Here is a 57,671-nt window from a genome sequence, read left to right as displayed (position 1 = left end):
GTGATGGGCCGAAAAACCCTGGAGAAAGTAGTGTCCTTCCCCAAGTGGCTCTATGAGGGTACACCGGTCATTGCGCTCTCTCACCAGCCGCTGCAAATCCCTGCACATCTGGAGGGCAAGGTCGAGGTCATGGCGGGAGACGCAACCACACTCGTGGCGGCGTTAGCTGAGCGCGGCATGAAGCATCTCTATATCGACGGTGGCCAAACGATCCAGGCGTTTCTTGAAGCGGGCCTGATCAATGAGCTGATCATTACCCGTATCCCGGTTTTACTCGGGCAAGGGATCCCGCTATTCAGTCAGGTTGGCAGTGAGCATGAGCTCCACCACGTCGGAACGTACGTGTCGGACAATGGTTTTGTGCAGAGTCGATATCAAGTGGCAGCAGGCTCTCGCACCGCGCAATAGGGGGCAAGCCCCCTCCCACACTGGATCGCGGGTGGCAGGTGGAGAGCAGCCCGGCTGTGGATCTCGTGGATACCGCCAATCCCCTGTGGGAGATGTCGAGCTTTAGCGAGGCTTCGATGGCGGTGGCACGGTTGAAAGGTGTGTTGGCTGACCCACCGCCATCGGGGGCAAGCCCCCTCCCACATTTGATCGCGGGTGGCAGGTGGAGAGCCGCCCGGCTGTGGATCTCGTGGATACCGCCGATCCCACACTGGATCGGGTCAGCCGCTCACTAAAAACAGGGCGCAAAAAAACGCCCCGAACCAGTCGGGGCGTTTTTTATTCAGGGTTTGCTGATCAAGCCTGGTCGGCCAACCGCCACGTCGTCCCGCCTTTGCCGTCTTCCAACACCACGCCCATCGCGGTCAGTTGGTCACGGATACGGTCGGATTCCGCCCAGTCCTTGTTGGCACGAGCCGCCAGACGCGCCTGGATCAGCGCATCGACCTCAGCCGCATCCACACGCCCTTCGGCGCCGGCTTGCAGGAAGTCGTCGGCTTCCATCTGCAACACGCCCAGGACGCTGGCCAGTTCTTTCAAGCGCGCCGCCAGGCCCGCCGCTGCGTCGAGATCACTCTCGCGCAGGCGGTTGATCTCGCGCACCATTTCGAACAGCACAGCGCAGGCTTCGGGGGTGCCGAAGTCGTCGTTCATCACTTCGGTAAACCGCGCCACGAAAGCTTCGCCGCCAGCCGGTGCAACGGCGGGCAAGCCTTTCAACGCGTGGTAGAAGCGCTCCAGGGCGCCTTTGGCGTCCTTGAGGTTGTCTTCCGAGTAGTTGATGGCGCTGCGGTAGTGGCTGGATACCAGCAGGTAACGCACCACCTCCGGGTGGTACTTTTCCAGTACGTCGCGGATGGTGAAGAAGTTGTTCAAGGACTTGGACATCTTCTCGCCATTGATGCGGATCATGCCGCAGTGCATCCAGGCGTTGGCGTAGGTCTTGCCGGTGGCGGCTTCGCTTTGGGCGATTTCGTTCTCGTGGTGCGGGAACTCCAGGTCGCTGCCGCCACCATGGATGTCGAAGGTCTCGCCCAGGCAGCAGGTGGACATCACCGAGCATTCGATGTGCCAGCCCGGACGCCCGGCGCCCCATGGCGATTCCCAGCTTGGTTCGCCGGGCTTGGTGCCTTTCCACAGCACGAAGTCCAGCGGATCCTGCTTGGCCTCGTCGACTTCGATGCGCGCGCCGATGCGCAGGTCTTCGATTTTCTTGCGCGACAGCTTGCCGTAGCCCATGAACTTGGCGACGCGGTAGTACACGTCGCCATTGCCTGGGGCGTAGGCGTAGCCCTTGTCGATCAGGGTCTGGATCATCGCGTGCATGCCAGGGATGTGGTCCGTGGCACGCGGCTCCATGTCCGGCTTGAGGATGTTGAGGCGCGCCTCATCCTCGTGCATGGCGGCGATCATGCGCTCGGTCAGCGCGTCGAACGACTCGCCGTTTTCGTTGGCGCGGTTGATGATCTTGTCGTCGATGTCGGTGATGTTGCGCACATAGGTCAAGTCATAGCCGCTGAAACGCAACCAGCGGGTCACCAGGTCGAAGGCAACCATGCTGCGACCGTGGCCGATGTGGCAATAGTCGTACACGGTCATGCCGCACACGTACATGCGCACCTTGTTGCCATCCAGCGGCTTGAAGACTTCTTTGGTCTTGCTGAGTGTGTTGTAGATCGTTAGCACGACAGTTCCTTAAAACAGAATCACTGGCCCCACGAATCACGCAAGGTCACGGTACGGTTGAATACCGGCTGACCTGGTTTCGAGTCCTTGATATCCGCGCAGAAGTAGCCTTCGCGCTCGAACTGGAAACGGTCTTCCGGCTGTGCGTCGCCCAAGGATGGCTCGGCACGACAACCGGTGAGCACTTGCAGGGAGTCAGGGTTGATGTTGTCGAGGAAGCTGGCGCTGTCTTCGGCCTTTTCAGGATTCGGCGAACGGAACAGGCGATCGTACAGACGCACTTCACACTCGATGCTGGCAGCGGCCGGCACCCAGTGGATCACGCCCTTGACCTTGCGGCCTTCAGGGTTCTTGCCCAGGGTTTCCGGGTCGTAGGAGCAACGCAGCTCGACGATGTTGCCATCGGCGTCCTTGATGGCTTCGTCGGCGCGGATCACGTAGCTGCCGCGCAGGCGCACTTCGCCGTTCGGCTCCAGGCGCTTGTAGCCTTTTGGCGGCTCTTCCATGAAGTCATCGCGGTCGATGTAGATTTCACGCGCGAACGGCAGCTTGCGCACGCCCAGTGCTTCGTTCTGCGGATGACGCGGCAGCTCGAGGTTGTCGACCTTGTCTTCCGGGTAGTTGGTGATCACGACTTTCAACGGGCGCAGCACGCACATGGCACGCGGCGCGTTCGCGTCGAGGTCCTGGCGGATGCTGAACTCGAGCATGCCGTAGTCGACCACGCCGTCGGAGCGGTTGGTGCCGACCATCTCACAGAAATTGCGGATCGACGCCGGGGTGTAGCCGCGACGGCGGAAGCCCGACAGCGTCGACATGCGCGGGTCGTCCCAGCCATGCACGTGCTTTTCATCTACCAGTTGCTTGAGCTTGCGCTTGCTGGTGATGGTGTAGTTCAGGTTCAGGCGGCTGAATTCGTACTGGCGCGGGTGCGCCGGTACCGGCAGGTGCTCCAGGAACCATTCGTACAGCGGGCGATGGCTCTCGAACTCCAGGGTGCAGATGGAGTGGGTGATGCCTTCGATGGCGTCCGACTGACCGTGGGTGAAATCGTAGTTGGGGTAGATGCACCACTTGTCACCGGTCTGGTGGTGGTGGGCATGGCGGATGCGGTACATGATCGGGTCGCGCAGGTTCATGTTCGGCGAAGCCATGTCGATCTTGGCGCGCAGCACGCGGGCACCGTCCGCGAACTCACCGGCACGCATGCGGGCGAACCAGTCGAGGTTCTCTTCTACCGAACGGTCGCGGAACGGGCTGTTCCTGCCTGGCTCGGTCAGGGTGCCACGGTATTCCTTGGCCTGCTCCGGGGTCAGGTCGTCGACGTAGGCCTTGCCGGCCTTGATCAGCTCGACGGCCCAGTCGAACAACTGGTCGAAGTACTGGGAGGCGTAGCGCACTTCACCGGACCACTCGAAGCCCAGCCACTTGATGTCGCTCTCGATGGCGTCGATGTATTCCTGGTCTTCCTTGGCCGGGTTGGTGTCGTCGAAACGCAGGTGCGTGACGCCACCGAACTCCTGGGCCAGGCCGAAGTTCACACAGATCGACTTGGCGTGACCGATGTGCAGGTAGCCGTTGGGCTCTGGCGGGAAGCGGGTGACGATCTGCGTGTGCTTGCCCGAATCCAGGTCCGCCTGGATGATCGGGCGCAGGAAATTGACCGGGACGGCAGGTCCGGCCTTGGAATTCGAGGTAGGGTCGACAGTGGGCTTGCTCATAGGATCCTTGAACAGACAGGTTCGTGGCCGGGTGGGGCCAGATAAAACAAAGGCGATATCATAGCCGATGCTGTCAACCACCTGACAGAGCACGGCCAAAAACTGCTGGTTTAATTGCCCGGGCGGTAAAAAACCACCTCGAAATTCCTGCAGGGCACGTTAAACTGCGCGTCTTGGCCGTCGTTTAGCCAAACCGGTCGTGGCGCCGAGGCGCCCGAACCCACGAATTCCCTGAAAAGAGTAGTACACATGACTCAAGTCAAACTGACCACCAACCACGGTGACATCGTCATCGAGCTGAACGCCGAGAAAGCGCCGATCACCGTCGCCAACTTCATCGAATACGTGAAAGCCGGCCACTACGAAAATACCGTTTTCCACCGTGTCATCGGCAACTTCATGGTCCAGGGCGGCGGTTTCGAGCCAGGCATGAAAGAAAAGAAAGACAAGCGTCCAAGCATCCAGAACGAAGCGGACAACGGCCTTTCCAACGACAAGTACACCGTTGCCATGGCCCGTACCATGGAGCCGCATTCGGCCTCCGCGCAGTTCTTCATCAACGTGGCCGACAACACCTTCCTGAACCACAGCGGCAAGAACGTTCAAGGCTGGGGCTACGCGGTGTTCGGTAAAGTCACCGAAGGCACTGACGTTGTCGACAAGATCAAAGCAGTTTCCACCACCAGCAAGGCCGGCCACCAGGACGTGCCAGCAGAAGACGTGATCATCGAGAAAGCCGAGATCATTGAGTGATATTGCTGATTTCAGATTTGCATCTGGAAGAGGAACGCCCGGACATTACCCGGGCGTTTCTGGATCTGCTCCACGGCCGCGCCCGTGGCGCCCAGGCGTTGTACATTCTGGGGGACTTCTTTGAAGCCTGGATTGGCGACGATGGGATGACCCCCTTCCAGCGTTCGATCTGCGCAGCTCTGCGCGAGCTGAGCGACAGCGGTACCCCGATTTTTATCATGCATGGCAACCGCGATTTCCTGATCGGCAAGGCGTTCTGCAAAACCACAGGCGCTACCTTGCTCAAGGACCCGAGTGTCGTGCAACTCCATGGCGAGCCCGTGCTGCTGATGCACGGCGACAGTCTCTGCACCCGCGACCTCGGCTATATGAAGCTGCGGCGCATCCTGCGTAACCCGCTGGTGCTGTTTATCCTGCGTCACCTGCCACTGCGCGCCCGCCACGCGCTGGCGCGCAAGCTGCGCAGCGAAAGCCGTGCGCAGACGCGGATGAAGGCCAACGATATTGTCGACGTCACCCCGGAAGAAGTGCCGCGGGTGATGCAGCAATTTGGCGTGCGCACCCTGGTCCACGGCCATACGCACCGTCCGGCGATCCACAAGTTGCAGATTGGCGACCAGGCGGCCAAGCGCATTGTGCTGGGGGATTGGGACAAGCAGGGCTGGGCGTTGCAGGTGGATGAGCAAGGGTTTCAGTTGGCGGCGTTTGATTTTGTGAACCCGCAACTGGCGTTGCCTGGCGCCTGATCCCCAAACACCACTGATCCAATGTGAACAAAGATCCAAATGTGGGAGGGGGCTTGCCCCCTCCCACATTTAGATCCCTGTACGTTTTCGGAATCAGTGACCGGAAGCAGCCGGCCCCGCCTTCGCGGTAAACGGCGGCTTGGCCAGCCACACCAGCAGCATCAACCCCATGAACATCCATCCCAGCAGCGTGAAGTAATCCACGGTGGACATCATGTATGCCTGGCTGGTGAGGATCTGGTCCAATTGCGCATAAGCCTTCTGCCCTGCCCCACCGAGTGCGTTCAACGCATCACGGGTCGCCGAGTCGTAGGTCGTCATGTTTTCGCTCATGTACGCGTGGTGCTGGTCCGCCCGGCGAATCCAGATCCACGTGGTCAGCGACGCCGCGAAGCTCCCCCCCAGGGTACGCAGGAAGGTCGCCAGGCCCGCACCATCGGCAATCTGCTGCGGTGGCAGGTCGGACATCAAGATGCTCAAGGTCGGCATGAAGAACAGTGCCACGCCGATGCCCATGAACAGCTGCACCAGGGCGATGTGGGTGAAGTCCACCTCATTGGTGAAGCCTGCCCGCATGAAGCAACTCAAGCCAATCGCCAGGAACGCCAGGCCGGCCAGCAGGCGCAGGTCGAACTTGTGCGCGTACTTGCCGACAAACGGCGACATCAGCACCGGCAGGATGCCGATCGGCGCCACCGCCAGGCCCGCCCACGTCGCGGTGTAGCCCATCTGGGTTTGCAACCACTGCGGCAGGATCAGGTTGATGCCGAAGAACCCCGCATAGCCCAGGATCAACACAATGGTACCGATGCGGAAGTTCCGGTAGGCAAACAGCCGCAGGTTGACCACCGGGTGCTGGTCAGTCAGTTCCCAAATGATGAACACCGCCAGGGCAATCGCCGAGATCACCGCGCCGACGATGATGAAGTTGGATTCGAACCAGTCCAGGTCGTTGCCCTTGTCGAGGATGATCTGCAAGGCGCCGACACCGACGATCAAACTCAGCAATCCGACGTAATCCATCGGCTGGTAACTGGTGACCACCGGGCGTGCCTTCAATTGCGAACGCACCACCATCACCGCAAAGATGCCGATGGGCACGTTGATAAAGAAGATCCACGGCCAGCTGTAGCTATCGGTGATCCAGCCACCCAGGATGGGGCCGGCAATCGGCGCCACCACGGTGACCATCGCCAATAACGCCAAGGCCATGCCGCGCCTCGCGGGGGGGTAGACGGCGATCAACAGGGTCTGGGTCATCGGGTACAACGGCCCCGCCACCAGGCCTTGCAGCACCCGAAAGCCAATCAGCTCGGGCATCGAGGTGGAGATACCGCACAGAAACGAGGCCAGCACGAACAGGAGGGTGGCCCACAGGAACAGCTTCACCTCACCAAAGCGCCGGCTCAACCAGCCGGTCAGCGGCAAGGCGATGGCATTGCTCACCGCAAATGAGGTGATCACCCAGGTGCCCTGCTCCGAACTCACGCCGAGGTTGCCGGAAATCGTCGGCAACGCCACGTTGGCGATCGTGGTGTCGAGCACCTGCATAAAGGTCGCCAGCGACAGGCCAATGGTGGCCATCAGCAGGCTCGGCGGTGAGAAGGAGGCGTTATTGCTCATCAGCGTTGCGCAGCCTTGGGAGCAGCGACGCTGTTGTCATGGATCAATTGGGTGATCATGGCGTCGGCCTCGGCCAATTGGCGTTCATACACATCCGTGGTGAACGAGGCCTTTTGCGGGGCCTGTTGCGCCAGTACCGGGCCGCTCTGGTCATGCAGGTCGACATTGACCACGGTGCTCAAGCCCACGCGCAGCGGGTGCTTGGCCAGTTCGTCGGCATTGACATGGATGCGCACCGGCACCCGTTGCACGATCTTGATCCAGTTACCGGTGGCGTTCTGTGCCGGCAGCAGGGCAAACGCGCTGCCGGTGCCCGCGCCGAGGCTGTCGACCGTACCGCTGAACTTCACGTCGCTGCCGTAGATATCCGCCTCGATGTCCACCGGCTGGCCGATACGCATGTTGCGCAACTGGGTTTCCTTGAAGTTGGCGTCGATCCACAGCTGGTTGAGCGGGATTACCGCCATCAACGCCGTGCCCGGCTGGACACGCTGGCCCAGTTGCACGGTGCGCTTGGCCACGTAGCCGGTGACAGGGGCGATCAAGGTGCTGCGCGCATTGGCCAGGTAGGCTTGGCGCAGTTGTGCGGCGGCGGCTTGCACGTCCGGGTGGGACGAGATCACGGTGTCATCCACCAGGGCGTTGCTGGTTTTGAGTTGTTGCTCAAGGTTGGTCAGGGCGTTCTTGGCCGCGGTCAGGCTGTCACGGGCGTGGGACAGCTCCTCCTGGGAGATCGCCCCGCCCTGGGCCAGGGTCTTGCGTCGGTTGTAGTTGTCCTGGGCGGTTTGCACATCGGCTTTCTGGGCGTTCACCTGGGCTTTCATGCCATCGACATTGCTGTACAAGCCACGCACCTGACGCACGGTGCGCGCCAGGTTGGCCTGGGCACTTTGCAGGCCGACCGCTGCGTCGTTCGGGTCGAAATTGACCAGCACCTGGCCTTCATGGACCAGGTCGCCATCGTCGGCACCGATGCTGACCACGGTACCGGTGACCAGCGGGGTGATTTCCACCACGTTGCCATTCACGTAGGCGTCGTCGGTGCTCTCGTTGAAGCGACCGTAGAGCTCATACCAGCCCCACACACCGACGCTCCCGAGGATCACGATCAGCGCCAGGCCGATCAGCATCACTTTGCGTTTGCGGGGGTTGCTGTCGTCTTTGGGTTGTTGCGTTGCATTGCTGTTTTCGGCAGTGGCCATGACAAATACCTCAAATTATTCCGTGCGTGTAGCTGGGGTGGTCGACGCCACGTTTGCGGCGTTGTAGCCGCCACCCAGGGCTTGCATCAGTTGAATCGACAGATCGATTTGTGCGGCATTCAAGGTCGCCAGCTGACGCTGGGCCTGCAGCAATTGCTGCTCGATGCTCAGTACATCCAGGTAATTGCCGATGCCGGAGCTGTACCGTTGCAACCCGGTGTCGTAGGACTGCTGGGCAATGTCCGCGGCATGTTGCTGGGCCTGGATCTGCCGGCCGGTGTCGCGCAGTTGTGAAAGGGTATTGCCGATATCGCCAAGGGCTTGCACCAGGGTTTTGTTGTACTGGGCCACCGCCAGGTCGTAGTCGGCATCGCGGGCATCGAGGTCGGCGCGCAGGCGGCCACCGTCGAAGATCGGCAGCGAAATCGTCGGCGCAATGCTGAAGAAACGGCTGGCCGAACCAAACATCGCATCCCCCAGCAACGACTCAGCCCCGGCGCTCGCGCTCAGGTTGAGGTTGGGGTAGAAGCGCGTCTTGCTGGCGGCGACGTTCTTGCTCGCGGCCTCGACCCGCCAGCGTGCGGCGATCAGGTCCGGGCGCCGGCCGAGCAGTTCGGCAGGCAGCACCGAAGGCACCGCGACGGCACTGGGTTTCAGCACGTTGGGGCGTACCAGTTCGTTGCCACGGTCCGGGCCTTTGCCGAGCAACACGGCCAGGGCGATCTTGGCGCTCTGCAGTTGCTTTTCGGCATCGATCAGTTGTGATTGGGAGCTGGCTTCCAGGCTTTCGGTCTGCTGGTACTGGTACTGGCTGTCGATACCCGAGTTCAGCCGGCGCTTGCCCAGGTCGAGCATTTGCCGGGTGCGCTTGAGGTCGTCATTGGCCAGGTCACGCACGATATGGGCCTGGCCCAGGTCGCTGTAGGCTTTGGCCACGTTGGCCGCCAGGGTCAGGCGCGCGGCCTGCTGGTCGACCTGGGCGGCACGCGCTTCACCCAACGCGGCTTCCCAGGCGGCGCGTTGGCCACCCCATAAGTCGAAGTTGTAATTGAAGCTGGCACCGATGTTGCGCACGGTGGCGTAGGCATCGCCCTGACCCAGCGGGTCCTGATCCTTGGCCAGGCGTGAACGGCTGACGCCGGCGCTGGCGTCCAGGGTCGGCATACGTGCAGCGTTGGCCGCATACGCCGCTGCTTCGGCCTGGTGGGCACGCGCGCTGGCGACTTGCATATCCGGGCTGTTTTGCAGGGCTTCCTGGATCAGGCTGTCGAGTTGCGGGTCACCGAGGCTTTTCCACCAGTCGGCGCTGGGCCAGGCGGCGGCCGACAGGCTCACGCCACTGAGGGACTTGCCGGTTTGCAGGGTGTTGGCATCGAGGCGTTGACCCTGGGTGTCGAGGCCACTGAAGTTGGCGCAACCGGCCATGCTCATGGCCATCAGCACCAGGCAAAGGGCACGTGTGTTCATTCTTTACCTACCCGCTGAAGGGTGATGGGATCACCAGCAGCTATCAGAATTTTCTTGAGGATCTTTTCCAGGGTTTCCAGCTCGCCGGGCTCCAAGGCGCCAGCCAACTGGTTCAACGCGTCGGCGCCGATGTGCGGGAGCATGTCCGCCAAGCGCTGACCGTCGGCGGTGAGCACCAACTGCACCTGACGGCGGTCCAGTTCGGAACGCTTGCGGTCCAGCAGGCCCTTTTGCTCCAGGCGATCAAGCATGCGGGTCATCGAACCGCTGTCCAGGGACAGGTTGCGACACAGCTCCGCCGGGGTGTCGACACCGAACTGGGCCATGATGATCAACACCTTGAACTGCGCGGCGGTAATGCCGTGGGGTTCCATGTGGGCGTCGATGATGCGGTCCTTGAGGATGGCGGCACGACCCAGCAACAGGCCGAGGTGGCAGTTGTGGAAGTTGTCAGGGGTGAAGTGTTTCATCGAAAGCCACCTTATTACTGCCTAGGCAGTTAATGTATGACGAGATGTTACTGCTTAGGCAGCGAATGTCAAATTAAATAATTAGCTTGCTTGGTAATTGGCTGGCGGTCGGGGGGGGGGATGCGGTCAAACCTGTGGGTTGGGTGGTCCCACCCAATCTCCGATTTGGCGCTGTCGCACAGCAAAGTGGAATCCCTGTGGAGAGCGGGCTTGTCTTAATGCCAGTCAGTTAAAGGCGAACACTGTAACTGTGGCAAGCGGGCTTGTTGTGGCGAGCGGGCTTGCCCCGCGTTGGGGCGCGAAGCGGCCCCATTACAGGCGATGTGTTTTTTACTGAGACACCGCGGAGCCTGGTTTTGGGGCTGCTGCGCAGCCCAACGCGGGGCAAGCCCGCTCGCCACAACAAGCCCGCTTGCCCCCGCTGAGTCGCCGCCCCTACCTTTTTGACCGAGCAGGACTCAGAAATCGCGCTTGTAGAAGATATCCAGGGAACTGGCGACGCCGCTGGCCACTTCCAGGTATACCTTCTTGCTCAACAGGTAGCGCAAGGCGATGGTGTTGGCCGGTTCGAACACCCCCACGCCATAGCGCAGGCTGAGTTTCTCGGTGATCTTGCCGCTTGCGACCACGGCAGTGTTGTTGCCGCTGCCCTGGGTGTCGAGGTCGAAATCCTGGATGCCGAGTTTATTGGCAATATCCGAGGTCACCCCGGCACTGCCCATCAGGCCCAGGCCCAACGCTGCTTGCGCAAGCATATTGTTGTCTTCGCCGGTGGTGGTACGCGAACGTCCCAGCACCAGGTAGGACAGGGCGTCCTCCTGGGCCATTGCCGGCTCGGAGAAGATCTGCGTGGTCGGCTGTTCGGCACTGCCACTCAAGCGAATACCGGCGGTTACGGTCCTGGACGGCTCGGTGGTGACCCGCACGGCTTCGATATCGAGGAACGGTTGATCCAGGGGCCCGGCGAACAACAGGCGCGCGCGGCGCACCGTGAGCCGTTGCCCATAGGCGCGATAGCGACCATCGTTGAGCCACAGTTCGCCCCGGGTGTCGAGGTTGTCGCCGATATGCACATGCCCCTGAACCTTGGCGGTCAGGCCGAAGCCCGAGAAGTTGAGCTGCTCTTCCCCCACCACGACATCGATGTCCATGGCCATCGCCATCGGCGGCTTGCCCTCCTCGGTCTGGCGGCCAACGATCACCGTGTCATCGGAGACCTTGACCGTCGAAGGCGGCAGTTCGCGCACGGTGATATCGCCACGAGGGATATGCACCTTGCCGGCAATCGCCAGCTTGTCGTTCTTCAAGCTGATCTTCAGGTCAGGCGCCACTTCCAACGCGGCGTAGGGCTCTACGGTGACCGGCAGTTGCGAGCCCTGCAGGCTGAGGTCCACCGCCAGCGCCTGACCCCAGTCGATCTGCCCCTTCAGGCTGCCCTGCCCGGCCTTGCCGCTGCGCCAGGCGCCGTTGAGTTGCACGCTTTCGCCGGCAATCAACGCCTGCACATTCAAGCCCTCGAGGCTCACGGGCAGCTCAGGCCCGGACACTTCACCACCCACCAGATTCACGTTGCCGTTGACCTGCGGCGCCAACAGTCCACCGGAGATCCGCCCGCTGCCGTTGAGCTTGCCGGTGAGTTTTTCCACCATCGGCACAAACGGGCGCGCCACGGCGAGGTCGAGGCCCGTAAGGCTGAAATTGCCGGTGATCGGTTTGTTTTTCGGCAACGGGTTGATCTGCGCCTGCAACAGCAACTCGCCGAGCTTGCCGCCCTGGAAGTTGAGCTGGGTGTCGATACGCTTGGGGTTGAGGGTGGTTTCCAGCTTCAAGGTGTCGTAGGGAAAATCCAGCCACTGGTCCTTATCCTTGACACGCAAGGTGCCGCCGCTGGCATCCACCGAGACCACGCCCTTGGGGCCACTGCCGGGCAGGTCGAGCTGAACGTCGGCGTTGAGCTTGCCTTGCCAGGCGAAATCTTTCGGCAAAAAGGCCGCCAGGCTGTCGATGGGGAATTGCTTGAGGTGGTAGCGCAGCTTCGGCTCGGGCATCAGGCGCTGGTCTTCACCGCACAGGCTGGCTGCACCGGACACCCAGCAGTGGGCCGCGAAGGTCAGTTTGCCGTCGGCCAGGCGTTCGATTTTCGCCGGGGCCTGCAGCTTCCAGTCCTGGCCACCGGCCTGCACCTCGCCGCTCGCGAGGCGCCCACGCCAGTTGCTGTTGTCGAGGTTGCCGTCGAGGGCCAGGGCCAGCTTGAGCAGCGGTCCCGCCAGGTCGAGTTGGACGCTCTGGCGCCGGATATCGCCTTGGGCGCTGGCGGTCAGGGTACCGACCTGGGTGTCGCCACTTTGAATGCCACTGCCCTTGAGGTCGATCTTTGCGCGCTGGGCGCTATCGAGGGTGGCGTCGAGGGTGAGGCTTTGCAGACGATTATCGACATAGGCCAATTGCTGGCCCTTGAGGTCGAGTTTGCCTTGTGGCGCCTTGAGGCTACCGGCCACATCGATTCGGCCATTGACCTGCCCACGTAGCTGCGGCCACAGCTGGGCCAGGCGACTCAGCCTGATATCGATCTGCCCGGCCAGGCGTTGTTGCAGGCTGCCGCTGCCGTTGATGCGGTTGTCGCCCAAGCGGATATCCAGGTTGGCCAAGGTCCATTGCTGGCCTGTGCCTTCGGCCTTGGCCGCCAGCACGGCGGGTTGGCCACGCAGGCGGCCCTTGAGGTCAAGGTCGGCGTTGAGCTTGAGTTGCTCGTTCTTGAATTCGCCTTTGCTGCGCAGCGGACCCGCCAGGGTGCCAGGCAATTCGCCGACCCAGTACGCCGGGTTCAGGGCCGAAAGGTCCAGTGCGGTGTCCCAGGCAATACCGTCGGCGAATTGCAGGTTCAGGTGGCCTTCGGCCTTGCCTTGGCCGGCGGTCAGTTTCAACTCGGGCAGGAACACTTGCTTGAGATCGCCGCTGAAGGGCGTGACCACATTGAACCGGCCCGCCGGGCCGTCGAGATCAGCCTTGAAGTTGCCGAGGTAGTTGCCGTCCTTATAGGAGATTTCACCGTTAAAGGTACGTAACGCGACCTGAGGCTCGTCGATCAGCGGATACAGGCGATGCCAGGGAAAATCCAGCCAAGCGATTTTCGCCTCGGCACTCAAACCTTCTTGCCAGTCCAGCTGTGCCGTGAGTTTCAGGCTTTGTTGCTCACCGGCGGTCAAATCCAGGCCGGAAATCTGCGCGCCCTTGGCGTCGACCGTGCCTTGCAGCAATACATCCACCGAGCCTTTTTCCGCCGGCAGGATGGCTTTGCCCAGCAGTTGGTAACCACTGCTCAAGTCGCCCTTGGCGGTGAGGTCGAGTTGATTGAGTTGCAGGGTATCGGGCAAGTCCGCACTGGGTTTGAAGCCATCGGCGGTGATGTGCAACTGCGCTGGCAGGTTCTCCACCAGCGGTTGCAGTTCGCCACTGAGTTTGGCGGGCAGGTAGCGACTGCTGTCGGCATCGAGCTTGAGGGTCTTGAGCAGGTCGCCGTCGAGTCTGAGCGCAACCTTCCACGGCGCACCGCCTGGCGCATAAGGCAGGCTCAGGTTGCCGCTGGCAGTCAACGGCCAGTCGCCCGTGGGTTGCAGCAGGCCGGACAGGTCCAGCATCAGGTCGTCCCGTTGCAGGTGCACCGTATCGATCTGCATACCGGCGACGGTCCAATGCGCCGCCAGTTGCAGGCCCTTGAGTTGTTCGCTGCCGTTAAACAGCAGCCGGCCGACGCGAACGTCGCCCAACTGGATGGCGACGGGCAACGTCAGGTCCGGCAGCGTGATCGGGCCACTGCTCTGCTCGGTACTGGGCGGGAATTGCAGGCTGGCTTGATCCACCTCCAATCGATCGATGCACAAGGTCAGGCGCAGCAGGCAGGCAGGCGACCAATCAAACTTCGGTGCGTCGAGTTCGACACGGCTGCTGTCTTGCTGCCACAGCAGATGATCGGCGCTCCACTGGCCGCCCAGGCGCCCCTGGAAATTCTCCACGCTCAGCCCCGGCACGTGGCCCAAGGCCCAACGGCTGCCCGCCTGGGTCCCGAGCACCGTCCACAGCGCCAGCCCTATCAAGGCGAGAAAGGCAACGATGGCCAGCCCCGCTATTTTCAAACCTCGCATCACAACTCAGGCCCCATGGAAAAGTGCACACGAAACCCACCTGGCTCTTCCAAGGCATGGGCCAGGTCCAGGCGGATCGGTCCTACCGGCGAGACCCACCGTACGCCGACGCCGACGCCGGTTTTCAGGTTGGGGATTTCCAGGGTGTTGAAGGAGTTGCCCTGGTCGACGAAGGTCGCGATTCGCCATTTCTCGGCGATGGAATATTGGTACTCGGCGCTCAGGGCCACCATGTAGCGACCACCGATGCGGTCGCCCTGGTCGTTTTCCGGCGACAGGGTCTGGTACTCGTAGCCGCGCACGCTCTGGTCGCCACCGGCGAAGAAGCGCAAAGACGGCGGCACCGACTTGTAGCCATTGGTGGCGCTGCCACCGAACTGCGCCCGTGCCAAGAAGCGATGATTGTCCCAAAGGGTGGTCAGGCCCTTGACCGTGGCCGTACCGTAAAGCAGGTTGGTATCGGAACCGAGCCCTTCCTTGGCGACCTTGGCATCGAACATCAGGCGGTAGCCATGGTGCGGGTCGATGCGGTTATCGCTGCGCAGGTAGGAATAGCTGATCCCCGGCATCACCAGGTTGCTCAGGCCCGAGTCATCGCCCAGGCGATATTCTTCGCGTTGCCATTTGAGGGAGATCACCCGGGTCCAGCCGCTGGGCAACTTGCTGTGCCATTCAGGGCCAAGGGTGAGCAGCTTGCTCAGGGTGTCTGTGTTGGCCAGTTCTTCATTCTGGTAGCCGCCGGCAAACCGCAGTTTGTCGGTGAGCGGCGGGTCGAGCGGAATGTCGTACCACAGCCCGACGTTCTGGCGCGGCGCCGACAGTTCGGCTTCCCAGCCGTAGCTGTGGCCCTGGGGGTTGACCCAGTGGCGGGTCCAGTTGGCTTTGCCCCGTGGACCGACGTCGGTGGAATACCCTAGGCCAAGGCCCATGGTGCGCGGCTTGCGGGTTTCCAGTCGCACGGCGACCGGGATCACATCATTGGCCGAAGCCGCCGGGGCGGCGTCCACGCGCACGCCTTCAAAAAAGCCACTGGATTGCAGGGCCTGGTTGAGTTCGGCGATCAGTTCGGAGTCGTAGGGCGTGCCATTTTTAAACGGCACCATGCGTTGCAGCAGCTCTTCATCAAACGGCGTGTCACCGGCAAAGCTGACCTTGCCCAAGGTGTAGCGTGGGCCGCTGTCATAGATCAGTTCGATATCGGCGACGCCCGCCTGGGGGTCCACCGAGAGTGTCTGGCGCGTGAAGCGCCCGCTGAAAAAACCGTAGCGCGAGGCCTGGTTCTGGATCAGACGCTTGGCGTCTTCGTAGTGGCCGTGGTTGAGCACGGCGCCGGATTTTAGGTCGTCGCTGACGGGTACGCGGAACGCCTTGAGGTTCGCGGCCTCGCCGTCGACCCGAATGGTCACGTTGCGCAAATGCACCGGTTCGCCGGGGTCGATGGTGAGGATCAGGCGCGGAGTCTTGCCGCCCTTCACATCGCTTGCGATCCGTGGCTGATAGAACCCCAGCGCCTGGGCGGCTTTGCGCGCCTGTTCCTCGGCGCCACGGCTGAACCGTTGCAAGGCCTCTTCATCACGATCGCCCACCCCGCCGATATAACCTTCGATATTGGCCTTCAGCGCATCGTTCGTTGGCTTGATCCGTACGTCCAATTCGCTTTGCGCGAACGCGCCGCAGCTTGTGAACAGCAGAACCAAGCCGCTGGTAAATCTTCCTGGAAACTTCATAGGCGCGGATGCTACACGACCTCGGGAGCAACTTAGAACACAGATGATTCTGAAAAATTCTGCGTTAAGCCGTTGAAGCCTGTAACGCCTGGGGATTGGGGTGAAAAAACACATGTTCCAAGACAGGTCCTACAGCAACCTCGCCGATTTCCTCATAGCCCTGACGCTGGTAGAAATCCAGATAGCGTGGATTCCCCGTGTCCACCACCACACCGGACGAATGCGGGTCCTCGGCACACCAGTTGTGCACCGCCGTCAGCAACTGTTCGCCGTAATGCTTGCCCTGGAACTGTGGGTGAATACCCAGCAGCGGCAACACATGCACCGATTCGGCGGGCAGGCATGCCAGCACCGCATGATGGTAATCAAGGTAGCGCCGCGTGCCACGCACACCCGTGCTCAGCCACATGCGCAGTTGCCAGGCCCAGCTTTCGGTGATCCCCAGGCGCCGTTGCGGCGGCGCGATCAAGGCGATGCCGATCAGCCGGTCATTGACGAACAGGCCAATGGCGGGAAGTTTCTGAAAGAAATGCTGCTTGACCAGTTCGCGCACGGTGGCGCGCACCCGCTGTTCATAGCCTGGGCGCTCGGCTTCGAAGATGTAGGCAAAGGTCGGCTCATGGCGATACGCCTGATACAGCAGGGAGCGGGCCTCGGGGGAATAGTCGCTGTTGAGCAAGCGAACTTCAGCAAGGGTGGTTAAAGAGTCAGGCATACGGTGAGTCTCCCTGGGCGCCATTCAAAAGATGGCGTTCTTATGAGTACGAACTTACGCGGCACCAGTCGTTCCCAGACATTAGCAGTGCATATGTCCTACCGCCACGCTGGCCCCCGTCCGACTTGTCCGCTAGCATCGCCCTTTTGCCAGACTGGACTGCCGACCATGAAAATCGTCTCCTTCAATATCAACGGGCTGCGGGCTCGCCCCCATCAGCTGGCGGCGCTGATTGAAAAGCATCAACCCGACGTGATTGGCCTGCAGGAAACCAAGGTGCATGACGACCAGTTCCCCTTGGCCGAAGTACAGGCACTGGGCTATCACGTGTATTACCACGGCCAGAAAGGCCACTACGGCGTGGCCCTGCTGTCGCGCAAAGAAGCCTTGAGCGTGCACAAAGGCTTTGCCAGCGATGAAGAAGATGCCCAGCGCCGCTTTATCTGGGGCACCTTCGCCGATGAAAATGGCCATCCGGTGACCATCATGAACGGCTACTTCCCTCAGGGCGAAAGCCGCGACCACCCAACCAAGTTCCCGGCCAAGCAGCGCTTCTACGAAGACCTGCAACAGCTGCTGGAAAGCCAGTTCAGCAATGACCAGGCACTGGTGGTGATGGGCGACGTGAATATTTCCCCGGAAGACTGCGATATCGGCATCGGCGCCGACAACGCCAAGCGCTGGCTGAAAACCGGCAAGTGTAGCTTTCTGCCGGAAGAGCGCGAGTGGATGGCCCGCCTGAAGAACTGGGGCCTGGTGGACAGCTTCCGTCACCTCAACCCCGATGTGACCGACCGTTTCAGCTGGTTCGACTACCGCAGCCGTGGGTTCGAGGATGAGCCCAAGCGTGGGCTGCGGATTGACGTGATCATGGCCTCCAATGGCTTGCTGCCGCGCGTCAAGGATGCCGGTGTGGATTACGATCTGCGTGGCCTGGAGAAGCCGTCTGACCATGCGCCGATCTGGTTGGAACTGAGCTGATTCCCTGGCCGGACTCGGTCAAATGGGGGAGGTCCCGCTGAATCTCCGATTTAGCGCGGTCGCACGACAAACTTGAACCCCTGTGGCGAGCGGGCTTGTCGAATCGTCGCACCGCCCCTCCCACCGTTTGATTGGCGGCATGCCAGTCATATTTATGCAACCTGACTGACTTAATCTCGCGGCACTCCCTTTGGCTTGAGAAGGTGCCGGCATGATGCTGCGCGTTCTGTTCCTGTTGTGTAGCGCGTTTTCCCTCTCGGCTGTTGCTGCCCCTCTACCCGTTCCCGACCAAGGCCCTGCCCTGCGCATCCAGGGCTCGAACACTATTGGCGCAGCGCTGGGGCCGGCGCTGGTCAAGGGTTTGATGGAGCAGCAGGGGCTGCAAGGCGTACACAGCGAACCCGCCGAAGGCGCCAATGAACAACGGGTCGTCGGCAAGACGCGCCAGGGCAAGGTCGTGACCATAGAGGTCGCGGCCCATGGCTCCAGCACCGGGTTTGTCGCGCTGAAAAAATCCAGCGCCGACCTGGCAGCTTCATCCCGCCCGATCAAGGACAGTGAACTGGTGGAGCTCGAACCCCTGGGTGACCTGAAAAGCCCTGAGGCCGAGCAGGTCATCGCCATCGACGGCCTGGCGATCATCCTCAATCCGCGCAACCCGCTGGACACCCTGGACACCGAGCAACTGGCGCAGATCTTCAATGGCGAAATCAGTACCTGGGAGGCCCTGGGCGGTGTCGGCGGGACGATCAATCTGTACGCGCGCGATGACCAGTCCGGTACCTATGACACCTTCAAGGAACTGGTGCTGAGCCGGCGCGGCAAACCCCTGGCGGCGTCCGCCAAGCGTTTCGAGTCCAGCGAGCAACTGTCCGACGCGGTGAGCCGTGACCCCCATGGCATCGGCTTTATCGGCCTGCCCTATGTGCGTCAGGCCAAGGCGGTGGCGATTGTCGATGGTGACTCGCAACCCATGTTGCCCTTGAACAGCCTGATCGCCACGGAGGATTACCCTCTCTCCCGACGACTGTTCTTTTACCTGCCACCGTCCACACGTAATCCATGGGCCAAGGCGCTGGTGGACTTTACCCAGAGCAGCAAAGGCCAGGCGATTGTCGCGGCCAACGGATTTATCGCACAGCAGGTGCAGGCGATTGGGGTAGAGCCGCGCGCGTCGATGCCCGAGGACTATCAGGCGATCGCCCGCGACGCCCAGCGCCTGACGGTGAATTTTCGTTTCGAGGAAGGCAGCGCCAGCCTGGATAACAAGGCGCGTCAGGATCTGCAACGCGTGGTGGCCTATATCAAAAGCCACGACAAGCTCGACAAGCAGGTGACGCTGGTAGGGTTTGGCGATGCCAAGAGTGACCCGCAGCGCGCGGCGCTGCTGTCGAAATTGCGGGCGATGGCGGTGCGCCGTGAATTGGTCAAGAGCGGCGTGGTGCTGAGGGATATTCGCGGGTTCGGCGCGCAAATGCCGGTGGCGGCGAATACCGCGGATGAAGGGCGGATCAAGAATCGGCGGGTGGAGGTTTGGGTGTACTGAGGGCTGTGGGATCTTCAGGGCCTGATCCGGCCTCATCGGGGGCAAGCCCCCTCCCACACTTTGAATGTATGCCCAAATCAAAATGTGGGAGGGGGCTTGCCCCGATTGCAGGCGACGCGGTGTTACTGCCCGCTGCGCATCATCTCCCGTGGCACATACTTGCCGATCTCGAACTTGCCGATCGCCGCGCGGTGCACTTCGTCCGGGCCGTCGGCCAGGCGCAGGGTACGTTGCATGGCGTACATGTAGGCCAGCGGAAAGTCGTTGGAAACCCCGGCGCCACCATGAATCTGGATCGCGCGGTCGATCACTTTCAACGCCACATTCGGCGCCACGACCTTGATCTGGGCGATTTCGCTTTTCGCCACTTTGTTGCCCACGGTGTCCATCATGTACGCCGCTTTCAGGGTCAGCAGGCGCGCCATGTCAATTTCCATGCGCGAGTCGGCGATCTTGTCGATATTGCCGCCCAGGCGTGCCAATGGCTTGCCGAATGCGGTGCGGCTGACGGCGCGCTTGCACATCAATTCCAGTGCGCGCTCGGCCATGCCGATGGAGCGCATGCAGTGGTGGATGCGGCCCGGGCCAAGGCGACCCTGGGCGATTTCAAAGCCACGGCCTTCGCCGAGCAGCACGTTTTCATACGGCACGCGCACATTGTCGAACAGCACTTCGGCGTGGCCATGGGGCGCGTCGTCGTAACCGAACACCGGCAGCGGGCGCACAATTTTCACCCCCGGGGCGTCCACCGGCACCAGGATCATCGAGTGTTGCTGGTGACGCGGTGCATCAGGATTGCTCAGGCCCATGAAGATCAGGATCTTGCAGCGCGGGTCGCAGGCGCCGGAGGTCCACCACTTCTTGCCGTTGATCACCCACTCGTCGCCCTGGCGCTCGGCGCGGGCAGCCATGTTGGTGGCGTCCGAGGACGCCACATCGGGCTCGGTCATGGCGAAGGCTGAGCGGATTTCGCCGCGCAGCAGCGGTTGGAGCCAGCGTTGTTTCTGCTCTTCGTTGGCGTAGCGCACCAGCACTTCCATGTTGCCGGTGTCGGGGGCCGAGCAGTTGAACGGCTCCGGGCCCAGCAGCGAGCGGCCCATGATCTCGGCCAGTGGCGCGTATTCAAGGTTGGTCAAGCCGGCGCCCAGCTCGGATTCGGGCAGGAACAGGTTCCACAGGCCCTCGGCTTTGGCTTTCGCCTTCAGCTCTTCCATGATCGCGGTGGGCTGCCAGCGGTCGCCTTCGCTGACTTGGCGTTCGAACACCGGCTCGGCCGGGTAAACGTAAGCGTCCATGAACGCTGTAACGCGTTCACGCAGTTCCTGAACCTTGGGCGAATAGGCGAAATCCATGAGCAGCTCCCTTCTTGGAGAGGTTGTTTAGGTCATGCATTCGATGCTAGAACAGCGTTGATAATTTACCTAGCCTATTCTCGGCGTGTATTAACATTCATCACCGATATATGATCGACGTATGGCCACCTAACAATAAGAGCGCAACGAAATGAATCTGAGCAAGGTCGACCTCAACCTCTTCATCGTCTTTGACGCGATCTACACCGAAGCCAACCTGACCCGCGCCGGGCAGATTGTCGGCATTACCCAACCAGCGGTATCCAACGCTCTGGCCCGCTTGCGCGAGACCTTCAACGACCCGCTGTTCGTGCGCACCGCCCAAGGCATGGTGCCCACGCCGATGGCGCAGAACATCATCGGTCCGGTGCGCAATGCGTTGTCGTTGCTGCGGGTGTCGGTGCAGGAAAGCCGGATTTTCAACCCTCAGCAGGCGGCCAAGACCTATCGCATCAGCATGACCGACCTCACCGAGGCGGTGATCCTGCCGTTGCTGTTCCAGCGTCTGCGCCGCCTGGCACCGACGGTGGTGATCGAGAGTTTCCTGTCCAAGCGCCGCGAAACCACCAAGGAACTGGCCGCCGGGCGCCTGGATTTTGCCGTGGACGCGCCGCTCAACACCGACCCGCAGGTGCGCCACGTCAAGCTGATGGAAGACCGCTACGTCTGTGCCATGCGCAAGGGCCATCCCATGGCGGGCAAGGACAAATTCACCTTGGATGACTACCTGTCGCTGACCCATATCCATATCTCCAGCCGCCGAAATGGCCTGGGCCATGTCGACCTGGCCCTGGGCAAGATGGGCATCCAGCGCAAGATTGCCCTGCGCTCCCAGCATTACCTGATGGCCTCCCAAGTGTTGCAGCAGACCGACATGGTGATGACCGTGCCCGAACGCTTCGCCCGCCGTCATGACCTGCACTGGTTCAACCTGCCGGTCAATGACGTGCCGCCGGTGGAAACCCACCTGTACTGGCACGAAAGCACCGACCAGGACCCGGCCAACCGCTGGATGCGTGAGCAAATGATCGAGTTGTGCCAGCAAGTCACGGCTCACGAAAAGAAGCTGGATAAACAGCAGGCCTGAGGGTGAAAAGCCTCCCCTGTGGGAGGGGGCTTGCCCCCGATGGGCTGCGCAGCGGCCCTTGACGTTCACGTCAACCTGCCATTAGCTTAACGCCAAGACCTTCTTGAGCGCCCCCATGAGCACGACCTACAGCATCTCCGACCTCGCCCGCGAGCTCGACATCACCACCCGCGCCATTCGCTTCTATGAAGAACAAGGCCTGCTGGCCCCGGAACGCCGCGGCCAGGAACGCATCTACTCGGCGCGGGACAAGGTCAGCCTGAAGCTGATCCTGCGTGGCAAGCGCATCGGTTTTTCCCTGGCCGAGTGCCGTGAATTGATCGAACTCTACGACCCCGCCAGCGGCAACCATATCCAGCTCAACAGCATGCTGGCGAAGATCGCCGAACGCCGTGAACAGTTGGAGCAACAGTTGCTGGATATCGAACAAATGAAGCTGGAACTGGACACCGCCGAAGAGCGCTGCACCCAGGCCCTGGCCGAGACCATCCAAGGCCAGGCTGGCCATTGAACAGAAGGTAGTTGCCATGTCCCTCCCCTACCACGTGCGCCTGGTCGAAGTCGGCCCGCGCGACGGTTTGCAGAACGAAGCCCAACCCATCAGCGTGGCCGACAAGGTGCAGTTGGTGGATGCCCTGAGTGCCGCCGGCCTGGGCTATATCGAGGTGGGCAGTTTCGTCTCGCCCAAATGGGTGCCACAGATGGCCGGTTCCGGTGAGGTGTTTGCGCAGATCCAGCGCAAGCCCGGTGTCACCTATGGCGCGTTGGCACCGAACCTGCGCGGGTTTGAAGACGCGCTGGCGGCCGGCGTGAAGGAAGTCGCAGTGTTTGCGGCAGCCTCCGAGGCGTTTTCCCAGCGCAATATCAACTGTTCCATCAGCGAAAGCCTGGAGCGTTTTGCGCCGATCATGGCGGCGGCCAAGCAGCACGGCATCAGTGTGCGTGGCTATGTGTCCTGTGTGCTGGGTTGCCCGTACGAAGGCGCGGTCGCCCCGGAGCAAGTGGCGGCAGTGGCTCGTGAGCTGTATGCCATGGGCTGCTATGAAGTGTCCCTGGGCGACACCATCGGCACCGGCACGGCCGGCGCCACGCGGCGGCTGTTCGAGGTGGTGGGTGCGCAGGTACCGCGGGACAAGTTGGCGGGGCACTTCCACGACACGTATGGGCAGGCGATCGCCAATGTCTACGCCAGCCTGTTGGAAGGGATCAATGTGTTCGACAGCTCTATCGCGGGCCTCGGCGGCTGCCCCTACGCCAAGGGCGCCAGCGGTAACGTCGCCACCGAGGACGTGGTGTACCTGCTCGATGGGCTGGGGATCCACACGGGCATCGACCTGGAGCAACTGATCCGGGCCGGCCAACAGATCTGCACAGTGCTGGGCCGCCCCACCGGTTCGCGTGTGGCCAAGGTGCGTAGCACACAGTGAGTAACCGATCCGTGACGATGTGTTACCGCACCGCTACACATCGAGTAACACGGGAACATATTTTGTGGCATTCGCCGTAGGCCAAATCGCACACAAAAATTAACTCATTGATTCTAAAAGACTTTATAAAGTTGGCACGGGTTCTGCTATCTCTATGGCATAACAAGAATAAAAAGCGCCAAACCTAATAAAAATAAGACGTAACGACTCTGACATAACAAAAACAACACGGCAGAGACGCAGCTAACAGATTTTTTTGGAGAAGATGTGCTTCGCAGGGTACGGCATGCCGAAACCCGCAACCGGATAGAGAAAAATAAAACTACCTCAGGTAGCTGCCACTGGTTGGATCGCTTGCGAAGAAGCAGATCAGCGCTCAAAAAAATACGTTTGCTCTTGACCCCGGATGGGGGTCGCCAAAAACAGCGGTAAAGGGTCACGGTTACCAAAAACAACAACAGACCGCCCCTCAATAATAAAAAAAGAGCAGGCAACGACAAATTAAAGGGGACCCTAGGGTCCCCTTTGTGCTGTGTGCACGCCTCCTCAGGCAGAGGCGCTTTCCCTCAGTCGTTGCGCGACGCCAACTCCTCGATACTGATCTCGCGCATGCGGAATTTCTGGACCTTGCCCGTGACGGTCATCGGAAATTCGTCCACGAACTTGAAATGCTTGGGCGTCTTGAAGTGCGCGATGCGCCCCTTGCACCAGGTGTGCAACTCCAGCGCGCTGGCCACGTGCCCAGGGTGAAACTTGACCCAGGCCACAATCTCTTCGCCATAACGCTCATCCGGAACACCAATAACCTGCACGTCGGCCACCGCCGGATGGGTAAAGAAAAACTCTTCCAGCTCCCGCGGGTACACGTTCTCGCCACCGCGAATGATCATGTCTTTGTTGCGCCCGGCGATGCATACGTAGCCGTGCGCGTCCATGGTCGCCAGGTCGCCGGTGTGCATCCAGCCCGCGTCGTCGATGGCCTCGCGGGTACCTTCCGGGTTGTTCCAGTAGCCAAGCATCACGCTGTAGCCACGGGTACACAGCTCGCCCGTCTCGCCGCGCGCCACGGTGTTACCGTCGATGTCGATGATCTTGTGTTCGAGGTGTGGCTGGGTACGCCCCACCGTGGTGACCCGACGCTCCAGGTCATCATCGGCGCCGGTCTGCAACGACACCGGGCTGGTTTCGGTCATGCCGTAGGCAATCTGCACCTCGCCCATATGCAATTCGCCGATGACCCGGCGCATCACTTCAATGGGGCACGTGGCGCCGGCCATGATGCCGGTACGCAGGGACGACAGCTCCAACTCGCCCCGGCGCGGATGATCGAGCATGGCGATAAACATGGTGGGCACGCCGTACAGGCCAGTGGCGCGCTCTTCGGCGACGGCGGTGAGCGTCAGCAGCGGATCGAAGCCGTCATTGGGGTAGATCATGGTGGTGCCATGGGTGATACAGCCCAGGTTGCCCATCACCATGCCAAAGCAGTGGTACAGCGGCACCGGGATCACCAGGCGATCCTGCGCGGTGAGGCCCAGGCTTTCGCCGACCATGTAGCCGTTGTTGAGGATGTTGTGGTGACTGAGGGTGGCTCCCTTGGGGAAGCCGGTAGTGCCGGAGGTGTACTGGATATTGACGGCTTGATCAAAGCTCAGGCTGGCTTGACGGCTGCGCACCTGTTCCGGCGCGACTCCCGCCCCGAGTGCCGCCAACTGCGACCAGGGCAGGAAACCCGGGGGCGGGCTGGGGTCAAGGCTGATGACGCCACGCAGGTCAGGCTTCAGCGCCTGCACCATGGCATGGTAATCGGACGTCTTGAATGACCCGGCGCACACCAGCCACTGGCAACCGGATTGCTTGAGCACGTATTCCAACTCACTGCTGCGATAGGCCGGGTTGATATTGACCAGGATCACCCCGAGCTTGGCGCTGGCGATTTGGCTGATACACCATTCGGCGCAATTGGGCGCCCAGATGCCCAGGCGGTCGCCGGTTTGCATGCCCAGGGCCAGGAACGCGCGGGCGTGCAGGTCAACGGTCTCGGCCAGTTGCCGCCAGGTGTAGCGGCGCTGTTGGTGGCGCACCACCAGGGCTTCGCCATCGGGATGCTGCGCAACGGTGCGATCGAAGGCCTGACCGATGGTCATGGCCAGCATCGTCTTGTCCTGGGAGCCACGGCTGTAGCTCGGATTCGGTTGATCCATAACGACCCCTGTTGTCTTTTTTGTAGGTTGACGTAAACGTAAACTACGATTGACAGCACCGCAACGCAAGCTTACGTTAACGTAAAGGTGATCGCCCTCCCCCGGCGCCCCACCCACATAACAACAAAGCTCAACTTAAGGTGCCCGTCCATGAGTTATCCCTCCCTGAACTTCGCCCTCGGTGAAACCATCGACATGTTGCGCGACCAGGTGCAGTCCTTCGTGGCCAAGGAGATCGCCCCTCGCGCGGCACAGATCGACATCGACAACCTGTTTCCCGCCGACCTGTGGCGCAAGTTTGGCGACATGGGCCTGCTGGGCATCACGGTGCCGGAAGCGTACGGCGGTGCCGGCCTGGGTTACCTGGCCCACGTGGTGGCCATGGAAGAAATCAGCCGCGGTTCGGCGTCGGTGGCGCTGTCCTACGGCGCCCACTCCAACCTCTGCGTCAATCAGATCAACCGCAACGGCAACCATGAGCAGAAGCTCAAGTACCTGCCTCAACTGATCAGCGGCGAACATGTGGGCGCCCTGGCCATGAGCGAGCCGAATGCCGGCTCCGATGTGGTCTCGATGAAACTGCGCGCCGACAAGCGTGGCGACCGCTACGTGCTCAACGGCAGCAAGACCTGGATCACCAACGGCCCTGACGCCAACACCTATGTGATCTACGCCAAGACCGACCTGGAAAAGGGCCCCCACGGCATCACCGCATTCATCGTCGAGCGTGACTGGAAAGGCTTCAGCCGCAGCAACAAGTTCGACAAACTGGGCATGCGCGGCTCCAACACCTGCGAGCTGTTTTTCGATGATGTGGAAGTCCCCGAAGACAATATCCTCGGTGCCCTCAACGGCGGTGTGAAAGTGCTGATGAGCGGCCTGGACTACGAACGCGTGGTGCTCTCCGGTGGCCCGACCGGGATCATGCAGGCGTGCATGGACCTGATCGTGCCCTACATCCACGACCGCAAGCAGTTCGGCCAGAGCATCGGCGAATTCCAGCTGATCCAGGGCAAGGTCGCCGACATGTACACCCAACTCAATGCCAGCCGCGCCTACCTCTACGCAGTGGCGCAAGCCTGCGAGCGTGGCGAAACCACGCGCAAGGATGCGGCCGGGGTGATCCTCTACAGCGCCGAACGCGCGACGCAGATGGCCCTCGATGCCATCCAGATCCTCGGCGGCAACGGCTATATCAACGAATTCCCTGCCGGACGCCTGCTGCGTGACGCCAAGCTGTATGAAATCGGGGCCGGCACCAGTGAGATTCGGCGGATGCTGATCGGTCGCGAACTCTTCAACGAAACCCGCTGAAGGAACACGTCATGGCCACCTTGCACACCCAGCTCAACCCGCGCTCGGCGGAGTTCATCGCCAATGACGCAGCGATGCGCCAACAGGTCGACGCCCTGCACACCCTGCTCGCCCACGTGCAGCAGGGTGGCGGCGCCAAGGCCCAGGAGCGCCACACTTCACGCGGCAAACTGTTGCCGCGCGAGCGCATCAACCGCTTGCTCGACCCAGGCTCACCGTTCCTTGAACTCAGCCAACTGGCCGCCCACCAGGTGTATGGCGAAGACGTGCCTGCCGCCGGCGTGATTGCCGGGATAGGCCGGGTCGAAGGGGTTGAATGCATGATCGTCGCCAACGATGCCACGGTGAAGGGCGGCTCCTACTACCCGCTGACCGTGAAGAAACACCTGCGCGCCCAAACCATCGCCGAGCAGAATCGCCTGCCCTGCATCTACCTGGTGGACTCAGGTGGCGCCAACCTGCCGCGCCAGGATGAAGTGTTTCCCGACCGTGAGCACTTCGGGCGGATCTTCTTCAACCAGGCGAACATGAGTGCCCAGGGCATCCCGCAGATCGCCGTGGTGATGGGTTCGTGCACCGCCGGCGGCGCCTACGTGCCGGCGATGGCCGACGAAGCGATCATGGTGCGCCAGCAGGCCACCATCTTCCTCGCCGGCCCGCCGCTGGTGAAGGCGGCGACCGGTGAAGTGGTCAGCGCTGAAGACCTCGGCGGTGCCGATGTGCACTGCAAGATTTCTGGCGTAGCCGACCACTATGCCGACAGCGACGAGCACGCCCTGGCCCTGGCCCGCCGCAGCGTCGCCCACCTCAATTGGCACAAGCAGGGCCAGTTGCTGCAACGCACGCCGGTAGCGCCGTTGTATAGCAGCGAGGAGCTCTATGGCGTGATCCCGGCCGATGCCAAGCAACCGTTCGATGTGCACGAAGTGATCGCACGCCTGGTGGACGGCTCGGTGTTCGATGAATTCAAGGCCCTGTTCGGCACCACCCTGGTGTGCGGTTTTGCCCACTTGCACGGCTATCCGATTGCGATCCTGGCCAACAACGGGATTTTGTTTGCGGAAGCCGCGCAAAAAGGCGCGCACTTTATCGAGCTGGCCTGCCAGCGCGGGATTCCGCTGCTGTTCTTGCAGAACATCACCGGCTTTATGGTCGGCCAGAAATACGAGGCCGGCGGTATCGCCAAGCATGGCGCCAAGCTGGTCACCGCCGTGGCCTGCGCCAAGGTGCCGAAATTCACGGTGATCATCGGCGGCAGCTTTGGTGCCGGTAACTATGGGATGTGCGGCCGCGCCTACGACCCGCGCTTTTTATGGATGTGGCCGAACGCGCGCATCGGTGTGATGGGTGCCGAGCAGGCCGCAGGGGTGCTGGTGCAGGTCAAGCGTGAACAGGCCGAACGTGCAGGGGTTGCGTTCAGTGCCGAAGAAGAAGCGGCGATCAAGCAGCCGATCCTCGACCAGTATGAAACCCAGGGCCATCCCTACTACTCCAGCGCGCGCTTGTGGGACGACGGCGTCATCGACCCGATGCAGACCCGCGACGTGCTGGCCCTGGCGCTGTCTGCCGCGCTGAATGCCCCCATCGAGCCGAGCCGCTTCGGCGTGTTCCGCATGTAACCTGTAGGAGCGAGCTTGCTCGCGAAGGTCGTTAACGATAACGCGAGCATTCTGGATGAACGCGTTGCCTGGACGTTTTTCGCGAGCAAGCTCGCTCCTACAGGAGACCTCTCATCATCATGGAGCTCCTTGCATGAGCGATTTCAACACCCTCGAACTGATCACCGACAGCCGTGGCTTTGCCACGCTGTGGCTCAGTCGTGAAGCCAAGAACAACGCATTCAACGCCGAGATGATCCGCGAACTGATCATCGCCCTCGACCAGGTGCAAGGTGATCCGTCCCTGCGCTTCCTGGTCCTGCGCGGGCGCGGCAAGCACTTCAGCGCCGGGGCCGACCTGGCCTGGATGCAGCAATCGGCCGAGCTGGACTACCACACCAACCTGGACGACGCCCGCGAACTGGCCGAGCTGATGTACAACCTGGCGAAGCTGAAGATCCCCACCCTGGCAGTGGTGCAAGGCGCGGCCTACGGTGGCGCATTGGGCCTGATCAGTTGCTGCGACATGGCGATTGGTGCCGATGACGCACAGTTCTGCCTGTCAGAAGTGCGTATTGGCTTGGCGCCAGCGGTGATCAGCCCGTTTGTGGTACAGGCGATCGGCGAGCGCGCAGCCCGGCGTTATGCGCTGACGGCCGAACGGTTTGGCGGCCAACGGGCGCGGGATATCGGCCTGCTGGCGGAAAGCTATCCGACCGATACGCTGGAACAACAGGTCGCGCAATGGGTTGCCAACCTGCTGCAAAACAGCCCGGCGGCGATGCGCGCCAGCAAAGACTTGTTGCGCGAGGTCGGTAACGGCGCCCTCACCCCGGCCCTGCGCCGCTATTGCGAAAATGCCATCGCCCGCATTCGCGTCAGCGCCGAAGGCCAGGAAGGCTTGCGCGCGTTCCTGCAAAAACGTACGCCCAGCTGGCAATCCCAGGAGCCCCGTTCATGAGCACACTGACCACCGTACTGGTGGCCAACCGTGGCGAAATCGCCTGCCGGGTGATGCGCACCGCCAAGGCCATGGGCTTGACCACCGTCGCTGTACACAGCGCCACGGACCGCGACGCGCGCCATAGTCGCGAGGCGGATATCCGCGTCGACCTGGGGGGCAGCAAAGCCACGGACAGCTACCTGCAGATCGACAAATTGATCGCCGCGGCCCAGTCCAGCGGCGCCCAGGCGATTCATCCGGGCTACGGCTTCCTGTCGGAAAACGCCGGGTTTGCCCGCGCGGTCGAGGCCGCTGGCTTGATCTTCCTCGGCCCGCCCGCCTCGGCGATCGACGCCATGGGCAGCAAGTCGGCCGCCAAGGCGTTGATGGAGACCGCCGGCGTGCCGCTGGTGCCGGGTTACCACGGCGAAGCCCAGGACCTGGAGACGTTCCGCGATGCCTGCGCGCGTATCGGCTACCCGGTGCTGCTCAAGGCCACGGCCGGCGGCGGCGGCAAGGGAATGAAAGTGGTCGAGGACGTCAGTCAGTTGGCCGAGGCATTGGCCTCTGCCCAGCGCGAGGCGCTGTCGTCGTTCGGCAATGGGCAGATGCTGGTGGAAAAATACCTGCTCAAGCCGCGCCATGTGGAGATCCAGGTGTTTGCCGACCAGCAGGGGCATTGCCTGTACCTCAATGAGCGCGATTGCTCGATCCAGCGTCGGCACCAAAAAGTCGTCGAGGAAGCCCCGGCGCCTGGCTTGAGTACTGAACAGCGCAAGGCCATGGGCGAAGCGGCGGTACGCGCAGCCCAGGCCATTGGCTATGTGGGCGCGGGCACGGTGGAATTTCTGCTGGATGCCCGTGGCGAGTTTTTCTTTATGGAAATGAACACGCGCCTGCAAGTGGAACACCCGGTGACTGAAGCGATTACCGGCCTCGATCTGGTGGCCTGGCAGATTCGCGTGGCCCAGGGTGAAGCGCTGCCGATCACCCAGGCACAAGTGCCGCTGATCGGCCATGCCATCGAAGTACGGCTGTACGCCGAAGACCCCTCCAACGATTTCCTGCCGGCCACCGGGCAGCTGGCGCTGTACCGCGAATCAGCCCCCGGCCCGGGGCGACGCGTGGACAGCGGCGTCGAGCAGGGCGACAGCGTGTCGCCCTTCTACGACCCGATGCTCGGCAAGCTGATTGCCTGGGGCGAAGACCGTGAACAGGCGCGATTGCGGCTGTTGAGCATGCTGGATGAATTTGCGGTGGGCGGGCTGCGGACCAACCTGAGCTTCCTGCGTCGAATCATCGCCCACCCCGCGTTTGCCGCGGCGGAACTGGATACCGGGTTTATCCCGCGCTATCAGGATGAGCTGCTGCCGGTGCCTGGCGCCTTGAGCGATGAGTTCTGGCAGGCCGCGGCCGCGGCGTTCATACAGAGCTTGCCGGCCGGTGACGGGCCTTGGGCGGACACGCGCGGTTTTCGTGCCGGCCTGCCCGCCGAAGTCTCGCTGCACTTGAGCTGCAATGGGCAGGATCGGTTGGTGACATTACCCACCCAGCCCCCGCTGTTGCGGGGCGAACAACTGCTGATCGAGCACCAGGGCGTACGCCGCGCTCATCTGGCGGTGCGCAGCGAAAGCACCCTGTACCTGCGCTGGGATGGCGAGTTGCACGCGGTCAGCCTGTTCGACCCGATTGCAGCGGTCGAGGCCGGCCAGCTCCATCAAGGCGGCCTGACCGCGCCCATGAACGGCAGCATCGTGCGGGTGCTGGTGGAAGTCGGCCAAGCCGTGGAGGCCGGCATGCAACTGGTGGTGCTGGAAGCCATGAAGATGGAACACAGCATCCGTGCGCCCCAGGCCGGGGTGATCAAGGCGTTGTTCTGCGAGGAAGGCGAAATGGTTGCCGAAGGCTGCGCGCTGGTGGAGCTCGAAACAGCCGACTAGAACTTCGCCGTGGCCTGCACCACCACGCCGAGGATGCGGCAATCCTCGGTGAACCGCTGCTTCGGATAGGTGGGGTTGAGCGGCACCAGGTAAAGCTGGCCGCTTTCTTCCATGAGTTGGCGAAAAGTCGCCTGGGGGCTGTCAGCCCATTGGGCGACCACCAGCTTGCCAGGTTGGGCATCGATAGCCGGGTCCACCAGGATCAGCATGCCCGCACCGATGCTCAGACCGCTGGGGGCGGTCATGGCGTCTCCCCTCACCGGGAGCCAAAAGGCGTCACCGCGGGCGTGGTAGTCCGTCAGTTCGAAGCGGGTGGTGGCGTACGCGCCGTGCTCTTCGCGAATTTCGCACATGCCCGTCCAATCGTTGACCGGGTATCGAAAATACGGGTTGTAGGGAGGTTGCGCGGGCAGTGCCTCGGCGGTCTTTTCGCGAATCTGCAAGGCGACTTCCAGGTAGCCCAGCCCCAGTTCCGCGAGAACCCGGTTCATGTCGGCCAGGCTTGGCACACGGCGTTTGTTGAGCCAATGGCCCACCCCGCCCTGGGACATGCCCAGGCGCTCGGCCAGTTGATCCTGCGTGACCTTGCGGTCTTTCATGTTGGCTTTGACCAACGCTATCCAGTTATCCATGGTGCGTGACAATACGATGCGTATTTTTCAGGGCAATAAACAGTTTGTAGTAATCCATAAAACGACATAAATACGATACGTACTATCATCGAACATAAGGTTTTCGACACCCACCCAGAGTACCGCCCCTTATGACGACAAGCCCGCACCGCCTGCCTGAAACACCCGAAACCAGCGAATTGCTCGACATGCGCGGCAGCAGCGCCGCCCAGCGAGCCCTGGACTATTACTTGAAAGAAGATATGTCGCCATCGCCCTCGGATGACACCTTCTTTCGCGTCAAACCCGACATCAGCCACGAAGAAGCCCTGGTGCACGCCTCGGACCTGCTGCGCAGTGCTGCCGCCACCGCCTACGAATCAGCGAACAGCCATCAAGGCAATCAACGCGACCTGGCATTCTCAGTGGTGTATTTGATCGATATGGCGAAGGCGATGGTGGAGCAGTCGCTGCAGGCGCCGAGGGCTCAGGCAAGCGTGTGACGGGCGCGCAGGAAAAATATTTCTATCCCACGGATAAAAACATTTGACTTGCAAATGATAATGATTATTATTGGACTCAGCTGATCGCGAGATCAGTCGATAGACCAAGGGACCTTAGGTCGGACTCTTGGAATATCTCCTCATCAGGCTAATCACGGTTTTTGACCCGGCTCTTTGGCCGGGTCTTTTTTTTGCCAGTTTCCCTGGCATGGCTTCAGGCTAATGAAGACTGTGTGTTGCTGAATGGCGCGCATGGTAGCAAAAGACCATCGTCCAAAGAAAGCCGGTCGAAGGCTCTAGCCCAGATCTTTGAGAAATAGCGCTTGAGAATCAATCTCATAGATTCTAAGCTGCCCCAGCGTCAAGGACGACGCCCCCCTCCTCCGCAACAATTTTGCGTCAAGATTTTGCCCGGTGCCTGTGTAATATAACCGCCACAACATTCATACCCAGGCAACCCGACTATGACCGTGGCCTTGACCTCTATCAAGATCAGCACCGACTTCGACAGTGGCAATATCCAGGTTCTGGATGCCAGCGATGCCTATCAGTTGCTGCTCGCCATCGAACCCGATACCCGCAGCGCACATTTCCAGTGGTTCCACTTCAAGGCCGAAGGCATGCACGTGGGCCATACCCACACTTTCCGCCTGAGCAACGCCAGCCATTCTTCCTATAAGCATGCGTGGAGCGGCTACAACGCTGTCGCCTCCTACGACCATATCAACTGGTTCCGCGTGCCCACGCGCTTTGATGGCGAGACCTTGCACATCAGCCTCGAAACCCGTGAGAAACACGCCTGGTTCGCCTACTTCGAACCCTACAGCCGCGAACGCCACGACTGGCTGATCGAGCAGGCCGTGACCCGCGCAGGCGCTAAATTGCTGGCCACCGGTAAAAGTGTCGAAGGCCGTGATATCCAGTTGCTACGTCGTGGCAAAGGCGGCAGCAACCGGCGCAAGGTCTGGATCATCGCCCAGCAACACCCCGGCGAACACATGGCCGAATGGTTCATGGAAGGCATCATCGAACGCCTGCAACAGGATGGCGATGCCGAGCTGAGGAAGCTCCTGGCCGTTGCCGACCTGTACCTGATCCCCAACATGAACCCTGACGGTGCCTTCCATGGCCACTTGCGCACCAACGCCATGGGCCAGGACCTCAACCGCGCGTGGCAGAGCGCCAACCAGGAAACCAGCCCGGAAGTGCTGTTCGTGCAGCAACAGATGGAAAAGCATGGCGTCGACCTGTTCCTCGACATCCATGGCGACGAGGAAATCCCCTACGTGTTCACCGCCGGTTGCGAAGGCAACCCGGGATACACCCCGCGCATCGAAGCCCTGGAAAAACACTTCCGCAGCCACCTGAGCGCGCTGACCCGTGACTTCCAGACCACCCACGGCTACTCCCGCGACCTGCCGGGCGAAGCCAACATGACCTTGGCCTGCAATGCCGTCGGCGAGAAATACGATTGCCTTTCGCTGACCCTGGAAATGCCGTTCAAGGACAACGACGATGCGCCCAACCCGCACACCGGCTGGTCGGGCAAACGCTCGATGCAATTGGGTAAGGATGTGTTGAGCACGATCGCCGATATCGTGACCGTCCTGCGCTAACCCTTGCCTGGGCCGGCAAGGGTTCAATGGCAGCCTCAGTCTTTGGTACCGGTCATGCTTTGCAACACGCCATCGCGCCGAATCAGCCCGTGGAATAACGCCGCCGCCAGGTGCAAAAGCACCGTCAGGAACAGCAGGTAGGCCAGATACCCATGGGCCTTGCGTAACACCGCGAACAATGGTGCATTCGCGCCTACCAGCGCCGGCAGCTGTATCGAACTGCTCAGCATCACCGGGTCGCCCGCCGCTGAAATCATCGCCCAACCCAGCAGCGGCAGCACCAGCATCAAGGCATACAGCACCAGGTGAGACACCTTGGCCGCCAGTGTTTGCCACAACGGCAAATCGCTGGGCAGCGGTGGTTGGCGCGTGGAAAAGCGCACCACCAGCCGCACGATCACCAGCGCCAGAATCGCAATCCCCAACGGCTTGTGCAGGTGAATCAACCATTCATGCCGCTCGGACACCGACGCGGCCAACCCCGCACCGATAAACAGCATCGCGATGATCATCAGCGCCATCAACCAATGCAGCAGGCGCGCCAGGGGCGTGAAAAACCGTGGTTGGGCATTCATGGCTTCGACTCCTGAGGGGCATTGTGCAAGGGGCTGACTTCGCCAGCGCGACGCAGGTAAGAACTGGCATACGCAGCCGAACGGGCCGCCAGCAGCGGATCATTGGACGCCTCGATGCCGCTCGGCAAAATCAGCGGGTCGAAGTTGATGTCACGGCAATCCCCATCGACCTGTGGCTGGCTGCTGTCCAGCACCAGGCTGCCGACGTTGATGACCTTGTGCTCACCGGCCCAGGTCTTGCTCGCATCGTCCAGCGGGTCACCGGGGTTGGCCAGGGTCATGTTCAATTGCCAACGCAGCGGTCCTGCCGCCAGGCGTTGCACCAGGTCTTTCTCCAGAAAGTCATTGCCTGCCGGTGCGCTATCGCCGGGTGCATCCTGGCTCTGCGGTACGACGCCCCAACGCACGGCCTGGCGTTTGCCGTCGGCGTTCACCAGGTAAAACGCATTGATGCCGTTGTAGGTTTCAGTGGCATAGCTGGCCGATGGCCTGGCGGTCTTGACCCACGCCAGGAACGGCGCGGTCTCAGGGTGAGAAGCAAAAAACGCCGGCATACTCGCCGGGTTCGGCTTGCCGGTGGCCGGGTCGGGCGCGCCGGCCTTGAGCAGTTGATAGAACGCCTCGGGCGTGCCCACCGGGAACACCGGCATGCTGTTCATCCCAGTGCGCCATTGCTGGCCGTTGGCTTGGGTAAATTGCACGGCAAAACTGCGGATCGGCACGCTGCTGTCCGGTGCATAGGGGTTGCCGCTGGGCAAGGCAAATCGGCCGATGATGGGGGTTTTGGCTGCGCTGAAGACTTGGGCGCTGGAATACGCGCGCGCCTCGGCGCTGCTCTCGAAATAACCCGCGACGCACACACCCTTGGCGTGGTTGCGGCGGAACCCCGGATGCACACCGTTATTGGTTTCCAGGGCATTGACCAGCGTCGTGGGCCGCAGGCGTTGTGGGTCGAGGGTGCCGTTGACGTAGGCAAACGCCCCCGCAACAACCGCAACAACCGCACCGATGCCGACAAGTCGAGCAATCAGGCTCGCAGTACTCAGCGCAAGACGGGGTGGTGGTGAGTGATCTACCATCAGGAAACTCCAGGGCCAAGGGCCTTTGGCGGTGAACATAGGGTCGGTGCATTGAGACGAATGCCGATCCGCTCTATTCCCTGGCCTTTGATTTATTTTCGAGAAAGGGGAATAACCTTCAGCGCCGGACGTCTCTCTAGTCCCAACGTAGCGACCAGCCAGCATCCCATGCACGCACTCGACGAACAGTTACGTGAACTCATCCCCAGGCTGCGGCGCTTTGCCGTGTCCCTGACCCGTCACGCCAGCAGCGCCGACGACTTGGTGCAGTCGACCCTGGAACGGGCGATCATCCGCTGGGACGACAAACGTCTGGAAGGCGACCTGCGCGCCTGGCTGTTCTCGATCCTCTACCGGCAGTTCCTCGACGCCCATCGACGCAGCCGCCGCTATGCACGCATGCTCGATTTTTTCACCGGGCGCGATGATGCCGAGCCCTCGGTCGAGCGCACGGTGATGGCCCAAGCCACCTTGCAAGCCTTCGATCAACTCAACACCGAGCAACGTGCGCTGCTGCTGTGGGTGTCGGTCGAAGGTTTGAGCTACAAGGAAGTCGCAGAAATCCTCGACGTGCCCATCGGCACGGTGATGTCGCGCCTGTCGCGGGCGCGCCAGGCCCTGCGCCAACTCAGCGATGGCGAAATCGCCAGCCCTTCCCTGCGGATACTCAAATGATCAGCCTGCCCCCCAGCGAACGCGATTTGCATGCCTACGTCGATCACCAGCTCCTGGAGAGTGATCGGCGTGTGCTTGAAACCTACTTGGCGGCCCACCCCGAGGTCGCGGCCCAAGTCCACGCCTGGCAGCAGGATGCGCAATTGCTGCGCGCGGCACTGAGTGGCGTCCTGCACCAGCCGGCCAACCCTGGGCTGGACCCGATGCTGATTCGCCAGCGCATCAAACATCAGTCCCGCCGCCATTTCGCGACAGCGGCGGTGCTGCTGATTGCCGTCAGCCTCGGTGGCATTGGCGGCTGGCACGCCCGTGAAGCCACGCAACCGCCGCTGCTGCCCATGGCCGACGCCATGCAGGCCTACCGCCTGTTTGCCCAGGACGGCATCATGCCGGCCGACTACCGCTCTTCAGACAGCGGCACGATGCAAACCTGGCTTGATCGCTACTTCAACCAGGCCCACCGCCTGCCGGACTTGAGCCAGGCAGGTTTCAAGCCGGTCAGCGCACGCTTGCTCACCACCGAGCAAGGCGCAGCGGCGATGGTGTTGTACGAAGACACGCAAGGTCGACACATCAGCTTCTACATCCGCCCACCGGGCCCGGACAACGGCTTTCTGCCCCGTGGCAACCGCAGCGCTGACGGCTTACACGCCGAGTACTGGTCCGGCGCCGGCTACAACTATGCGATGGTCAGCCCGGTGGATCAGCCCACCGCGCCGCTGTTGAAGTTCTAGAAACTCCAGCACCACTGTATCGGTCCAGGTCTCGGCGTTGCAGGTGCACCCGGCCCTCCCAAACCCGCGCCGCCTGCTGAGCGCTTGGGCGGGTGTCTACAGGCCATGCCTTTTCGAGATGGCTGGCGGCGCCCTTCTCGATTGGTCAAAACATGGCCGGGGCTCTAAAGTAAGCGACCACCGCACCACAGAGTGACTTGCATTGGCCGTGTTTCCCCTGATCCGACGCCTGCTCGGTAAACCCCCCGGCACCCGCGTCGACGCCTCCATCCCGATGTTCTTTCAGCACAAGGCCGAGCAACAGGGCTACACCCTCAGCGCCGGCCAGGCCCAGGCGATCGCCGCCATGGCCCGCGAAACCGCGCACCTGCTGGCCGGCCAACCGACTCGCAGCCTGTACCTGCACGGCCCGGTGGGGCGCGGCAAAAGCTGGCTGCTCGATGGGTTTTTCCAGGCGTTGCCAATGGCCGAAAAACAACGCGTGCATTTCCATGACTTTTTCGCCCGCCTGCACCGGGGCATGTTCGCCCATCGTCAGCAGCCAGACGCACTGGCCACGACCCTGGATGAGCTGCTCGAGGGCTGCCGCGTACTGTGCTTCGACGAGTTCCACGTCCACGATATTGGCGATGCCATGCTGATCAGCCGGCTGTTCAAAGCCTTGTTCAAGCGCGGTGTCCTGGTGCTGGTCACCTCCAACTACCCGCCCGCGGGCCTGTTGCCCAACCCCCTGTACCACCAGCGTTTCAAGCCGGTGATCGACTTGATCGCGGCGCGTATGGAGATGTTGGAAGTCAGTTCGCCCCGCGACTTCCGCAGCCTGCCCCAGGCCCATGCCGAACAGCGCTTTACCCAGGGGCAATACGTGTGGCCGGGCACGCCGGCACAACGTGAGGCCCTTGGCTTGCCCACCACCGATTGCCCGCCGCAGCCCCTCAGCGTCGGCGCCCGCCAGTTGACCTGCCGCCAGCGCGAAGCACACCGCATCGCTTTCACCTTCAGCGACCTGTGCGAACAACTCACTGCGGTAATGGACTACCTGCTGCTGTGCGACGACTTCGACCACTGGATCATCGATGGGCTGCCATACCTGGCGGATTGCCCGATCGCCGTGCAACAGCGCTTTATCAACCTGGTAGACGTACTCTACGACCGCGATAAGCAGTTGACCCTGATCGGCGAACAGCCCCTGGCCAAATCCCTGGAAGGCCAGGCCATCGACCTGGCCCGCACGGCCAGCCGCCTGAACCAATTGCAAACGGTCAGCCCGCAACGCGCGCCCGACCCGGTATCATGAGCGCCTTTTACGCCCTCTTGCCGAGTGACCGCGCCGTTCATGAATACCCTCGCCCAACTCAAGGCCGGCCAACTGGCCGGTATCACGCGCCTGGACCTGTCCTGCGGGCTGACTGAATTCCCCCGGGAAATCTTCGAACTGGCCGACTCCCTGGAAATCCTCAACCTCAGCGGCAACGCCCTGAGCAGCCTGCCGGATGACCTGCATCGCCTGCCGCACCTGCGCGTACTGTTCTGCTCGGACAACGCCTTTACGGAACTGCCCGAATGCCTGGGCCAGTGCGCCAAACTGAGCATGATCGGCTTCAAGGCCAACCAGATCCGCCACGTACCGGCGGCCGCGCTGCCGCCGCAGTTGCGCTGGCTGATCCTCACCGATAACCGCATCAGCCAACTGCCCGACGAACTGGGCCAGCGGCCGTTGCTGCAAAAACTGATGCTGGCCGGCAACCAACTCGCGCATTTGCCGCCGAGCCTGGCCAACTGCCAGAACCTTGAGCTGATCCGCATCGCCTCCAACCGTCTGACCCGCTTGCCCGAATGGCTGCTGACACTGCCGAGCCTGACTTGGCTGGCCTACGCTGGCAACCCGGTGGAAATGGCGGTTGACGTGGCCGCCGACGACGCGACACCGGATATTCCCTGGGCGCAACTGGCGCTCGCCGACGTGCTCGGGGAAGGTGCCTCCGGAGTGATTCGCAAGGCCACGTGGCAACCTGAGGCCAAGCCCGTCGCGGTCAAACTCTATAAAGGCGCCATCACCAGCGACGGCTCGCCATTGCATGAAATGCAGGCCTGCATCGCGGCCGGGCAGCACCCCAACCTGATCAAGGTCGAAGGCCGTGTGGTGGGCCACCCCGACGGCCAGGCCGCGCTGGTGATGGACCTGATCGAACCGAGCTACCGTAACCTCGCCGCCCTGCCCAGCCTCGCGTCCTGCACCCGCGACATCTACGACCCTGCTACCCGCTTCAGCCTCGCCGTGGCATTGCGCATGGCGCGGGGCATCGCCTCGGTGGCCGCACACCTGCACCGGCACGGCATCACCCATGGCGACCTGTACGGCCACAATATCCTGTGGAACGCGGCGGGTGATTGCCTGCTGGGGGATTTTGGCGCCGCGTCATTCCATGCCACGGCAGATACCCTGGAGACCAGAGCGTTGCAGCACATTGAAGTGCGGGCGTTCGGGGTGTTGCTCGGGGAGTTGCTGGAGCGGATCGACACGGGCTTGAGCGACGACACGCGTCAGGTGCTAGAAAGCTTGCAGGCGCGCTGCTGCCAGCCGGAGGTGTTGGCACGGCCGAGTTTCGAGGAAGTCGACGCGCTGCTGCAATCTATCCCACACCCCTGAACCCAATGTGGGAGCAAGCCCCCTCCCACACTGGATTGCTGGTGGCAGGTAGAAAGCAGCCCGGCGGTAGATCTCGTGGATACCGCCAATCCCCTGTGGGAGATGTCGAGCTTTAGCGAGGCTTCGAAGGCGGTGGCACGGTTGGCAGGTGTGTTGGCTGACCCACCGCCATCGGGGGCAAGCCCCCTCCCACATTTGATCGCGGGTGGCAGGTAGAGAGCAGCCCGGCTGTGGATCTCGTGGATACCGCCAATCCCCTGTGGGAGATGTCGAGCTTTAGCGAGGCTTCGAAGGCGGTGGTACGGTTGGCAGGTGTGTTGGCTGACCCACTGCCATCGCGAGCCAGCCCCCTCCCACATTCGAGCCGAGCTTATTCAGCTATCAATCAGCCTGCCAAGCCGACGAACATATCCTGCACGTCGTCATGGTTGTCCAGACCTTCGAGGAAGGCTTCGACTTCCGCCATCTGCGCGTCGGTCAAGCCGCTCACCGGGTTTTTCGAGATGTAGCCCAGCTTGGCCGACAGTACGGTGAAGCCCTGCTCCGGCAAGGCTTTTTGCACGGCGTCCAGGTCGGTGGTCTCGGTAATGAACAGGGTCGTGCCTTCTTCTTCACCTTCTTCGAAGTCCTGGGCGCCGGCTTCAATCGCGGCCATTTCCGGATCAGCGTCCGGGCTGTCCGGCGACGCTTCGATCAGGCCAACGTGGTTGAAGTCCCAGGCCACGGAGCCGGAAGCCCCCAGTTGGCCCTTGCGGAAGGCCACGCGGATTTCCGCCACGGTGCGGTTGATGTTGTCGGTGACGCACTCGACGATCAACGGCACCTGGTGCGGGGCGAACCCTTCGTAGGTCACGCGGTGGTACTGCACGGTTTCACCCAGCAGGCCGGCGCCTTTCTTGATGGCGCGGTCCAGGGTTTCCTTGGGCATCGAGGCCTTTTTGGCCTGTTCCACCACCAGACGCAGGTGGGCGTTGGTCGCCGTGTCGGCGCCATTGCGCGCGGCGATGGTGATCTCTTTCACCAGCTTGCCGAAGATCTTGCCCTTGGCATTGGCTGCCGCTTCTTTATGTTTGACTTTCCACTGTGCGCCCATGACTCACTCTCTTCTCGTCCATCGCGCCGAAACGTCTACTGGCCGGCGCTTTGGGGGCAGAGTTTATAGGGCAAAAACGCTCTGATCCACCAAAAACCGGCCATACCCCTCAGGTTCGCAAGGGTTTGATCGTCGCATCCTGCTCCGGCACCAAGCCCCTCATCGGCGCCAGCTCGAAGAACGCCTGAATCAAACGCAACGACCGGCGCCGCTCCATGCACCCGAGCATATGCCGGTTCAGCAGCCCCTCGCCGCGGATCGGCACCGCCTGCACGCGCGGGTCCTGGCTGACCTCCATCGACGACACCACGCCGACCCCCAATTCAGCCGCGACGGCTTCGGTCACCGCCTCGCGGCTGTCCAGTTCCAGCAACACCCTGGGTTGCACATTGGTCGCCAGGCAGGCGTCGTCAAAGGTGCGTCGGGTGATGGAGCCGGGCTCGCGCAGCACCATGATCACCTCGTTCAATTGCTCCAGGCCAATGCCCTTGGGCAGCGTCGCCCACGGGTGGCTGGCCGGTACCAACGCGCAAATCCGCGACTCGCCCAAGGGTTGCAGGTGCAAGCCATTGCGCGGCTCCACCTCAGTCAGCACCGCTACATCCACGTGCTCGGCCAGCAACGCCGCCAGGGTTTCCTGAGCATTGCCCAAGCGCAGGTTGACGGTGATGCCGGGGTAACGCGCACGCAGGCTGGCAATCATCGGCATCACCAGGTGCGGGCCGTCCGCCGACACTTCCAGGCGCCCGGTGAGCAATTGTCGATTGGCCTCCAGCAGGGTCTGCGCCTCGTCGACCAGGCCGAAGATCGCGCGCGTGATCGCCGCCAGGCGCGCGCCCTCCTCGGTCAACTCGACCCGCCGCGCCGTGCGACGCAACAGCGGGATCTGGTAGTGCTCTTCCAGGGCCTTGATATGCCCGGTGACCGCCGGCTGGCTGATGAACAGCCGCGCTGCCGCACGGGTAAAGCTGCCCTCGCGGGCCACGGCATCGAATGCGCGCAATTGGAACAGGTTCATGGGGATTGACCTGGCTATCGGCCTGACTGATAGCTCGCATAACAACAAACAATTTGATTGATAACAAGCCAAACTGCAATTTAGGCGCCGTAGCTTCACCCCCAAACAGCTTGCAAGGACTTGAGATGAGCACTGCCGCGCCGATCCTGCTGACACCTGGCCCCTTGACCACCTCTGCCCGCACTCGCCAGGCAATGATGGTGGATTGGGGGTCATGGGATGAGCGTTTCAACCAACTCACTGCCAGCACCTGCGCGCAACTGCTGGCGATCCTCAACGGTGCCGAAAGCCACCATTGCATCCCCTTGCAAGGCAGCGGCACCTTCGCCGTCGAAGCCGCCATCGGCACCCTGGTGCCCCGCGACGGCAAGGTGCTGGTGCTGATCAACGGCGCCTATGGCAAACGCCTGGCGAAGATCTGTGAAGTACTCGGCCGTACGTTCAGCACCTTTGCGACCGCCGAGGACGAACCCACTACCGCCGCCGACGTCGACCGCCTGCTGCACGCCGACCCGGCCATCACCCACGTCGCCTTGATCCACTGCGAAACCAGCACCGGCATTCTGAATCCGCTGCCGCAGATCGCCGAAGTGGTCAAACGCCACGGCAAGCGCCTGATCGTCGACGCCATGAGCTCGTTCGGCGCACTGCCGATCGATGCCCGCCAAGTGCCGTTCGAGGCGTTGATCGCCGCCTCGGGCAAATGCCTGGAGGGCGTGCCCGGCATGGGCTTTGTCTTCGCCGAAAAACAGGCGCTGGCCGCCGCCCAAGGCAACTGCCACTCCCTGGCGATGGACCTGTTCGAGCAGCACAGCTACATGGCCAAGACCGGCCAGTGGCGCTTCACCCCGCCCACCCACGTGGTCGCCGCCCTGCACGAAGCGCTGCTGCACTACCACGAAGAGGGCGGCCTGCCCGCGCGCCATCAGCGCTACGCCAACAACTGCCAGGCGTTGCTCGACGGCATGGCCGAACTGGGCCTGCGCAGCTTCCTGCCGGCAGCGATCCAGGCGCCGATCATCGTCACCTTCCACGCGCCAAAAGACCCGCGCTACCAGTTCAAGGCGTTCTACGAACGGGTCAAGGCCAAGGGTTTCATTCTGTATCCCGGCAAATTGACCGAGGTCGAGACCTTCCGCGTCGGCTGCATCGGCCACGTCGATATCGCCGAGATGCAGGCGGCGGTGGCGGCAGTAGCCCAGGTGCTGCAAGAGATGGAAGTGTTGGACATTTGATTCTCCCCATGACCCACAGGATTCGACCCATGAACTATCAAACCCCCAACACCCTCCAGGCCGTCATCCTCGACTGGGCTGGCACCGTAGTCGACTTCGGTTCGTTCGCCCCCACGCAGATCTTTGTCGAAGCCTTCGCCGAGTTCGACGTGCACGTCTCGATCGAAGAAGCCCGTGGCCCGATGGGCATGGGCAAGTGGGACCATATCCGCACCCTCTGCGACCAACCGGCGGTCGCCGAGCGCTACCGCAAGGTGTTCGGCCGCACGCCCAGCGATGACGACGTCACCGCCATCTACCAGCGCTTCATGCCCTTGCAGATCGAGAAAATCGCCGCACACTCGGCCCTGATCCCTGGCGCCCTCGACACCATCGCGGCGCTGCGTGCGCAGGGGATCAAGATCGGTTCCTGCTCCGGCTACCCCAAGCCAGTGATGGACAAGGTTGTCGCCCTGGCGGCCCGCAACGGCTATAGCGCCGACCACGTGGTTGCCACCGACGAAGTCCCCAATGGCCGTCCGTGGCCGGCCCAGGCCCTGGCCAACGTGATCGCGCTGGGCATTGACGATGTGGCGGCCTGCGTCAAGGTCGACGACACCGTCCCGGGCATTCTCGAAGGCCGCCGCGCCGGGATGTGGACCGTGGCCCTGACCTGCTCCGGCAACGCCCTGGGCCTGACCTACGCGCAATTTCGCGCACTGGACAGCGCCACCCTGGCCAGCGAACGCACGCGCATCGAGACGCTGTTCCAAGCCTCGCGCCCGCACTACCTGATCGACACCATCAGCGACCTGCCGGCGGTGATCACGGACATCAACCAGCGCCTGGCGCGCGGTGAAATGCCGCAAGCGCACTGATCAAGGTCAACACAACGGCATTCGCGTCGGGCAAATCCGGCAAAACAGGCTTACAGTAAAAGGACTTCGTCGCCAAAGAACGGAGGTTTGCCCTGATGAGTGAGGAAGAAAGCGATGCCGTGGAAAAATTCCGATACACGCTACAGCACCATGTCGATTGCGTTGCACTGGTTGATGGTGGTGTTGCTGGCGGTGGTCTACGCCTGCATTGAGTTTCGCGGGATCTTTCCCAAAGGCAGTGGCGGGCGTGCGTTGATCGTCGAAATGCACTTCATGTTCGGCCTGACCGTGTTTGTGCTGGTGTGGCTGCGCCTGTTTGCACGCAGCCTGGGCGTTGCACCGAAGATCGTTCCGGCCCCCCCGCAATGGCAGTCCTCGCTGGCGACCCTGATGCATCTGGCGCTGTACGTGTTCATGATCGGCATGCCGATCGCCGGTTGGCTGATCGTCAGCGCCCAAGGGCATTCCGTGATGTTCTACGGGGTCGAGTTACCGCCGCTGATCGGTGAAAACAAGGACCTGGCCAAGCAGATCAAGGAATGGCACGAACTGGGCGGTTCGATCGGTTATTGGTTGATCGGGCTGCACGCGGTGGCCGGCCTTTACCACCATTACTTCATGCGCGATAACACGGTGTTGCGCATGATGCCCAAGCGCTAGGCGCCAATCCCACGACGGCCCTGCAAGCCGCCCGTATGGATGAAGATCAGGCGAGTGCCGCGACCGAAGCGTCCGGCCTCGACCTGTTGCTTCAACGCCAGCAACGCCTTGCCGGTGTACAGCGGCTCGAGCGGCACACCGCAGGCCTGTTCGGTGGCGTCGATAAAGTCGAGCAGGAGTGGGTCGACCTTGGCAAACCCACCCCGGCTGGCGTCCAGCAGCTCATATCCCTGCTGCACGATGGCCTGCACGTTTTGCGCGACACCGTGATCATCCGGCACCGCCATTGCGCCAAACACCGGATGCGCACCAGCCTCTGCCAGCACCAGGCCCGCCAGGGTGGTGCCAGTGCCCGCCGCCAGCCACCAGGCCGTGTAATCCGCCCACCCCAGGTTGCCCAACTGGGCGCGAGCCTGCTCGACCAACACGCCACACCCCGACGCCCCGCAGAGCGTGCCGCCGCCTTCGGGCACAGGATGTAAGTCCGGATACTGCTCACGCCATGGTGCCCAGAATCCAGGTTCGTGACGTGCGCGATAGCCGCCATACCCCAGCCAATGCAACTGCATGCCGAAGGCTTTCAGGTCGACCACGGTGGGGGTGTCTTGAGGATGGCCGCGCAACAGGCCGACGGTAGGGAAACCGAAGCGTTTGCCCGCCGCCGCCAGCGCGTGCAAATGGTTGGAGTGCGCTCCGCCCAGGCTGATGATTCCGTTCGCACCGGCCTGTTGCGCCTGGGCCAAGTGCCCGGTGAGCTTGAACCACTTGTTGCCGCTGATCAGCGGGTCGATGCGGTCCAGGCGCAGCACGGCCAGTTCGACCCCGTTCAGCCAGTCCAGCGGCAAGGGTTCAAGCGGCGCACAGGGAAGCCAATCGAAGGGACCCATCGGGGGAACATCTGCATGAAAAAGGGGCGGTAGTCTAACACCGCCCCGCCTCGGTTCCTTACAGCTCGGCCGCCAGGCGCGAGCCCTGGTTGATGGCGCGCTTGGCGTCCAGCTCGGCCGCCACATCGGCACCGCCGATCAAGTGCACGTGCTGGCCCGCGGCGACCAGGCCGTCCTGCAATTCGCGCAACGGATCCTGGCCGGCACAGATGACGATATTGTCCACCGCCAACAGCTGCGGCTCGCCCTCGGCGCCGATGCGGATATGCAGGCCCTCATCGTCGATCTTCAAGTATTCGACGCTGTTGAGCATCTGCACCTGCTTGTTCTTCAACCCGGTGCGGTGAATCCAGCCGGTGGTCTTGCCCAAGCCGTCGCCGACCTTGGAAGCCTTGCGTTGCAGCAGGAACACATCGCGCGCCGGTGCATGACGCTCGGGCTTGATCCCGGCCACGCCGCCACGGGCTTGCAGTTGGGTGTCGATGCCCCACTCTTTCCAGAACGCATCACGGTCCAGGCTGGTGGAGACGCCCTGGTGCACGAGGAATTCCGACACATCAAAGCCGATGCCACCGGCACCGATCACCGCGACGCGCTTGCCCACCGGCTTACGCTCAAGGATCACGTCCAGGTAGCTCAGCACCTTGGCATTGTCGATACCCGGGATCGCCGGGGTGCGTGGCGCAATGCCGGTGGCCAGGATAATCTCGTCATAGCCGCCCGCCACCAGTTGCGCGACATCCACACGGGTGTTGAGGCACACCTCGACGTGGGTGGTCTGCAGCTTGCGCTTGAAGTAGCGCAGGGTTTCGAAGAACTCTTCCTTGCCCGGTATGCGCTTGGCGATATTGAACTGGCCGCCGATCTCGCTGGCGGAGTCAAACAACGTGACTTGATGGCCGCGCTCAGCCGCCACGGTAGCCGCTGCCAGGCCTGCGGGGCCGGCGCCGACCACGGCGACTTTCTTGATATGTTTCACCGGCAGGTAGTTCAGCTCGGTCTCGTAGCACGCCCGCGGGTTGACCAGGCAAGTGGTCAGCTTGCCGCCAAAGGTGTGGTCCAGGCAGGCCTGGTTGCAGCCGATGCAGGTGTTGATTTCATCGGCGCGACCGGCAGCGGCCTTGTTGACGAACTCCGGGTCAGCGAGAAACGGTCGTGCCATCGAGACCATGTCGGCATCGCCTTCGGCAAGGATCTGCTCGGCAATCTCCGGGGTGTTGATGCGGTTGGTGGTGATCAGCGGAATCTGCACCGCGCCACGCAACTTGGCGGTGACTTTACTGAAGGCGCCACGCGGTACCTTGGTCGCGATGGTCGGGATACGCGCTTCGTGCCAGCCAATCCCGGTGTTGATGAGCGTGGCGCCGGCCTGCTCGATGGCCTTGGCCAACTGCACGATTTCTTCCCAGGTGCTGCCGCCTTCGACCAGGTCGAGCATCGACAGGCGGAAGATAATGATGAAGTTCGGGCCCACCGCTTCGCGCACCCGGCGCACAATCTCGACCGCCAGGCGCATGCGGTTTTCGTAGCTGCCGCCCCAACGGTCGGTACGGTGGTTGGTATGAGCGGCGAGGAACTGGTTAATGAAGTAGCCTTCGGAGCCCATGATTTCCACGCCGTCGTACGCGGCGGACTGAGCCAGCAGCGAGCAGGTGACGAAATCCTGGATCTGCTTTTCGATGCCCGCCTCGTCCAGCTCCTTGGGCTTGAACGGGTTGATCGGTGCCTGGATCGCACTCGGCGCGACCTGCTTGGGGCTGTAGGCATAACGGCCAGCGTGGAGGATCTGCATGCAGATCTTGCCGCCCGCGTCATGGACGGCCTGCGTGACGATCCTGTGCTTCTGCGCCTCCTGCTCGGTGGTCAGCTTGGCCGCGCCGGCATACACCCCGCCTTCGTCGTTCGGGCCAATGCCGCCGGTGACCATCAGGCCCACGCCGCCACGGGCGCGCTCGGCAAAATAGGCCGCCATGCGCTCGAAACCGCCCGGTTTCTCTTCCAGGCCGGTGTGCATCGAGCCCATCAGGGTACGGTTGCGCAAGGTGGTAAAACCCAGGTCCAACGGGGCCAGCAGGTGCGGGTACGCAGCAGCGGTCATGGTCAAGCTCCACAACGGATCATCACGGGGGTGTGGCAGGCTCGTAGGGCCCGTCATCGGTTTATGTCCCACAGACTAAGAGGCGAGGGATGACGGCTCAATGACTGAAACTGACAAGTTATTGATCCAAATGCACAGTGCCCCTTGGCAAGCCGGGGCATGGGCCCTACCCTAGGTGCGAACCCTGCACTTGGTCCGTTGTCTGTTCCCCCATGCGTAAACTTCTCGTTCTTACCGTCACCATGGCCCTGGTTGCCGCCATCGCCGCGTATCTGGTCTGGACCCAGGAGCGCCCCGTGGCGCATTACCTGTCCGACCTGCGCATTACCCTGGCCGTCAACGAAGGCCAGCCGGCCGACCGCGGCAATCTGCTGGGCATCCAGCCCGAGCTGTTCCCCGCTGACTACCAGAGCCTGGAACGCCTGCACCTGAAGCTGGCGGCCTACCTGCAAAAAGCCCGCGACCAGGGGCTGATCAATGAAAAGACCATCGTGGTGCTGCCGGAACACATCGGCACCTGGCTGATGCTCGGCGGTGAGAAAAACGAGCTGTACCAAGCGACCCATGTCAAAGATGCGATGAATTGGCTGTCGATCAGCAACCCGTTGCAGTTCCTGCGGGCCTGGATCAGCGCCACCGGCGATAACCGCATGGACGATGCCTACCTGCGCATGAAAGCCCCGGAGATGGCGCGCGATTACCAGGTACTGTTCGGCGGCCTGGCCAAGGAATTTGGCGTGACCCTGGTGGCCGGCTCCATCGCCCTGCCCAACCCCAGCGTCCGCCAAGGTCACTTGCAGGTCGGCCATGGTGCGCTGTACAACGCCAGCCTGGTGTTTGCCGCCGACGGTTTGCCCGTGGGCCAGCCGCAACGCCAGCTCTACCCGATCTACGATGAGCGCGGTTTTATCGAGCCGGGCGATGAAACCATCGTCAGCGTAGTCGACACCCCGGCTGGACGCCTGGGTATCCTGATCGGCAGTGACAGCTGGTACCCGGACAACTATCGCAAGCTCAACGAACAAGGCGCACAGCTGATCGCGGTGCCGGCGTTTGTCATCGGTCGCGACACCTGGGACCGCCCATGGCGTGGCTTCAAAAGTGTGTCCACCCCAGCGGAAATCAGCCTCAAGCCCGAAGAACTCAGCGAGGGCGAGGCCTGGCGCCGTCTCACCCTCATCAGCCAGCCCGCCATCAGCCAGGCCAGCGCCGGCATGAGCGTGTTCCTGCGTGGGCAGTTCTGGGACCTGGGCACTGCCGGGCACAGTTTCCTCAGCAGCAACGGGCAAATCATTGCCGACGGCGACGCCCGCGGCGCACGCCTGCTGAATATCTGGTTGTAATGCCGTGAAACCGGTGCGCCTGGGGGATCTGTCGGTGGGCTTCGTGCACACCCTGGCCGACGCAATCCACAGCCACGGCCTCGACCCGCAACCCCTGCTGCTGCAATACGGCCTTGACCCGGCACGCCTCGCCGAAGCGGGCGCGCGCTTGTCGATCCCGCGCTATATGCGCCTGGGCCATGCCGCCATCCAACTCACCGGCGACCAGGCCCTGGGCCTGCGCATGGGCCAACTCAGTCGCTTGAGCCAGGCCGGCCTGGCCGGGGTCACGGCCGCCCAGGCGCCCAACGTGCGTGAAGCGGCGCGCACCCTCACACGCTTCGAAGCGCTGTACGGTTCCAACTATCGCGGGCAATCGAGTTTTCATGAGGATGCCGAAGGCGCCTGGCTGCGCTTCTATTCCATCAGCCCCTACAACGCCTACAACCGCTTTGTGGTGGACTCGATCATCGCCGGGTGGCTGCACCAACTGTCGAGCCTGGCCCAGCAACCGGTGCAGGCACAGCGCATCGAGATTGAATTCGACGCCCCCGAGTACAGCGACCAGTACAACGTGCTGGGTGACGGCCTGGTCCACTTCGGCGCCGACATCAATCAACTGCGCCTCAGCCAGCAAACCCTGGCCCTGCGCAACCCACAGCACTGTCCAAGCACGTGGCAACTCTTGCTGCAATTGTGTGAAAGGGAATTGGAGCAGTTGACTCGCACCCGCAGCCTGCGCGAGCGCATTACCCGGTTGCTCGGGCCGATGCTCAATGGTGGCCGGGAACCCGACCTGGAAGAAGTGGCGGCACGCTTGAAGCTGCCCACCTGGACGCTACGCCGCAAACTGGCCGAAGAAGGCACTCAGTTTCGCGCAATCCTCAACGACACCCGCCGCGACCTGGCCATGACTTACATTCGCGATACGGAACTGGCGTTCGGCGAGATCGCCTATTTGCTCGGTTTTGCCTCGGCCCAAGCCTTTCAACGGGCGTTCAGGCGGTGGAACAACCAGACCCCAGGGGAATTTCGCCGCAGTCAGCGGCACTCCGCCTGAAGTCGGTCTTACAGCTCGGTGGCATCATCGGCCGGATCCAGAGGGTCCAGTTCAAAGGCCTGGTACTCCAGCAGTTCTTCCTGGTAATCGTCCATGGTGGGCTCCTTGTTTTGAATTAAAAGCGGCTGCAGACAAATGACCTGCACAGCCAGCCTAAAGTGCCGTGATGACGAAAATATGTCGACGTCATGACGCTCCTGCACTCCAAGATTAAACGTAGCAGCGTTATACGGATTTAGCACAGGAGGCTTTAAGTACAATTGCAATCATTGCAATTGCAATAATATACCGATTTCCACTAAGGTAAGGGCATTCGTCGCCAGGTGCCCTCCCTATGACCACCGCTACCGCCCGCGCCGCGCAGCTCTGTCTCGACGCCTTGAGTTGTGCGACAACGGCCTGCCGCTCACCGCTATACACCGTGATGAGCATCGCCAACACCCTGGAATCCAGCCGACAGGCCTGGGTGATCCGCGGCCAGTCCCACTCCCGGCGCGTAGATGGATGGCCCAGCTGGTTCGCACGCAATACCGGGGAAAAACCGCTGCTGTACCTGCACAGCGCCGTCTCGTCTGCGCAGTTATGCGCCTTGACGGAGGAGACGACGCAGCGCGGCATCTTGTGCAACGACATCGAAAACCACGCCTCCCCCTGGCCCAAGGGCACGCAACCATCCCTGCCGATATGGCTGGCGACCCATCCGCGCTGCACGCCCTACGACCCGGCTTCGGGCGAGGAAGCCCAGGCGATTGTGCTGGCAGGGTTGCGCACGCTGTATGTCGAAGGCCAACCGGGCTTCTATTACCTGGCGCTGCATGACCACGCAAGCGCAGTGCCCTTGAGCGCACAGGACCGTGAGGATGCGCTCAAGGGCATGTACCCGATCCAGGGCGGTCCCTCATGGGATGTGCGATTGCTCGGCGCAGGCCGGGCGCTGGAAGAAGTCGTCCAGGCGGCGCGATTGTTGGAAGAGGATTGGAAGATCACGGCCCAACTGTGGAGCTGTCCCAGCTATACGCGGTTGGCCCGTGAAGCGGCGACCATTGAACGCTGGAATCGCCTGCATCCGACGGCCCCCAAACGCAGCTGCCATTTACGTGATTGCCTGGCCGGAAATGCGGCGCCGGTCATTGCCGTCACCGGTTATCCGCAGGCAATTGTCGATCAGTTGGCGGCGTATGTGGATGCGCGGTTCGTGGCGCTGGGAGCCGGTTCGGTGCAGGCGACCGCGCCCAGTCGCTACTGGATTGCGGTATTGGCATTGAACGCCTTGGCGGAAGAAGGGCTTATTGATGCCCGGCAGGTGGACCTGGCGATAAACCGGTATGCACTGAAATGAACAGGCATGCACGCCATTGTGGGAGGGGACTTGCCCCCTCCCACATGGGATCGGCATCAAGCTTCCGACTTGCGTCGGCCACGGGTTTGAACACCTGCCGCCATCGCCATCCCGGCAGTACGCTCCAACGCCTCGGCAAACGCCTGGCGCTGCTCCGGTTCGATCTGCGACAGGAACAACTCGTCCACCGTGCTTTCGTAGATCTTCCACATTTTTTTACGCAATGCCCGGCCGGCATCGGTGATCGACGCAAATGCCGCGCGACCATCGCCGTCGGAGCGTGAACGCACTACCAGGCCGTCCTTTTCCAGGCGGTCTACCAGGCGTGTGAGGTTATAGCGCTCGATGGCCAGCACATCGGCCAACTCGTGCATGCGGCGGGTGCCTTCGGGGCCGCTTTCCAGGCCCCACAGTGCGTCGTACCAGGCGTAAGGCGGCAAGTCGGCGGCCGCCAGGCGGCGCTCGATTTCACGGATGACCGTCCTGTGGGCCCTGACAAAACGGAACCATACATCGGGCTCTTTCGACGACATGCAACACCATCCGGTGGATTTCAAGAAGGTTGCAATAGTAGCTCATCCCGCGCTAGATTCGCTCATGTAGTTGCAATTGCAATTATATTGCAACACTCCCACAAGGAGCCCACCACTTGAAATCCGCCTACCCTGGAGCCTCACATGACCCCGAATAACACAGTCAGACGCGACGCCGATCCACAGGAAACCCGCGAGTGGCTGGAGTCCATCGAGTCGGTGCTGTCCACCGAAGGCCGCCCGCGCGCCCACTACCTGATCGACCAGTTGCTGGATTTCGACGTGGCGCGGCATGGTGACTTCTACGGGCGGGTGACCACGCCCTACATCAACACGATCCCGGTAGACCGCCAGCTGCCCTACCCCGGCAACCTGGCCATCGAACGCCGCACCAATGCGTTTATCCGCTGGAATGCCATGGCCATGGTGCTGCGCGCCGGCAAACATTCCGGTGTCGGTGGGCATATCGCCACCTATGCGTCGGCCGCCGTGCTGTATGACGTCGGCTTCGACCATTTTTTCCGTGGGCGCACCGACACGTTCGATGGCGACCTGGTGTACATCCAGGGTCACTCCTCCCCAGGCATCTACGCGCGTGCCTACCTCGAAGGCCGCATCAGCGAAGCGCAGTTGGACAACTTCCGGCGCGAGGCCGGTGGCCAGGGCTTATCGTCCTACCCCCACCCACGATTGATGCCGGACTTCTGGCAATTCCCCACCGTGTCCATGGGGCTCGGGCCGATCACCGCCGCCTACCAGGCGCGCTTTATGCGCTACCTGGAGTTGCGCGCGCTCAAGCAGCACCAGGGCCGCAAGGTCTGGGCGTTCCTCGGTGATGGCGAAATGGACCAGCCGGAATCAATGGCCGCCATTTCCCTGGCCGGGCGCGAAAAGCTCGACAACCTGATCTTCGTGGTCAACTGCAACCTGCAACGCCTGGACGGCCCGGTACGCGGCAATGCCAAGGTGATCCAGGAATTCGAAAGCCTCTACCGCGCGGCAGGCTGGAATGTGATCAAGGTGATCTGGGGCAGTGGCTGGGACGCGCTGCTGGAAAAAGACCAGAGCGGGCTGCTGCGCCAACGCATGATGGAGTGCGTGGACGGCGATTATCAGAACTACAAATCCCAGGATGGCGCCTATGTGCGCGAACATTTCTTCGGCAAATACCCAGAGTTGCTGGCACTGGTTGCAGACCTGTCCGACGAGGATATCTGGAAACTCTCACGAGGCGGTCATGACCCCGACAAGGTCTATAACGCCTATGCTGCCGCTGTGCGTCATACCGGCCAGCCCACGGTGATCCTGGCGAAAACCGTCAAGGGTTTTGGCATGGGCGAAGCTGGCGAAGGCCAGAACATTAACCACCAACTGAAAAAAATGGGCGCCGATGCCGTCAAAGCCTTCCGCGACCGCTTCGGCCTGGAAGTGCCTGATGAGCAGTTGGCCGAAATCCCTTACCTCAAGCCAGCCGCCGAGAGCGAAGAAGCTCGCTACTTCGCCGCACGGCGCCTAGCGTTGGGCGGCTATGTGCCAGCACGCCACACCGCCGTCGAGTCACTGCAGATTCCGGAGCTGAGCGCCTTCGCCACCCAGCTCAAAGACACCGGCGAGCGCGCCATCTCCACCACCATGGCCTTTGTGCGGATCCTCGGCACGCTGCTCAAGGATCCGCACCTGGGCAAGCGGGTCGTACCCATCGTGCCGGACGAATCACGCACCTTCGGTATGGAAAGCCTCTTCCGTCAGATAGGTATCCACTCCGCCGTCGGCCAGCTCTACACCCCACAGGACGCTGGGCAACTGAGCTACTACAAGGAGAGTAAGGACGGACAGATCATGCAGGAAGGCCTGAATGAATCTGGCGCCATTTCCTCCTGGATCGCGGCGAGTACGTCCTACAGCAACCACGCCCTGATGACCGTACCCTTCTACATTTTCTACTCGATGTTCGGCTTCCAGCGCGTCGGCGACCTGGCCTGGGCGGCTGGCGACGCACGGGCGCGCGGTTTCCTGCTGGGCGCCACGGCCGGGCGCACCACCCTGATGGGCGAAGGCTTGCAGCATGACGATGGGCATAGCCATATCCTGGCGTCAGTGATTCCCTGCTGTGTGTCGTATGACCCGACCTTTGCCTACGAGCTGGCGGTGATCATTCGCGAGGGCATGCGGCGCATGTATGTCGAGCAGGAGGATATTTACTACTACATCACCCTGCTCAACGAGAACTACCCACACCCGGCAATGCCCGAAGCCGTGGAAGAAGGCATTCTCAAGGGTTTGTATCCCCTGAGTACTCATCAGCAAGCACAGGTGCAATTGATGGGCAGTGGTTCGATCCTGCGGGAAGTGATCGCTGCGGCTGCATTGCTCGACAAGGATTTCGCCGTACACAGCACCGTATGGAGTGCGCCCAGCCTGACCGAGTTGCGCCGTGAGGGGCATGAAGCGGAACGCTGGAACCTGCTGCACCCGGAACGTGAACCGCGCTTGAGTTACGTCGAACAATGCCTGGCCGGACAGATGGGCCCGGTGGTGGTGGCCACTGACTACATGAAGCTCTTCGCCGACCAGATCCGCCCCTTCGTGGCAAACCGGCGCTTTGTTGCGCTGGGCACGGACGGCTTCGGGCAGTCGGATACACGGGAAACCTTGCGCGAGTTCTTCGAGGTGGACCGGCATTTCATCGTGCTGGCGGCACTGAAGGCGCTGGCCGACGACGGGTTGATCGGACGCGACAAAGTCAGTGAGGCGATCAGGCGCTACGGAATCAATGTCGACAAGACCAATCCCGTAGCGGTCTGATTTACTGTGCAGGCGTCGGCAGGGGTGGAATCGGCTCTGTCGGCGGCGGCAGGTCCGACGTGGTTGGCGCTGGTGTCGGTGCAGGTGTCGGTTCTGCCTGCGGGGCAATCGGCGCAGCCTCCGGCGCAGGTACAACCGGCTCCGAGGCGGCCGGCGCCGCGGGTGCTTCCTTCGGCGTTGGCGTTTTCTCGGCCGCTGGGGCGACCTTGGGTTCCGGTACCCCCAGGTCCGCCTTAGGCGTCTCTGGAATATGCGCCGCCTTCTTGACTTCCTGAGGCAGGAACACGTCCACCAGGGCAAAGTAGCGCTCGTAGAACTTCGGCGCCGAGACGGTCTCGCTCGCCACCTTCACCATCGAGTCATCGGTGGAGCCAATCGGCATCGACACCGAGCCCAGCACGCCCACCCCCAGGCTTGCGGAGTTATTGACCTTCTTCAGCGCATAGCGGTCCTGCAGGGCGTTGGCGAACATCGTCGAGTGGTTTTTGCCCTTGCCGTCATCGGCACACACCACGTTGAAGCTGATTTGCATGTGAGTCTCGCCGGTCTGCTGGAAACTCTTGTTACCCACTACCAGTTTCGGATCGCTGCTGGTGATGATGTAGCCCTGGCTCAGCAGGGCACGCCGTGCGGCCTCGCACGCTGCCACGTCAGTGACCGGGTAATCCCGGGAAAACGTACCAGAGTCGTCGAAATTTTCATGTTCATAAATAGCGGTCTTGGGTGACGAGCAGCCCGCGGCGCCCGCCAGCACCAGCGCCAACCCGAGGCTACGCAAGTGAAATGATGTCGACATTGAAAATCCTGAGGAAAACAGTCAGGGCGGTATTGTGCAACAGAACGAGGCCTTGGCGCGCGCATTCCTGTCGGTAAAACGTCACAGGCCTACACATCGGTGCCTACAGGAAAAAGCCCGGCACACATATGGTCAATAAACACGCGGAGTTTGGCCGAGGCATGGCGACTTGATGGCCACAACATCCAGAAACTACCCCGGTGCTCGAGGTAGTCGTCCAGTACACGCTGTAAACGCCCCTGCTCCACGGCCTGGTTGACCATGTAGTCCGGAAGGCAAGCGATACCCAACCCCTCAAGCACCACATGGTTGAGGGACTCGATGGTGGTACTGACCAGCGGTGCGCGCAGTGTCGGCTCGGCAATGCCTGGCACCTGGCGCAATGGCCAGTTTTCCAGCTTGCCGGTGGCGCAGAATTTATGGCGCAGGCAGGCATGGCGGCTCAGGTCCTGCGGCTGCTGCGGGGTGCCATGTTGGTCGAAGTAACCGGGGGTGCCGACCAGCACCAACTGGTAATAGCCCAGATGCCGCGCCATCAAGCGCGAATCTTCCGGTTTACCGGTGCGAATCACCGCATCGAAACCCTCCTCGATCACGTCCACCATACGGTCGGAAAAATCCACATCCAATTCGATAGCCGGGTAGGCGCGCATAAAGTCGCTGAGCACCGGCATCAACAGGCCGCGCACCTGCGGCACACTGATGCGTAACTTGCCCCGAGGGATGGCCCCGGCTTGCGTCAACTCCTGCTCGGCCGCCTCGACCTCGGCCAGGATGCGCCGTGAGCGCTCAAGGAACAGCGCACCCTCACTGGTCAAGGTGATACTGCGCGTGCTGCGGTGAAATAGCCTTACGCCCAGGCGCTCTTCCATGCGTGCGATGCTTTTACCCACCGCCGACGATGACACCCCCAGAACGCGACCGGCAGCCGTAAAGCTGCGAGTCTCCGCCACCTGCACAAATACCGAGAGACTGCCCAGGCTGTCCATGAACGAATCCTTGAGTATTACGGATATAGGTGTCCGATAAGTTCGGAACCTTAGCCTGTTTTTCCGTTGCTCACATCCCCCTACTCTGCCCCCCTTGCCCCTTTGCATGGATAGAGCGCTATGAGCAACAGCCCTTCACTGACCGATTGCCCAACGACAGCCCAGCCTGACGTACTACCGCTGGGCGGCTTGCTGGCCCTGGCGTGCGCCGGGTTTATCACCATCCTCACTGAAGCCATGCCCGCCGGGCTCCTGCCGCAGATGGGCGAAGGCCTCGACGTATCGCCTGCGCTCGTCGGTCAATTGGTCACTCTCTACGCGCTTGGGTCACTACTCGCGGCGATACCGTTGACGCTGCTGACCCGAGGCTGGCGTCGGCGGCCATTGTTACTGGTCGCCATCGGTGGTTTCGCGCTGGTCAACAGTGTCACGGCGCTGTCCAGTCACTATGGGCTGACCCTGGGGGCCCGCTTTTTTGCCGGGGTCTTCGCCGGCCTGCTCTGGGCGTTGTTGGCAGGCTATGCAAGCCGGATGGTTGCACCGCACTTGCAAGGCCGGGCGATCGCCGTAGCGATGCTGGGCGCACCATTGGCCTTGTCCCTGGGTGTGCCGGCCGGCACGTTCCTAGGCACCGTTGCAGGCTGGCGCCTGAGCTTTGCGATCATGACCGGGCTGACGCTGGTGCTGTTGATCTGGGCGCGCTGGCAGCTCCCTGACTTTGCCGGCGAACCGCCAGGAAAACGCTTGGGAATGCGTGAAGTATTGACCTTGCCAGGTATTCGTCCGGTGTTATGGGTGACCTTTACCTACGTGCTCGCCCACAACATTCTCTACACCTACATCGCCCCGCTGCTGGCGCCTGCCGCGATCACCGCCGATATCGACCGGGTGCTACTGGTGTTTGGCCTGGCGGCGCTGCTGAGCATCTGGTTAGCCGGCCTGTTGATTGATCGTTGGTTGCATACACTGCTGCTGATCAGTTGTGCGCTGTTTGGCTTGATAGCCGTGGGGCTGGCGTTCTGGATCAACATACCCGCCGTCATCTACGTGGCTATCGCCCTCTGGGGCCTGGCATTTGGCGGCCTGCCCGCATTGTTGCAGACCGCACTGGCCAAATCGGCAGGCGCGTCGGCGGATGCCGCGCAATCGATGCTGGTGACCGTATGGAACCTGGGGATAGCGGGCGGCGGGCTGGCCGGCGGGGTGTTGCTTGAGGGCTGGGGGGTTGCGGCGTTTCCATGGGCGGTGGTGCTGTTGATGCTACTGGCGTTGGCCGGTGCATCACAGGCTGCGCCTTCTACCTCAATCCCTTGAGTCCTCCTGAAGATAGGTCAGGAGGTGTAAACCTTATTCAGGACGGGACACACATAAAAAATCTATGGTCCCCCCCATTTTTGCAATACTGATTAACGGGCGATGTGGTTGGCTTGCTTAAATCTATCCGG

The 57,671-nt window shown here is 62.0% G+C and carries 47 protein-coding genes (1 of these 47 running past the window's edge); 26 read left to right on the top strand and 21 right to left on the bottom strand.

Annotated features, from left to right (window positions below; genetic code table 11):
• A protein-coding gene (locus AC1Q6I_RS24215; protein WP_024076223.1) for a dihydrofolate reductase family protein crosses the window boundary here: on the top strand, positions 1-408 show its 3' portion. The gene continues 156 nt to the left of window position 1, outside the view; only the last 408 of its 564 coding nucleotides appear in the window; its start codon lies beyond the left edge, outside the window; its stop codon occupies positions 406-408.
• 336 nt (positions 409-744) lie between these two features.
• Here the strand turns inward: AC1Q6I_RS24215 and cysS are convergent, their stop codons facing one another.
• Positions 745-2,133, bottom strand: a complete 1,389-nt coding sequence (gene cysS, locus AC1Q6I_RS24210) for a cysteine--tRNA ligase (protein ID WP_024076224.1) — start codon at positions 2,131-2,133, stop codon at positions 745-747.
• Between the two features lie 20 nt (positions 2,134-2,153).
• Positions 2,154-3,854: a glutamine--tRNA ligase/YqeY domain fusion protein gene (locus tag AC1Q6I_RS24205; protein WP_102625045.1), complete on the bottom strand. Its 1,701-nt coding sequence runs from the start codon at positions 3,852-3,854 to the stop codon at positions 2,154-2,156.
• A gap of 249 nt (positions 3,855-4,103) precedes the next feature.
• On the opposite strand from AC1Q6I_RS24205, the gene AC1Q6I_RS24200 reads away from it, so the two are divergent.
• Positions 4,104-4,607 carry a peptidylprolyl isomerase gene (locus AC1Q6I_RS24200; protein WP_024076226.1) on the top strand — a complete coding sequence of 168 codons (504 nt, stop codon included), beginning with the start codon at positions 4,104-4,106 and terminating at the stop codon, positions 4,605-4,607.
• Positions 4,604-5,353, top strand: coding sequence for a UDP-2,3-diacylglucosamine diphosphatase (gene lpxH / locus AC1Q6I_RS24195; RefSeq protein ID WP_024076227.1), 750 nt, complete (start codon positions 4,604-4,606; stop codon positions 5,351-5,353). The genes AC1Q6I_RS24200 and lpxH overlap by 4 nt, the downstream gene beginning before the upstream one ends.
• A 93-nt stretch (positions 5,354-5,446) precedes the next feature.
• Here lpxH and AC1Q6I_RS24190 read toward each other — a convergent pair whose 3' ends face one another.
• The 7 genes from AC1Q6I_RS24190 to AC1Q6I_RS24160 form a co-directional block, all read right to left on the bottom strand.
• Complete coding sequence (locus tag AC1Q6I_RS24190) at positions 5,447-6,976, bottom strand: DHA2 family efflux MFS transporter permease subunit (protein WP_024076228.1); 1,530 nt, start codon at positions 6,974-6,976, stop codon at positions 5,447-5,449.
• Complete coding sequence (locus AC1Q6I_RS24185) at positions 6,976-8,178, bottom strand: HlyD family secretion protein (protein WP_024076229.1); 1,203 nt, start codon at positions 8,176-8,178, stop codon at positions 6,976-6,978. Before AC1Q6I_RS24185 ends, AC1Q6I_RS24190 begins: the two co-directional genes overlap by 1 nt.
• 15 nt (positions 8,179-8,193) lie before the next feature.
• Positions 8,194-9,645, bottom strand: coding sequence for an efflux transporter outer membrane subunit (locus AC1Q6I_RS24180; protein WP_024076230.1), 1,452 nt, complete (start codon positions 9,643-9,645; stop codon positions 8,194-8,196).
• Positions 9,642-10,115, bottom strand: a complete 474-nt coding sequence (locus AC1Q6I_RS24175; RefSeq protein ID WP_024076231.1) for a MarR family winged helix-turn-helix transcriptional regulator — start codon at positions 10,113-10,115, stop codon at positions 9,642-9,644. The genes AC1Q6I_RS24180 and AC1Q6I_RS24175 overlap by 4 nt, the downstream gene beginning before the upstream one ends.
• A 458-nt stretch (positions 10,116-10,573) precedes the next feature.
• Positions 10,574-14,257, bottom strand: a complete 3,684-nt coding sequence (locus tag AC1Q6I_RS24170) for a translocation/assembly module TamB domain-containing protein (RefSeq protein ID WP_102624829.1) — start codon at positions 14,255-14,257, stop codon at positions 10,574-10,576.
• Complete coding sequence (locus AC1Q6I_RS24165; protein WP_102624830.1) at positions 14,257-15,984, bottom strand: autotransporter assembly complex protein TamA; 1,728 nt, start codon at positions 15,982-15,984, stop codon at positions 14,257-14,259. Before AC1Q6I_RS24165 ends, AC1Q6I_RS24170 begins: the two co-directional genes overlap by 1 nt.
• A 64-nt stretch (positions 15,985-16,048) precedes the next feature.
• Complete coding sequence (locus tag AC1Q6I_RS24160) at positions 16,049-16,699, bottom strand: GNAT family N-acetyltransferase (protein ID WP_024076234.1); 651 nt, start codon at positions 16,697-16,699, stop codon at positions 16,049-16,051.
• A 168-nt stretch (positions 16,700-16,867) separates the two neighbouring features.
• Between AC1Q6I_RS24160 and xthA the strand changes: the two genes are divergently transcribed.
• Both xthA and AC1Q6I_RS24150 read left to right on the top strand, forming a co-directional pair.
• Positions 16,868-17,680 carry an exodeoxyribonuclease III gene (gene xthA / locus AC1Q6I_RS24155; protein ID WP_024076235.1) on the top strand — a complete coding sequence of 271 codons (813 nt, stop codon included), beginning with the start codon at positions 16,868-16,870 and terminating at the stop codon, positions 17,678-17,680.
• A gap of 211 nt (positions 17,681-17,891) precedes the next feature.
• Positions 17,892-19,226 carry a substrate-binding domain-containing protein gene (locus AC1Q6I_RS24150; RefSeq protein ID WP_102624831.1) on the top strand — a complete coding sequence of 445 codons (1,335 nt, stop codon included), beginning with the start codon at positions 17,892-17,894 and terminating at the stop codon, positions 19,224-19,226.
• A gap of 122 nt (positions 19,227-19,348) precedes the next feature.
• On the opposite strand, the gene AC1Q6I_RS24145 is transcribed toward AC1Q6I_RS24150, so the two are convergent.
• Complete coding sequence (locus AC1Q6I_RS24145) at positions 19,349-20,578, bottom strand: acyl-CoA dehydrogenase (protein WP_024076237.1); 1,230 nt, start codon at positions 20,576-20,578, stop codon at positions 19,349-19,351.
• 151 nt (positions 20,579-20,729) lie between these two features.
• Between AC1Q6I_RS24145 and AC1Q6I_RS24140 the strand changes: the two genes are divergently transcribed.
• The 3 genes from AC1Q6I_RS24140 to AC1Q6I_RS24130 all read left to right on the top strand — a co-directional run bounded on the left by AC1Q6I_RS24140 (position 20,730) and on the right by AC1Q6I_RS24130 (position 23,092).
• Positions 20,730-21,665, top strand: coding sequence for a LysR family transcriptional regulator (locus AC1Q6I_RS24140; protein ID WP_024076238.1), 936 nt, complete (start codon positions 20,730-20,732; stop codon positions 21,663-21,665).
• A gap of 115 nt (positions 21,666-21,780) precedes the next feature.
• Entirely contained in the window at positions 21,781-22,176 is a 396-nt protein-coding gene (locus tag AC1Q6I_RS24135; protein ID WP_024076239.1) for a MerR family transcriptional regulator, read from the top strand.
• Between the two features lie 16 nt (positions 22,177-22,192).
• A complete protein-coding gene (locus tag AC1Q6I_RS24130; protein ID WP_102624832.1) occupies positions 22,193-23,092 on the top strand; it encodes a hydroxymethylglutaryl-CoA lyase in 900 nt (299 codons plus the stop codon).
• A 566-nt stretch (positions 23,093-23,658) separates the two neighbouring features.
• Here the strand turns inward: AC1Q6I_RS24130 and AC1Q6I_RS24125 are convergent.
• On the bottom strand, positions 23,659-25,296 hold the full coding sequence (locus tag AC1Q6I_RS24125; protein WP_102624833.1) for an AMP-binding protein: 1,638 nt from the start codon (positions 25,294-25,296) through the stop codon (positions 23,659-23,661).
• 150 nt (positions 25,297-25,446) lie between these two features.
• Between AC1Q6I_RS24125 and AC1Q6I_RS24120 the strand changes: the two genes are divergently transcribed.
• From AC1Q6I_RS24120 to AC1Q6I_RS24105, 4 genes are all read left to right on the top strand, one after another.
• Positions 25,447-26,610, top strand: a complete 1,164-nt coding sequence (locus tag AC1Q6I_RS24120; protein ID WP_024076242.1) for an isovaleryl-CoA dehydrogenase — start codon at positions 25,447-25,449, stop codon at positions 26,608-26,610.
• A gap of 11 nt (positions 26,611-26,621) precedes the next feature.
• Positions 26,622-28,229 carry a carboxyl transferase domain-containing protein gene (locus tag AC1Q6I_RS24115; RefSeq protein WP_069076534.1) on the top strand — a complete coding sequence of 536 codons (1,608 nt, stop codon included), beginning with the start codon at positions 26,622-26,624 and terminating at the stop codon, positions 28,227-28,229.
• Between the two features lie 133 nt (positions 28,230-28,362).
• Positions 28,363-29,169 carry a gamma-carboxygeranoyl-CoA hydratase gene (locus tag AC1Q6I_RS24110; RefSeq protein WP_024076244.1) on the top strand — a complete coding sequence of 269 codons (807 nt, stop codon included), beginning with the start codon at positions 28,363-28,365 and terminating at the stop codon, positions 29,167-29,169.
• Complete coding sequence (locus AC1Q6I_RS24105; RefSeq protein ID WP_102624834.1) at positions 29,166-31,091, top strand: acetyl/propionyl/methylcrotonyl-CoA carboxylase subunit alpha; 1,926 nt, start codon at positions 29,166-29,168, stop codon at positions 31,089-31,091. Before AC1Q6I_RS24110 ends, AC1Q6I_RS24105 begins: the two co-directional genes overlap by 4 nt.
• Here the strand turns inward: AC1Q6I_RS24105 and AC1Q6I_RS24100 are convergent.
• On the bottom strand, positions 31,088-31,723 hold the full coding sequence (locus AC1Q6I_RS24100) for a LexA family protein (RefSeq protein WP_024076246.1): 636 nt from the start codon (positions 31,721-31,723) through the stop codon (positions 31,088-31,090). The genes AC1Q6I_RS24105 and AC1Q6I_RS24100 overlap by 4 nt on opposite strands.
• Positions 31,724-31,854: 131 nt before the next feature.
• Between AC1Q6I_RS24100 and AC1Q6I_RS24095 the strand changes: the two genes are divergently transcribed.
• Positions 31,855-32,205 (top strand): DUF6124 family protein, encoded by a 351-nt coding sequence (locus AC1Q6I_RS24095; protein ID WP_102624835.1) that lies wholly within the window; start codon positions 31,855-31,857, stop codon positions 32,203-32,205.
• 464 nt (positions 32,206-32,669) lie between these two features.
• The gene (locus AC1Q6I_RS24090) at positions 32,670-33,821 is read left to right on the top strand and encodes a M14 family metallopeptidase (RefSeq protein ID WP_102624836.1); all 1,152 of its coding nucleotides are present in this window, start codon (positions 32,670-32,672) and stop codon (positions 33,819-33,821) included.
• A 35-nt stretch (positions 33,822-33,856) separates the two neighbouring features.
• Here AC1Q6I_RS24090 and AC1Q6I_RS24085 read toward each other — a convergent pair whose 3' ends face one another.
• Positions 33,857-34,396 carry a cytochrome b gene (locus AC1Q6I_RS24085; RefSeq protein WP_102624837.1) on the bottom strand — a complete coding sequence of 180 codons (540 nt, stop codon included), beginning with the start codon at positions 34,394-34,396 and terminating at the stop codon, positions 33,857-33,859.
• The gene (locus AC1Q6I_RS24080; protein ID WP_102624853.1) at positions 34,393-35,475 is read right to left on the bottom strand and encodes a catalase family peroxidase; all 1,083 of its coding nucleotides are present in this window, start codon (positions 35,473-35,475) and stop codon (positions 34,393-34,395) included. The genes AC1Q6I_RS24085 and AC1Q6I_RS24080 overlap by 4 nt, the downstream gene beginning before the upstream one ends.
• A gap of 168 nt (positions 35,476-35,643) precedes the next feature.
• Here AC1Q6I_RS24080 and AC1Q6I_RS24075 point away from each other — a divergent pair, with 168 nt between their 5' ends.
• The 4 genes from AC1Q6I_RS24075 to AC1Q6I_RS24060 all read left to right on the top strand — a co-directional run bounded on the left by AC1Q6I_RS24075 (position 35,644) and on the right by AC1Q6I_RS24060 (position 39,534).
• Positions 35,644-36,150 carry an RNA polymerase sigma factor gene (locus AC1Q6I_RS24075; protein ID WP_102624838.1) on the top strand — a complete coding sequence of 169 codons (507 nt, stop codon included), beginning with the start codon at positions 35,644-35,646 and terminating at the stop codon, positions 36,148-36,150.
• Entirely contained in the window at positions 36,147-36,884 is a 738-nt protein-coding gene (locus tag AC1Q6I_RS24070) for an anti-sigma factor family protein (protein WP_102624839.1), read from the top strand. Before AC1Q6I_RS24075 ends, AC1Q6I_RS24070 begins: the two co-directional genes overlap by 4 nt.
• Positions 36,885-37,086: 202 nt before the next feature.
• Positions 37,087-38,181, top strand: a complete 1,095-nt coding sequence (zapE, locus tag AC1Q6I_RS24065; protein WP_102624840.1) for a cell division protein ZapE — start codon at positions 37,087-37,089, stop codon at positions 38,179-38,181.
• 39 nt (positions 38,182-38,220) lie between these two features.
• Positions 38,221-39,534 (top strand): protein kinase, encoded by a 1,314-nt coding sequence (locus tag AC1Q6I_RS24060; protein ID WP_102624854.1) that lies wholly within the window; start codon positions 38,221-38,223, stop codon positions 39,532-39,534.
• A gap of 385 nt (positions 39,535-39,919) precedes the next feature.
• Here AC1Q6I_RS24060 and AC1Q6I_RS24055 read toward each other — a convergent pair whose 3' ends face one another.
• Complete coding sequence (locus tag AC1Q6I_RS24055; protein WP_069076539.1) at positions 39,920-40,627, bottom strand: YebC/PmpR family DNA-binding transcriptional regulator; 708 nt, start codon at positions 40,625-40,627, stop codon at positions 39,920-39,922.
• A 109-nt stretch (positions 40,628-40,736) separates the two neighbouring features.
• Complete coding sequence (locus AC1Q6I_RS24050) at positions 40,737-41,645, bottom strand: LysR substrate-binding domain-containing protein (protein ID WP_102624841.1); 909 nt, start codon at positions 41,643-41,645, stop codon at positions 40,737-40,739.
• A gap of 125 nt (positions 41,646-41,770) precedes the next feature.
• On the opposite strand from AC1Q6I_RS24050, the gene AC1Q6I_RS24045 reads away from it, so the two are divergent.
• The 3 genes from AC1Q6I_RS24045 (at position 41,771) to AC1Q6I_RS24035 (ending at position 44,397) form a co-directional block, all read left to right on the top strand.
• Complete coding sequence (locus tag AC1Q6I_RS24045; RefSeq protein ID WP_102624842.1) at positions 41,771-42,880, top strand: 2-aminoethylphosphonate--pyruvate transaminase; 1,110 nt, start codon at positions 41,771-41,773, stop codon at positions 42,878-42,880.
• Between the two features lie 29 nt (positions 42,881-42,909).
• The gene (gene phnX, locus AC1Q6I_RS24040) at positions 42,910-43,737 is read left to right on the top strand and encodes a phosphonoacetaldehyde hydrolase (RefSeq protein ID WP_024076258.1); all 828 of its coding nucleotides are present in this window, start codon (positions 42,910-42,912) and stop codon (positions 43,735-43,737) included.
• Positions 43,738-43,851: 114 nt separating this feature from the next.
• The gene (locus AC1Q6I_RS24035; RefSeq protein ID WP_102624843.1) at positions 43,852-44,397 is read left to right on the top strand and encodes a cytochrome b; all 546 of its coding nucleotides are present in this window, start codon (positions 43,852-43,854) and stop codon (positions 44,395-44,397) included.
• Here AC1Q6I_RS24035 and AC1Q6I_RS24030 read toward each other — a convergent pair.
• Entirely contained in the window at positions 44,394-45,284 is an 891-nt protein-coding gene (locus AC1Q6I_RS24030; RefSeq protein ID WP_102624844.1) for a 1-aminocyclopropane-1-carboxylate deaminase/D-cysteine desulfhydrase, read from the bottom strand. The two genes, AC1Q6I_RS24035 and AC1Q6I_RS24030, sit on opposite strands and share 4 nt — an antisense overlap.
• A gap of 58 nt (positions 45,285-45,342) precedes the next feature.
• A complete protein-coding gene (locus AC1Q6I_RS24025) occupies positions 45,343-47,382 on the bottom strand; it encodes an NADPH-dependent 2,4-dienoyl-CoA reductase (protein ID WP_102624845.1) in 2,040 nt (679 codons plus the stop codon).
• A gap of 212 nt (positions 47,383-47,594) precedes the next feature.
• Between AC1Q6I_RS24025 and AC1Q6I_RS24020 the strand changes: the two genes are divergently transcribed.
• From AC1Q6I_RS24020 to AC1Q6I_RS24010, 3 genes are all read left to right on the top strand, one after another.
• Positions 47,595-48,725 (top strand): carbon-nitrogen hydrolase family protein, encoded by a 1,131-nt coding sequence (locus tag AC1Q6I_RS24020; protein WP_102624846.1) that lies wholly within the window; start codon positions 47,595-47,597, stop codon positions 48,723-48,725.
• Positions 48,726-48,729: 4 nt separating this feature from the next.
• Entirely contained in the window at positions 48,730-49,764 is a 1,035-nt protein-coding gene (locus tag AC1Q6I_RS24015; RefSeq protein WP_102624847.1) for an AraC family transcriptional regulator, read from the top strand.
• A gap of 334 nt (positions 49,765-50,098) precedes the next feature.
• Positions 50,099-51,103 carry a transketolase-like TK C-terminal-containing protein gene (locus tag AC1Q6I_RS24010; RefSeq protein ID WP_102624848.1) on the top strand — a complete coding sequence of 335 codons (1,005 nt, stop codon included), beginning with the start codon at positions 50,099-50,101 and terminating at the stop codon, positions 51,101-51,103.
• Between the two features lie 56 nt (positions 51,104-51,159).
• Here AC1Q6I_RS24010 and AC1Q6I_RS24005 read toward each other — a convergent pair whose 3' ends face one another.
• Positions 51,160-51,636 carry a MarR family winged helix-turn-helix transcriptional regulator gene (locus AC1Q6I_RS24005; RefSeq protein ID WP_024076265.1) on the bottom strand — a complete coding sequence of 159 codons (477 nt, stop codon included), beginning with the start codon at positions 51,634-51,636 and terminating at the stop codon, positions 51,160-51,162.
• A gap of 144 nt (positions 51,637-51,780) precedes the next feature.
• Here AC1Q6I_RS24005 and aceE point away from each other — a divergent pair, with 144 nt between their 5' ends.
• Positions 51,781-54,441 carry a pyruvate dehydrogenase (acetyl-transferring), homodimeric type gene (gene aceE / locus AC1Q6I_RS24000; protein WP_102624849.1) on the top strand — a complete coding sequence of 887 codons (2,661 nt, stop codon included), beginning with the start codon at positions 51,781-51,783 and terminating at the stop codon, positions 54,439-54,441.
• 1 nt (position 54,442) lies between these two features.
• Here aceE and AC1Q6I_RS23995 read toward each other — a convergent pair whose 3' ends face one another.
• Together AC1Q6I_RS23995 and AC1Q6I_RS23990 are read right to left on the bottom strand one after the other, a co-directional pair.
• On the bottom strand, positions 54,443-55,237 hold the full coding sequence (locus AC1Q6I_RS23995) for a DUF2242 domain-containing protein (RefSeq protein ID WP_102642568.1): 795 nt from the start codon (positions 55,235-55,237) through the stop codon (positions 54,443-54,445).
• An 89-nt stretch (positions 55,238-55,326) separates the two neighbouring features.
• A complete protein-coding gene (locus AC1Q6I_RS23990; RefSeq protein WP_102624851.1) occupies positions 55,327-56,226 on the bottom strand; it encodes a LysR family transcriptional regulator in 900 nt (299 codons plus the stop codon).
• 120 nt (positions 56,227-56,346) lie between these two features.
• Here AC1Q6I_RS23990 and AC1Q6I_RS23985 point away from each other — a divergent pair, with 120 nt between their 5' ends.
• On the top strand, positions 56,347-57,540 hold the full coding sequence (locus AC1Q6I_RS23985; RefSeq protein ID WP_102624852.1) for an MFS transporter: 1,194 nt from the start codon (positions 56,347-56,349) through the stop codon (positions 57,538-57,540).
• Positions 57,541-57,671: the final 131 nt, after the last annotated feature.

Source organism: Pseudomonas sp. MPR-R2A5 (assembly GCF_058793055.1).
Note: the sequence above shows the minus strand (reverse complement) of the source record. Positions and strands in the feature narration are given on the sequence as shown.

Bases quoted from the DNA above. Each gene is read 5' to 3' on its own strand.
- AC1Q6I_RS24205 (WP_102625045.1), bottom strand. From the start codon at position 3,854: ATGAGCAAGCCCACTGTCGACCCTACCTCGAATTCCAAGGCCGGACCT.
- AC1Q6I_RS24200 (WP_024076226.1), top strand. From the start codon at position 4,104: ATGACTCAAGTCAAACTGACCACCAACCACGGTGACATCGTCATCGAG.
- AC1Q6I_RS24190 (WP_024076228.1), bottom strand. From the start codon at position 6,976: ATGAGCAATAACGCCTCCTTCTCACCGCCGAGCCTGCTGATGGCCACC.
- AC1Q6I_RS24185 (WP_024076229.1), bottom strand. From the start codon at position 8,178: ATGGCCACTGCCGAAAACAGCAATGCAACGCAACAACCCAAAGACGAC.
- AC1Q6I_RS24180 (WP_024076230.1), bottom strand. From the start codon at position 9,645: ATGAACACACGTGCCCTTTGCCTGGTGCTGATGGCCATGAGCATGGCC.
- AC1Q6I_RS24175 (WP_024076231.1), bottom strand. From the start codon at position 10,115: ATGAAACACTTCACCCCTGACAACTTCCACAACTGCCACCTCGGCCTG.
- AC1Q6I_RS24170 (WP_102624829.1), bottom strand. From the start codon at position 14,257: ATGCGAGGTTTGAAAATAGCGGGGCTGGCCATCGTTGCCTTTCTCGCC.
- AC1Q6I_RS24165 (WP_102624830.1), bottom strand. From the start codon at position 15,984: ATGAAGTTTCCAGGAAGATTTACCAGCGGCTTGGTTCTGCTGTTCACA.
- AC1Q6I_RS24160 (WP_024076234.1), bottom strand. From the start codon at position 16,699: ATGCCTGACTCTTTAACCACCCTTGCTGAAGTTCGCTTGCTCAACAGC.
- xthA (WP_024076235.1), top strand. From the start codon at position 16,868: ATGAAAATCGTCTCCTTCAATATCAACGGGCTGCGGGCTCGCCCCCAT.
- AC1Q6I_RS24150 (WP_102624831.1), top strand. From the start codon at position 17,892: ATGATGCTGCGCGTTCTGTTCCTGTTGTGTAGCGCGTTTTCCCTCTCG.
- AC1Q6I_RS24145 (WP_024076237.1), bottom strand. From the start codon at position 20,578: ATGGATTTCGCCTATTCGCCCAAGGTTCAGGAACTGCGTGAACGCGTT.
- AC1Q6I_RS24140 (WP_024076238.1), top strand. From the start codon at position 20,730: ATGAATCTGAGCAAGGTCGACCTCAACCTCTTCATCGTCTTTGACGCG.
- AC1Q6I_RS24135 (WP_024076239.1), top strand. From the start codon at position 21,781: ATGAGCACGACCTACAGCATCTCCGACCTCGCCCGCGAGCTCGACATC.
- AC1Q6I_RS24130 (WP_102624832.1), top strand. From the start codon at position 22,193: ATGTCCCTCCCCTACCACGTGCGCCTGGTCGAAGTCGGCCCGCGCGAC.
- AC1Q6I_RS24125 (WP_102624833.1), bottom strand. From the start codon at position 25,296: ATGGATCAACCGAATCCGAGCTACAGCCGTGGCTCCCAGGACAAGACG.
- AC1Q6I_RS24120 (WP_024076242.1), top strand. From the start codon at position 25,447: ATGAGTTATCCCTCCCTGAACTTCGCCCTCGGTGAAACCATCGACATG.
- AC1Q6I_RS24115 (WP_069076534.1), top strand. From the start codon at position 26,622: ATGGCCACCTTGCACACCCAGCTCAACCCGCGCTCGGCGGAGTTCATC.
- AC1Q6I_RS24110 (WP_024076244.1), top strand. From the start codon at position 28,363: ATGAGCGATTTCAACACCCTCGAACTGATCACCGACAGCCGTGGCTTT.
- AC1Q6I_RS24105 (WP_102624834.1), top strand. From the start codon at position 29,166: ATGAGCACACTGACCACCGTACTGGTGGCCAACCGTGGCGAAATCGCC.
- AC1Q6I_RS24100 (WP_024076246.1), bottom strand. From the start codon at position 31,723: ATGGATAACTGGATAGCGTTGGTCAAAGCCAACATGAAAGACCGCAAG.
- AC1Q6I_RS24095 (WP_102624835.1), top strand. From the start codon at position 31,855: ATGACGACAAGCCCGCACCGCCTGCCTGAAACACCCGAAACCAGCGAA.
- AC1Q6I_RS24090 (WP_102624836.1), top strand. From the start codon at position 32,670: ATGACCGTGGCCTTGACCTCTATCAAGATCAGCACCGACTTCGACAGT.
- AC1Q6I_RS24085 (WP_102624837.1), bottom strand. From the start codon at position 34,396: ATGAATGCCCAACCACGGTTTTTCACGCCCCTGGCGCGCCTGCTGCAT.
- AC1Q6I_RS24080 (WP_102624853.1), bottom strand. From the start codon at position 35,475: ATGGTAGATCACTCACCACCACCCCGTCTTGCGCTGAGTACTGCGAGC.
- AC1Q6I_RS24075 (WP_102624838.1), top strand. From the start codon at position 35,644: ATGCACGCACTCGACGAACAGTTACGTGAACTCATCCCCAGGCTGCGG.
- AC1Q6I_RS24070 (WP_102624839.1), top strand. From the start codon at position 36,147: ATGATCAGCCTGCCCCCCAGCGAACGCGATTTGCATGCCTACGTCGAT.
- AC1Q6I_RS24060 (WP_102624854.1), top strand. From the start codon at position 38,221: ATGAATACCCTCGCCCAACTCAAGGCCGGCCAACTGGCCGGTATCACG.
- AC1Q6I_RS24055 (WP_069076539.1), bottom strand. From the start codon at position 40,627: ATGGGCGCACAGTGGAAAGTCAAACATAAAGAAGCGGCAGCCAATGCC.
- AC1Q6I_RS24050 (WP_102624841.1), bottom strand. From the start codon at position 41,645: ATGAACCTGTTCCAATTGCGCGCATTCGATGCCGTGGCCCGCGAGGGC.
- AC1Q6I_RS24045 (WP_102624842.1), top strand. From the start codon at position 41,771: ATGAGCACTGCCGCGCCGATCCTGCTGACACCTGGCCCCTTGACCACC.
- phnX (WP_024076258.1), top strand. From the start codon at position 42,910: ATGAACTATCAAACCCCCAACACCCTCCAGGCCGTCATCCTCGACTGG.
- AC1Q6I_RS24035 (WP_102624843.1), top strand. From the start codon at position 43,852: ATGCCGTGGAAAAATTCCGATACACGCTACAGCACCATGTCGATTGCG.
- AC1Q6I_RS24030 (WP_102624844.1), bottom strand. From the start codon at position 45,284: ATGGGTCCCTTCGATTGGCTTCCCTGTGCGCCGCTTGAACCCTTGCCG.
- AC1Q6I_RS24025 (WP_102624845.1), bottom strand. From the start codon at position 47,382: ATGACCGCTGCTGCGTACCCGCACCTGCTGGCCCCGTTGGACCTGGGT.
- AC1Q6I_RS24020 (WP_102624846.1), top strand. From the start codon at position 47,595: ATGCGTAAACTTCTCGTTCTTACCGTCACCATGGCCCTGGTTGCCGCC.
- AC1Q6I_RS24010 (WP_102624848.1), top strand. From the start codon at position 50,099: ATGACCACCGCTACCGCCCGCGCCGCGCAGCTCTGTCTCGACGCCTTG.
- AC1Q6I_RS24005 (WP_024076265.1), bottom strand. From the start codon at position 51,636: ATGTCGTCGAAAGAGCCCGATGTATGGTTCCGTTTTGTCAGGGCCCAC.
- aceE (WP_102624849.1), top strand. From the start codon at position 51,781: ATGACCCCGAATAACACAGTCAGACGCGACGCCGATCCACAGGAAACC.
- AC1Q6I_RS23995 (WP_102642568.1), bottom strand. From the start codon at position 55,237: ATGTCGACATCATTTCACTTGCGTAGCCTCGGGTTGGCGCTGGTGCTG.
- AC1Q6I_RS23990 (WP_102624851.1), bottom strand. From the start codon at position 56,226: ATGGACAGCCTGGGCAGTCTCTCGGTATTTGTGCAGGTGGCGGAGACT.
- AC1Q6I_RS23985 (WP_102624852.1), top strand. From the start codon at position 56,347: ATGAGCAACAGCCCTTCACTGACCGATTGCCCAACGACAGCCCAGCCT.